The 57,671-nt window shown below is 35.3% G+C and carries 49 protein-coding genes (1 of these 49 running past the window's edge); 43 read left to right on the top strand and 6 right to left on the bottom strand.

What is annotated here, in order from left to right; genetic code table 11:
- Positions 1-658 carry the 5' portion of a tyrosine-type recombinase/integrase gene (locus KO529_RS22130; RefSeq protein WP_252734520.1) on the bottom strand. 578 nt of this gene lie to the left of the window's left edge, so the window shows 658 of its 1,236 coding nt (coding positions 1-658); the start codon lies at positions 656-658; its stop codon lies beyond the left edge, outside the window.
- A gap of 860 nt (positions 659-1,518) precedes the next feature.
- On the opposite strand from KO529_RS22130, the gene KO529_RS22125 reads away from it, so the two are divergent.
- From KO529_RS22125 to KO529_RS22095, 7 genes are all read left to right on the top strand, one after another.
- Positions 1,519-2,388: a helix-turn-helix domain-containing protein gene (locus KO529_RS22125; RefSeq protein ID WP_072860919.1), complete on the top strand. Its 870-nt coding sequence runs from the start codon at positions 1,519-1,521 to the stop codon at positions 2,386-2,388.
- A gap of 325 nt (positions 2,389-2,713) precedes the next feature.
- On the top strand, positions 2,714-3,271 hold the full coding sequence (locus KO529_RS22120) for an OsmC family protein (protein ID WP_215950037.1): 558 nt from the start codon (positions 2,714-2,716) through the stop codon (positions 3,269-3,271).
- Between the two features lie 84 nt (positions 3,272-3,355).
- On the top strand, positions 3,356-6,745 hold the full coding sequence (locus KO529_RS22115; protein ID WP_215950036.1) for a thiamine pyrophosphate-dependent enzyme: 3,390 nt from the start codon (positions 3,356-3,358) through the stop codon (positions 6,743-6,745).
- A 1,160-nt stretch (positions 6,746-7,905) separates the two neighbouring features.
- Entirely contained in the window at positions 7,906-8,739 is an 834-nt protein-coding gene (locus KO529_RS22110; RefSeq protein ID WP_215950035.1) for a DKNYY domain-containing protein, read from the top strand.
- 155 nt (positions 8,740-8,894) lie between these two features.
- Positions 8,895-9,074 (top strand): hypothetical protein, encoded by a 180-nt coding sequence (locus tag KO529_RS22105; protein ID WP_215950034.1) that lies wholly within the window; start codon positions 8,895-8,897, stop codon positions 9,072-9,074.
- Positions 9,068-9,367, top strand: coding sequence for an ester cyclase (locus KO529_RS22100; RefSeq protein ID WP_215950134.1), 300 nt, complete (start codon positions 9,068-9,070; stop codon positions 9,365-9,367). Before KO529_RS22105 ends, KO529_RS22100 begins: the two co-directional genes overlap by 7 nt.
- 343 nt (positions 9,368-9,710) lie before the next feature.
- Positions 9,711-11,705 carry a YjhG/YagF family D-xylonate dehydratase gene (locus KO529_RS22095; protein ID WP_215950033.1) on the top strand — a complete coding sequence of 665 codons (1,995 nt, stop codon included), beginning with the start codon at positions 9,711-9,713 and terminating at the stop codon, positions 11,703-11,705.
- 423 nt (positions 11,706-12,128) lie between these two features.
- On the opposite strand, the gene KO529_RS22090 is transcribed toward KO529_RS22095, so the two are convergent.
- On the bottom strand, positions 12,129-13,934 hold the full coding sequence (locus tag KO529_RS22090) for an exo-alpha-sialidase (protein WP_215950032.1): 1,806 nt from the start codon (positions 13,932-13,934) through the stop codon (positions 12,129-12,131).
- A gap of 214 nt (positions 13,935-14,148) precedes the next feature.
- Here KO529_RS22090 and KO529_RS22085 point away from each other — a divergent pair, with 214 nt between their 5' ends.
- The 13 genes from KO529_RS22085 (at position 14,149) to KO529_RS22025 (ending at position 27,505) form a co-directional block, all read left to right on the top strand.
- The gene (locus KO529_RS22085) at positions 14,149-15,039 is read left to right on the top strand and encodes an AraC family transcriptional regulator (RefSeq protein ID WP_354667789.1); all 891 of its coding nucleotides are present in this window, start codon (positions 14,149-14,151) and stop codon (positions 15,037-15,039) included.
- A 98-nt stretch (positions 15,040-15,137) separates the two neighbouring features.
- The gene (locus tag KO529_RS22080; protein ID WP_215950031.1) at positions 15,138-15,587 is read left to right on the top strand and encodes a MoaF-related domain-containing protein; all 450 of its coding nucleotides are present in this window, start codon (positions 15,138-15,140) and stop codon (positions 15,585-15,587) included.
- 296 nt (positions 15,588-15,883) lie between these two features.
- Positions 15,884-16,849 carry an MBL fold metallo-hydrolase gene (locus KO529_RS22075; RefSeq protein WP_215950030.1) on the top strand — a complete coding sequence of 322 codons (966 nt, stop codon included), beginning with the start codon at positions 15,884-15,886 and terminating at the stop codon, positions 16,847-16,849.
- 63 nt (positions 16,850-16,912) lie between these two features.
- Positions 16,913-17,542: an O-methyltransferase gene (locus KO529_RS22070; protein WP_215950029.1), complete on the top strand. Its 630-nt coding sequence runs from the start codon at positions 16,913-16,915 to the stop codon at positions 17,540-17,542.
- Between the two features lie 7 nt (positions 17,543-17,549).
- A complete protein-coding gene (locus KO529_RS22065) occupies positions 17,550-17,747 on the top strand; it encodes a hypothetical protein (protein WP_215950028.1) in 198 nt (65 codons plus the stop codon).
- Between the two features lie 983 nt (positions 17,748-18,730).
- A complete protein-coding gene (locus KO529_RS22060) occupies positions 18,731-20,170 on the top strand; it encodes a M43 family zinc metalloprotease (RefSeq protein WP_215950027.1) in 1,440 nt (479 codons plus the stop codon).
- A 256-nt stretch (positions 20,171-20,426) separates the two neighbouring features.
- On the top strand, positions 20,427-20,834 hold the full coding sequence (locus KO529_RS22055; RefSeq protein ID WP_215950026.1) for a nuclear transport factor 2 family protein: 408 nt from the start codon (positions 20,427-20,429) through the stop codon (positions 20,832-20,834).
- 697 nt (positions 20,835-21,531) lie between these two features.
- Entirely contained in the window at positions 21,532-22,734 is a 1,203-nt protein-coding gene (locus KO529_RS22050) for a M23 family metallopeptidase (RefSeq protein WP_215950025.1), read from the top strand.
- Positions 22,735-23,082: 348 nt separating this feature from the next.
- Positions 23,083-23,874 carry a polysaccharide deacetylase family protein gene (locus KO529_RS22045; RefSeq protein ID WP_215950024.1) on the top strand — a complete coding sequence of 264 codons (792 nt, stop codon included), beginning with the start codon at positions 23,083-23,085 and terminating at the stop codon, positions 23,872-23,874.
- A gap of 138 nt (positions 23,875-24,012) precedes the next feature.
- A complete protein-coding gene (locus KO529_RS22040) occupies positions 24,013-24,393 on the top strand; it encodes a hypothetical protein (protein ID WP_215950023.1) in 381 nt (126 codons plus the stop codon).
- A 299-nt stretch (positions 24,394-24,692) separates the two neighbouring features.
- Positions 24,693-25,025, top strand: coding sequence for a cupin domain-containing protein (locus KO529_RS22035; protein ID WP_215950022.1), 333 nt, complete (start codon positions 24,693-24,695; stop codon positions 25,023-25,025).
- Positions 25,026-25,038: 13 nt separating this feature from the next.
- Positions 25,039-25,620 (top strand): dihydrofolate reductase family protein, encoded by a 582-nt coding sequence (locus KO529_RS22030; RefSeq protein WP_215950021.1) that lies wholly within the window; start codon positions 25,039-25,041, stop codon positions 25,618-25,620.
- A gap of 235 nt (positions 25,621-25,855) precedes the next feature.
- On the top strand, positions 25,856-27,505 hold the full coding sequence (locus KO529_RS22025) for an Ig-like domain-containing protein (RefSeq protein ID WP_215950020.1): 1,650 nt from the start codon (positions 25,856-25,858) through the stop codon (positions 27,503-27,505).
- 441 nt (positions 27,506-27,946) lie between these two features.
- Here the strand turns inward: KO529_RS22025 and KO529_RS22020 are convergent, their stop codons facing one another.
- Positions 27,947-29,377 (bottom strand): GH39 family glycosyl hydrolase, encoded by a 1,431-nt coding sequence (locus KO529_RS22020; RefSeq protein ID WP_215950019.1) that lies wholly within the window; start codon positions 29,375-29,377, stop codon positions 27,947-27,949.
- Between the two features lie 408 nt (positions 29,378-29,785).
- On the opposite strand from KO529_RS22020, the gene KO529_RS22015 reads away from it, so the two are divergent.
- From KO529_RS22015 to KO529_RS21935, 17 genes are all read left to right on the top strand, one after another.
- The gene (locus KO529_RS22015; protein WP_215950018.1) at positions 29,786-30,157 is read left to right on the top strand and encodes a hypothetical protein; all 372 of its coding nucleotides are present in this window, start codon (positions 29,786-29,788) and stop codon (positions 30,155-30,157) included.
- Positions 30,158-30,224: 67 nt separating this feature from the next.
- Positions 30,225-30,917 carry a hypothetical protein gene (locus tag KO529_RS22010; RefSeq protein ID WP_215950017.1) on the top strand — a complete coding sequence of 231 codons (693 nt, stop codon included), beginning with the start codon at positions 30,225-30,227 and terminating at the stop codon, positions 30,915-30,917.
- A 470-nt stretch (positions 30,918-31,387) separates the two neighbouring features.
- A complete protein-coding gene (locus tag KO529_RS22005; RefSeq protein ID WP_215950016.1) occupies positions 31,388-31,783 on the top strand; it encodes a hypothetical protein in 396 nt (131 codons plus the stop codon).
- Positions 31,784-31,891: 108 nt separating this feature from the next.
- Positions 31,892-32,287 (top strand): hypothetical protein, encoded by a 396-nt coding sequence (locus tag KO529_RS22000; RefSeq protein ID WP_215950015.1) that lies wholly within the window; start codon positions 31,892-31,894, stop codon positions 32,285-32,287.
- Positions 32,288-32,326: 39 nt separating this feature from the next.
- The gene (locus tag KO529_RS21995) at positions 32,327-32,920 is read left to right on the top strand and encodes an imm11 family protein (RefSeq protein ID WP_215950014.1); all 594 of its coding nucleotides are present in this window, start codon (positions 32,327-32,329) and stop codon (positions 32,918-32,920) included.
- 612 nt (positions 32,921-33,532) lie between these two features.
- On the top strand, positions 33,533-35,509 hold the full coding sequence (locus tag KO529_RS21990; RefSeq protein WP_215950013.1) for a right-handed parallel beta-helix repeat-containing protein: 1,977 nt from the start codon (positions 33,533-33,535) through the stop codon (positions 35,507-35,509).
- A gap of 22 nt (positions 35,510-35,531) precedes the next feature.
- Positions 35,532-35,690, top strand: a complete 159-nt coding sequence (locus KO529_RS21985; RefSeq protein ID WP_215950012.1) for a hypothetical protein — start codon at positions 35,532-35,534, stop codon at positions 35,688-35,690.
- A gap of 489 nt (positions 35,691-36,179) precedes the next feature.
- Entirely contained in the window at positions 36,180-38,156 is a 1,977-nt protein-coding gene (locus tag KO529_RS21980; protein ID WP_215950011.1) for a right-handed parallel beta-helix repeat-containing protein, read from the top strand.
- A gap of 1,135 nt (positions 38,157-39,291) precedes the next feature.
- Positions 39,292-42,240, top strand: coding sequence for a carbohydrate binding domain-containing protein (locus tag KO529_RS21975; protein WP_215950010.1), 2,949 nt, complete (start codon positions 39,292-39,294; stop codon positions 42,238-42,240).
- A 463-nt stretch (positions 42,241-42,703) separates the two neighbouring features.
- On the top strand, positions 42,704-43,603 hold the full coding sequence (locus tag KO529_RS21970; protein ID WP_215950009.1) for a hypothetical protein: 900 nt from the start codon (positions 42,704-42,706) through the stop codon (positions 43,601-43,603).
- A 243-nt stretch (positions 43,604-43,846) separates the two neighbouring features.
- Complete coding sequence (locus KO529_RS21965) at positions 43,847-45,115, top strand: ABC-three component system protein (RefSeq protein ID WP_215950008.1); 1,269 nt, start codon at positions 43,847-43,849, stop codon at positions 45,113-45,115.
- On the top strand, positions 45,112-45,786 hold the full coding sequence (locus KO529_RS21960) for an ABC-three component system middle component 1 (protein WP_215950007.1): 675 nt from the start codon (positions 45,112-45,114) through the stop codon (positions 45,784-45,786). The genes KO529_RS21965 and KO529_RS21960 overlap by 4 nt, the downstream gene beginning before the upstream one ends.
- A complete protein-coding gene (locus tag KO529_RS21955; RefSeq protein WP_215950006.1) occupies positions 45,787-48,102 on the top strand; it encodes an AAA family ATPase in 2,316 nt (771 codons plus the stop codon).
- 104 nt (positions 48,103-48,206) lie between these two features.
- Positions 48,207-49,487, top strand: coding sequence for a DUF2130 domain-containing protein (locus KO529_RS21950; protein ID WP_215950005.1), 1,281 nt, complete (start codon positions 48,207-48,209; stop codon positions 49,485-49,487).
- A 75-nt stretch (positions 49,488-49,562) separates the two neighbouring features.
- On the top strand, positions 49,563-51,014 hold the full coding sequence (locus KO529_RS21945; protein WP_215950004.1) for a serine hydrolase domain-containing protein: 1,452 nt from the start codon (positions 49,563-49,565) through the stop codon (positions 51,012-51,014).
- A 130-nt stretch (positions 51,015-51,144) separates the two neighbouring features.
- The gene (locus tag KO529_RS21940) at positions 51,145-51,864 is read left to right on the top strand and encodes a hypothetical protein (RefSeq protein ID WP_215950003.1); all 720 of its coding nucleotides are present in this window, start codon (positions 51,145-51,147) and stop codon (positions 51,862-51,864) included.
- A gap of 75 nt (positions 51,865-51,939) precedes the next feature.
- Entirely contained in the window at positions 51,940-52,242 is a 303-nt protein-coding gene (locus tag KO529_RS21935) for a hypothetical protein (protein WP_215950002.1), read from the top strand.
- A gap of 60 nt (positions 52,243-52,302) precedes the next feature.
- Here KO529_RS21935 and KO529_RS21930 read toward each other — a convergent pair whose 3' ends face one another.
- A complete protein-coding gene (locus KO529_RS21930) occupies positions 52,303-52,794 on the bottom strand; it encodes a heme-binding domain-containing protein (RefSeq protein ID WP_215950001.1) in 492 nt (163 codons plus the stop codon).
- A gap of 198 nt (positions 52,795-52,992) precedes the next feature.
- Here KO529_RS21930 and KO529_RS21925 point away from each other — a divergent pair, with 198 nt between their 5' ends.
- Entirely contained in the window at positions 52,993-53,364 is a 372-nt protein-coding gene (locus KO529_RS21925) for a hypothetical protein (RefSeq protein ID WP_215950000.1), read from the top strand.
- A gap of 110 nt (positions 53,365-53,474) precedes the next feature.
- Here the strand turns inward: KO529_RS21925 and KO529_RS21920 are convergent, their stop codons facing one another.
- Positions 53,475-53,672, bottom strand: a complete 198-nt coding sequence (locus tag KO529_RS21920) for a hypothetical protein (protein WP_215949999.1) — start codon at positions 53,670-53,672, stop codon at positions 53,475-53,477.
- Positions 53,673-53,817: 145 nt separating this feature from the next.
- Here KO529_RS21920 and KO529_RS21915 point away from each other — a divergent pair, with 145 nt between their 5' ends.
- From KO529_RS21915 to KO529_RS21895, 5 genes are all read left to right on the top strand, one after another.
- Entirely contained in the window at positions 53,818-54,420 is a 603-nt protein-coding gene (locus KO529_RS21915; protein ID WP_215949998.1) for a TetR/AcrR family transcriptional regulator, read from the top strand.
- Between the two features lie 54 nt (positions 54,421-54,474).
- Complete coding sequence (locus tag KO529_RS21910; RefSeq protein WP_215949997.1) at positions 54,475-55,275, top strand: haloacid dehalogenase type II; 801 nt, start codon at positions 54,475-54,477, stop codon at positions 55,273-55,275.
- Complete coding sequence (locus KO529_RS21905) at positions 55,272-55,658, top strand: DoxX family protein (protein WP_215949996.1); 387 nt, start codon at positions 55,272-55,274, stop codon at positions 55,656-55,658. Before KO529_RS21910 ends, KO529_RS21905 begins: the two co-directional genes overlap by 4 nt.
- Positions 55,655-56,056 (top strand): MauE/DoxX family redox-associated membrane protein, encoded by a 402-nt coding sequence (locus tag KO529_RS23690; protein ID WP_215949995.1) that lies wholly within the window; start codon positions 55,655-55,657, stop codon positions 56,054-56,056. The genes KO529_RS21905 and KO529_RS23690 overlap by 4 nt, the downstream gene beginning before the upstream one ends.
- 107 nt (positions 56,057-56,163) lie before the next feature.
- A complete protein-coding gene (locus KO529_RS21895) occupies positions 56,164-57,090 on the top strand; it encodes a ketopantoate reductase family protein (RefSeq protein WP_215949994.1) in 927 nt (308 codons plus the stop codon).
- Between the two features lie 386 nt (positions 57,091-57,476).
- Here the strand turns inward: KO529_RS21895 and KO529_RS21890 are convergent.
- The coding region (locus tag KO529_RS21890; protein ID WP_215949993.1) for a hypothetical protein at positions 57,477-57,671 on the bottom strand (195 nt) is incomplete at its 5' end.

Here is a 57,671-nt window from a genome sequence, read left to right as displayed (position 1 = left end):
TTTTTTCAGTTTCGGGGAACTTGATTTGGATCTTGCCCTTGCCATATGGGTAGTTTCTATCATCGACTTGGTACTCTTTACGTGCAAAATTATAAATGGTTCGAATGAGCATTAAATAGTTAATAACTGTTCTTGGCTTAACCTTTCTTTCATAAAGTAGAAATGTTTCGAATCCCCTTAACAATTTAACATCCATGTCAATAAAAGATAACTCCTTACGCCCCAAAAAATTTTTGAATATATCCAGTCTTTTTTCTTGATTGTAATGTTGATCGAATTTTTTCCTATTTACAAGGTTTGCAAGGAAGATTTCGCTCACTTTAAAAAAATCAAATTTGTCCTCGCCTAGTATCTTTTTTGCCAAAGTTGAGACAGACTGTTTTTCTTCGCTTGCCTCCATTTCCAATACTATATCATGAGCTTCAGAAACCTTTTTTAATAGCATGTTATTAAGTCGCATGGAATTGGGGTGACTCCTTTTTACCAACCCTTTAGTTTCATCCCAATCCTTTTCTAGTATATACTCTCCGGTAAATAGAAATTTTGACTTCCTGTATTGAGTCAATCGCAAAGCAATTGGAAAAGTTCCATCTTTCTTCCGATAATTTTTACGCAATACTATCTTTATAGTCGCCATAATAAATTGTGCTATAGGCATAAAGATATAAAATCTCTGTACAACATATGTACAACATTTTGCGGTTTTTTATGGTTTTTTATGGTTTTTTCCAATAATTAAAATTTTAAAATGTCATCATAAATAACTGATTATCAAGTCATTTAAGACCATATCAATCCAATTCTGTTAGAATTCATAACCCGGAGGTCACGAGTTCAACTCTCGTTCTCGCTACAAAACTTAAGTTTATATAAATCAACGGATTGGCAATAGCTGATCCGTTTTTTTTATGTCCAAATTTGATTGAAAGCTTGCTCTTGAACACAAAAGTGAACACGTTTTGGAACACATTTTTATAAACTAGCATCTGGGAAGCCTTGAAAATAGATGGTTTTTTAAAACCAAGCAGGGATTATCCACTCCCCTATTTGGAAGAGGAATGTGAGTGCAACCTTTCTGAGAAACTATCTGATGCTGCAGGATTTTTGGTTGAGACCATCATGTATTGTCCGAAATCTGGAAGTGGTTATTATGAAGGTGGGCACGTATAATATAGATGTATTCTGAAGAAAAACAGTGCACAACAGAGCTTAAAATTAGTACCGGATTCTGGCTAAATCCAATGGTTTTTGTATATTTAAAAAGTCCGCCAAATTGAAAATTACACGATAGCAAATTATTCCAAATTTGGCTTTTAAAATGAAAAGATAAAAATACCCCCCGAACGCCTGCCTGACCACATTCGGGCGAAGGCAGGCAAAAAGCTTGGCAGGCGGAAACTGGCCAACGCGCCAACTCGCCCGCTGTTATAGCAGACGGCGTACCTCCGCACTACGCTTAGCTCAACCGTTGTGCACAAGCGCAATGGTATAATTTAATGTTTTTTTTAATTTTGGAATATGGCACTTGACCTAAAGAAATTTTTCATTTCAAACCAGCATTGCAATAAAATTATAAGTGATGATTACATGTTTATTGAATTTAATTGCCCCATTGAAATGGAAAATTTTAAATTATGGACAGAAATTCCATTTTTAGCTTATATAGTTAGTGGCAGAAAAGATTGGACAACTTTAAATAAAACCTATTGTTTAAAAGAAGGAGATGCTGTTTTTGTTAGAAAAGGTGTTTTTAAAACCAAGCAATATTTTGAAGAGAATTATTGTAGCCTACTTTTTTTTATTACAGACGATTTTATAAGACGATTTTGTAAAGAACATCATGAAGCTCTGCCTAAAACTTCAGCAGACTTTCTTGAAAATCAAATTTATAAAATCAATGTTAATGACCCTTTAAGCTCGCTTTTTTTAACAGTTTTCAATTATTTAAAAGCTGGGAAAGAAATACCTAAAGGTCTGGTAGAAATGAAATTTAAAGAGCTTTTATTTAATATCACAATAGATCCGTTAAACAGAGAGTTGGTGGCACTCTTTAATTCTATTCAACAAGTTGAAAAAACTAATCTCAATGATGTGATGATTAAAAATTTTCAAAGTGATCTAACGCTGGAAGAGTATGCACGTTTATGCGGGAGAAGCTTGTCCACTTTTAAAAGAGATTTTCAAAATCATTTTAAAGAAACACCAGGTAAGTGGCTAAATAATAAACGTCTTGAGTATGCCAAAATGTTGCTTCAAAACCAAGATTTAAATATCAATGATGTCTGTTGGGAAAGTGGTTTTAAGAATACTTCACACTTTAATAGTGCTTTTAAGAATAAATACAAATTGCCCCCTAATCAGTTCAGAAAAGAGCATTACAATCTTTAGATTTTATTTTTCTGATATTTTCTTTTCTTTTAAAACTTGAACTTTTTAGCAAACAAATCGAATTTTAAAGTAAATCTAAGACTTTAAATACAGAATACATATACCCTATTGAATCTGAAACAGGTAAAAAAGTCCATAAAGAACTATCGGAAATCAAATAAAATCTTACATAAAAGCATCTCTCAACCATGGCCATCCATAAAAAGATGGTTTTTTTTTGCTTTGAACTTTTTACCAAATAATTTGAACTTTAGAGTAAATCCTACACTTCGCAATCGCAATACATTTGTATCAAACAAATATTAATAATTAAAATATTAAAAAAATGGAAGCAACAACTGTAAACATGAAAAACGGAGTAAACGTAGATCAATTAGTAGAAACAATTGGTCACATTCAAGATCAACCAGAATTGGCTAAATTCGAATTCAGAGCCAAAAACAATTGGATTCAAGGAGGACATTGTGTGTCTAGTGTTAAGGGATTCTATGGTGCAGGTCAAGAAGACTCAACACGTGAAGAAACTTTCACATTGGCATGTAGTCATCCACAAGTATTATTAGGAGCCGATGAAGGTGCTACACCACCAGAAGTAGTACTTCATGCTTTAAGTTCTTGTTTAACTGGAGCCATGGTTTATCATGCTGCAGCAAATGGAATTGATATTGATGGCGCAGAATCTAACATTAAAGGCACAGCAGACTTGCATGGTTTTTTAGGATTGGATCCTGAAGTTCGTAAGGGATTTAACGGCATTCACTTTAAACTAAAAGTAAAATCGGATGCTACTGTTGAACAATTGGAAAATTTGGCAAAATTTTCGCCTGTATTCGACATGATTACTAATCCAACACCTGTTACAATCGAAATTGTAAAGGAGTAATTTCTTTAAAAAAGACTACTCTATAAAGTTAGAGTAGTCTTTTTTATTTCAATCAAAAAGCAAAAGAACTTTCACTTCATTACCATGAAAACTAAAAAACACATAACCGTTTGTGGTAACACAGCAGTAGCACGAATAGCTTATAAAACCAACGAGGTTTGCGCTATTTATCCTATTACGCCATCTTCAAAAATGTCAGAATTAGTAGAACAATGGAGTGCAACAAAACAAGAAAACATATTTGATACTATACCTTCAGTCTTCGAAATGCAAAGTGAAGCAGGAGTTGCTGGTACAATGCATGGTGCTTTACAAACGGGCTCTTTATCTACAACGTTTACAGCATCACAAGGTTTATTATTAATGCTGCCTAACATGTATAAGATTGCTGGCGAATTAACGCCAAATGTCATTCATGTTGCAACTAGAAGTATTTCAACCCACGCCTTATCAGTTTTTGGAGACCATAGTGATATTATGGCTGTTAGAAGTTCCGGTTACGCCATATTAGGATCAGCTTCAGTACAAGAAGCACAGGATTTTGCTTTAATATCCCAAGCGGCAACCTTACAATCTAGAATTCCATTTATACACTTTTTCGATGGTTTTAGAACATCACATGAAACTTCTAAAATTGAAGAGATTTCAGATTCAATCATCAATGAAATGATGGATTTCGAATGTATTCAAAATCATAGAAATAGAGCCTTAAATCCAAACAATCCCGTAATTAGGGGAACAGCGCAAGGCGCAGAGGTGTTTTTTCAAAGTAGAGAAGCAGTGAATCCATACTATAATTCGTGTCCTGATATTGTTCAAAATAAAATGGATGCTTTCGCGGAATTAACTGGAAGGCATTACAAAATATTCGATTATGTCGGAGCAAAAAATGCTGAATATATTATTATTTCAATGGCTTCATCAACTGAAACCGTTGAAGAAACTATTAATTATTTAAATGCTAATGGTGAAAAGTACGGATTGATAAAAGTACGATTGTTTAGACCTTTCAGTAAAAAACACATTATTAAAACCTTACCGGAAACCGTAAAATCGATTGCTGTTTTAGACCGAACAAAAGAACCTGGTGCAACAGGAGAACCTTTATATTTGGATGTAGTTCAATCTATTTTCGAAGCCTTTCAAAATAAAGAAATCTCAATATTTCCTAAAATTGTTGGAGGTCGTTATGGTTTGTCATCAAAAGAGTTTACACCAAATATGGTGAAATCCGTATTTAATAATTTAAAATCCCTTCAACCAAAAAACAATTTTACTATTGGTATTTTCGATGACCTTACCAACTTAAGTTTATCGTACGCCGAAGAATTCAAAATCAATATAGAAACTTACCAAGCATTATTCTATCAACATCAATCATTAAATAATAAAAACAAGTTCAATTGTGTGTCAGAACTGATTGGAAACACAACAGAACAGTACGTTCAATCGTATTCAGAAGGCGATTATAAAAAATCAGAATCCAGAAATGTGATGCATTTACGACTAGATTCAAAACCCATTAAAGCACCTTATTTAATTAATAATGCCGATTTTATTGTTTGCCAAAATGTGTACTTCATTGTAAATGACAATGTGTTAAAAAACATAAGACAAAACGGAACACTTTTGGTTGCAACTTCACTTCGGACCAATGCATTTTGGCAGACACTTCCTGTAGAAATTCAGGAACAAATTATCAAAAAAGAGATAACGCTTATTATTGTGGATAGTAATAATTTAAAAGAAAGTTATAACATTGAAAATCATTCAATTTCTTCTCTTCAAGCTTGTTTTCTTGCGCTAATAAATGAACTTACTGAGAATTCTACTTTAGCAGAAATAAAAAAGCAATTCATAAAAGTTGATACTTCAATTCAAACGAATTTTGATACGATTTCAATTGAAGATGATAAAGATTTTACAACGACACTTTTAGGTAAATTATTAGCAAATAATGGAAATAAAGTTTCTGTAAGCGAATTGCCAGTTGATGGCACATATCCAACGAATACTTCAGTTTATAACCCAAATACAAACACGACGACGATACCTAAATGGAATCCAAATAGTTGTACCCAATGTGGTGCTTGTAGTATGGCATGTCCACAAAGTGCCATAAGAATGAAAGTATTTGAAGATGAAAATTTAGAAGAAGTTCCGCAAGGTTTCAAATCTGTAATTTCAAACGATTTTGACTTAATGAATTTTACTATTCAAGTTAATTCTAACCAATGCAATGCATGTAATAATTGTATTGATGCCTGTTCGGAAAAGGCATTATTTATGGCAGATAAGTCGGATTTAAATAATGAATATTGGAGATATTTTGATACCCTTCCAAAATTGGATAGGACTATTATTGATACTTCTAAAGTTAGTCAGCAACAACTACAAGAACCATTATTTGAATATTCAAATGGAGATGATGGTTGTGGTGAAGCCCCATATTTTAAATTATTATCACAATTATTTGGAGACAGACTGTTAATTGCTAATGCCACAGGTTCAAGTTCAATTTTTGGTGCAGCATTACCAACAACACCTTGGGCAAAAAACAAAGCAGGAAAAGGTCCTGTATGGTCAAATTCATTATTTGAGGATAATGCGGAATTTGGTTTAGGGTTTAGATTATCATTAGACCAACAAGAATACGAAGCAAGAACTTTGCTTAAAAAAATGATGCAATTCCTTGATTTTGATTTAGTACATGATATTATCACAGCAAAACAACATTCAGAAATTGAAATTATTAAACAGCAAAATAGAGTGACCCAACTAAAAGAAATTCTAAATAAAATTAAAACTAGTGATGCCGATGAACTTAATCGTTGTGCAGATGCTTTAGTTAAGAAAAGTGTTTGGTGTGTTGGTGGTGATGGTTGGGCATACGATATTGGTTTTGGAGGTTTGGACCATGTTATTGCATCTGGTAAAAACGTAAATATTCTAATTTTGGACAACGAAGTGTATTCCAATACAGGTGGGCAAATGTCTAAGGCAACACCATTTGGAGCATCAGCTAAATTTGCCCATTTAGGCAAAGCAAAACAAAAAAAAGATTTAGGATTAATGGCAATGACTTATGAGGATGTTTATGTGGCTTCAGTTGCAATGGGCGCAAACCAAGAACAAACATTAAAGGCTTTTAAAGAAGCCGAAAGTTTTGATGGTCCATCAGTAATTATAGCCTATTGCCATAGTAATTCTCATGGTATTGACATGAGAAATCCAAGTCAGTATCATAAAGCAGCAGTTGCATCTGGCCAATGGTTGCTATATAGAAATGACCCAAGAAAATTGAAATCATTTCAGCTCGATTCAAATCAACCAACACTAAAAATTGAAGATTATTTAAAAATGGAAAAACGATTTGATAGATTGCTCAAATCAACAAATAACCAATTAATAAATAAACTACAGATCAATATAGACAAGCGTTTTCAAAAATATAAATCCTTGTCATATTCATGAAAATAAAACCTAAAACCATAGAAAAAGGTGATTAAACTTTAGAAAAAGCAATCGTTATTCTACTCTCAGAAGGAATTGTAGTAGAATATTTAGACACTTTGTTTGAAAATGATATAGAAGCTATCCTGTATAATTATACCCATAAATCGTTAGTGATTACACTTGAAAGATTTATAAAGGGCTTAATGAAATTAAAGAATTCATGTGTTAATTGATTAAGCATTTCTTTATAAAAAGTACTGTTTTAGTACATGATAATATGGCTATTGAAAACGAAATAGTTCATATTGTTTAGCATGAGCGCGCAACAACATCAAGCTTATCAATGGCATCAGACACCTTTTTTATAAAAGACGAATAAATCAGGAAACTTACCTTTATATGCCAATTAAACAATACATATAAATACTAAAAAAATATTTTAGCTAAAGGGATTTTTTATTTACCTCTTCTCTTAATGCAAAATACTTGCGCAAACAACATTTCACTTCTTTTAAAATTTTGTGTAATTCATTTAAGAAGTAATTAAAACTAAACTTCCGCAAATAAATATGATGACCTATTGAAACAAATAAAATAAAAGCTAGTGGACAACAATGTGTATATTTAACCGGCCCGACAGAGTCGTTCCTGTCCTTGCCAGCACGGGCGGACTGGCGGGTTACTTGGTCACTGCCGACTTACGAACATTCCTGAGGAATATTCTATCTGTAATTTATTTGCTAAATTAGGTGCTTAACCACGTAACTAATCATAAACGTGACATAGCAATAATTTGAAAAAAACAAACTACAAAACAATACTTCTAGCTTATATTCCAATCGGAATTATACTTTTTTTTATTCTAAAATCGGAACTAAGTACAGGATTTAGAGGATTTCTTGACTTTGGAAAGTATACTATCTTTTTGGTTAGTGGAATCATAGTGTTTATTTACACTATAATAAAACAAGGGATAAGAATTAAGAAAAAAGTTGAAGTTACAGAAGCCAAAATTATTATAATCCTACTTTTAATTTCTACTTTTTTAGCCATTGGCTCATTATATATTCCAGACTATTTATTTTACTAAAACTAAAAATACCTTATTATTACTTCCTATAATTTCAGAACAGAATTTAAACAACTAAGTTTTAAAACCACATTTATAAAAATTTAAAATGAACGATTTAATAATCTTGGATTTATTTTGGGACAGACAACTTGTAAAAGATAAATCAGGCAAAGAATTTGAAATTTTTAGAGGGAAAGATTATGATCATGAATGGGTAAATTTAGGTAACGGATATTCAAAAGATAACAATTGTATTTATTATTATGATGACACTTGTTTTGAACAATATCTGAACAAGATTGATATTGCCAGCTTTAGTTTAATTGAAGCAAATGAAGCTGAAAACACCATTTATTTTAAAGATAAAAACGCTGTATATCTAAAAAGTTATATGTGTGGTTTTACAATCTTACCAGAGGCAAGTCCAAACAATTTTCGCATTATAGATATTGATAATGGCTACTTAACTTCTGGTGAATTCGATTACTGGTATGAATCTAAATTACCTTATGCCCTTTCTGAAATGACGCCTATCAATGAAAGCTACCAAAGAGTAGGCGATTCCATTTTCTTTGCACATACCATAAAAATGACTTGTGATGTTAATACCTTTGAACAAGTTCACCCAAAAGTTGCAACAGTATTTAAAGACAAAGGAAATCTGTATTTTAAAAATGAAATAGTAGAAGGCGCTAATCCTGCAACTTTTCACTTTTTAGAAGACTGTATAGGTAACAATTCCCCTTATTATTTAGAATGTGATATTCATTTTTATGCTAAGGATGACAAACAGGCCTACTTTGTAAACGAACCTTTTGGAATTAAGATCATAAAGACTAAAGATTTGGAAAATTTTAGGTTTGAAGTGATAGATGAAATTGGATATGGAAGAGACTCTAATTACAGATATGAAAAAGGGAGAAGAAAAAAGGTAAAATAACTATGGCAACACCGAATATAAATAATGGCTTAAACCTTAACTGGTTAACTATAATTAGTCTTCTACAAATTGTGTGAATTGTTTTGCAAAAGAACAGAACAAACCACGCCACTAGAGATATACAAATGCTTTAGAGTCAATTTGAACCAAATAATATGAAAAAGAAATTCTTAATTTTAACAATACCATTGATAATCTTGACGATAATTACAGGATGTAAATCTGAAAAGTCGGAATACGACAAAATGGTTGAATTTGGACAAAAATATACAGATGCCTGGAATAGTAAACAACCGGAGGGAATGGCTCATTTTATGCCGAAGATGGTATCCTAACTGTAAATAATGGAAAGCCGGCAGTTGGAAGTAAACAATTAGCAGAAACTGCTCAATCCTATATGGAAGCTTTTCCTGATATTGAATTAACTATGGACAGTTTAACAGTCGAGAGCGGAAATTACAGATATTATTGGACATTTAAAGGGACAAATACTGGACCTGGCGGAACTGGAAATAAAGTTGATTTTAACGGATTTGAAGAATGGACAATGAATGACCAAGGCCTTATAAAAAAGTTAATTGGAACTTATGATGCGGAGGAATATCAAAGACAACTAGAAGGAAAATAAAAAACCAGCTACCAACATCGTTTATAATTAACCAGCCCCACAGAGTCGTTCCTGTCCCTACCGGCACGGGCGGACTGGCGGATTGCTAATTTAAGTGCTTAAAACACCCAACTAACTATATACAAACGCGTTATGTGCAATTGACAATACCTTAAATCGTTCTTGACAGATGATTGCTCACCTCCTAAGCTTCCTTTTTTCCTGTTGCTTAAGCTATCCCTTACTTTTGGTGTAGATAAATGTGATGTAGTTTAAAATGATAAGGACGTATCCTTTTGAAAAATATTTCCCCTTGTAACTGATAGATTAACTTGATGCCTTCGTATCACGATTTTAAAGAAATATGAGCAATAACGATAAAGAGCACTTCCAAGAGAACAGTCCCTTTTATTTCCCTTTAGAAGTTACCCCAAGAAAAGGGCTACTACCAATATCACGGGAAGACTATGAAAACAAGCCCAGTGGTGACATCTTTGGCAAAATACAGGATGCCGGGATGAAGTGGAATCCTGGAGATGTAAATCAATCAGAATTCCTTATAATGAGTACTGCGGGAGGATTAAAGAACGGTGAAGAGACCCTGGCACTGGGCATGCACTCAGGACATTTCGAATTGGGGGATGCCGCAAAAGTTGCTGCAAGTGCTTTCAAAAACCTCTTTACCAAACCCTATTATGTATCTGTATCCGATCCGTGTGATGGACGTACTCAAGGCACTACAGGCATGATGAATTCATTGGCCTATCGCAATCATGCCGCCACAGTTTTAGGAGATTTAAGACGCTCTTTGCCCAATCGCAAAGGCGTTATGGGCATTGCTACTTGTGACAAAGGCCTACCCGCGATGATGATGGCATTGGCTAATGAATCCAATTTACCAACGATTATCATGCCCGGCGGAGTGACATTAATCGCCAAAGGAATCAAAGATTTGGGTTCGGTACAGTCTTTACCATCACTTGTTTCCCATAAAGAAATATCATTGCAAGAAGCACAATCCCACGGATGTGCTTCTTGTGGAACACCAGGTGGAGGTTGTCATTTTTTGGGAACAGCAGCCACCTCCCAAGTCGTAGCAGAAGCATTGGGAATGGCATTGCCACATTCGGCGCTAGCCCCCTCTGGAGGGAAGATTTGGTATGCCCTTGCTAAAGATTCAGCCATTGCTCTGGTAAATCTGGCAAAAAACAATATATATACCAGTCAGATCCTCACTCAAGATGCCGTGTACAATGCTATGGTAGTACATGCAGCTTTTGGCGGATCTACTAACCTCTTACTGCATATCCCTGCTATAGCCCATGCAGCGGGACTACCCATGCCTACTCGAGAAGAATGGGAGAATATTAACCGAAAAACGCCACGATTGGTCAATGTGCTCCCAGCGGGGAAGTACTCCACAGCACACGTATATGCTGCTGGAGGAGTACCAGAGGTAATGTTACATTTGCGAAAATTAGGGCTACTCAAAGAAGATTGCCTCACTGTTACAGGCAAAACACTGGGCGAAAATTTGGATGTCTGGGAGCAGGGCGGCAAAATGTTCACTTGGGAAGCAGAGAATAAAAGAAATAGACGTCAACAAGTACGTTTTAACCTCCAGACCTTTAATCCTGATGCACATCCTGATAAAGTGATACTATCTCCTAAAGAAGCGAAGAAGGCCAACATGAAAAGTACCTTGACTTTCCCCACCGGAAATTTGGCACCAGAAGGAGCGCTGATCAAAAGTGGTGCAATCGCTACAGAAATGATCGATGACAACGGTATATACTATAAAAAAGGAGTTGCCAAAGTATTTGTCTCTGAAGCAAATGCCATTAAGGCCATTAATCATGGAGAGGTAAAGCCAGGTCATATTATCATATTGATTGGAACAGGGCCAAGTGGTACAGGAATGGAAGAAACCTTCCAAATCACGGGCGCTCTGAAACAATTATCCTTTGGAAAAGAGATAGCCTTGATTACCGATGGGCGTTTTTCTGGCGTTTCCACAGGCGCATGTATAGGACATGTTGGTCCAGAGGCTCTAGTAGGAGGACCTATCAGTAAGGTTCAAGATGGAGATATCATTGAAATCAAAATTGATTGCGATAATCTAAGTGGAAGTATAAATTTAATAGCCTCGCACAGCGATCCCAATGCCAAACTAAGTGAAGCCGAAATAGCAGAATTGTTTTCAAGCAGATCACCACACCCAGAACTTCGACCACATCCAGAATTGCCCAATGATATTAAAATTTGGGCAGCGACGCAGAGCGGTATATGGGAAGGATGTGTACAGGATGCTGATCGGATTTCAAAGATTGTGAAAGCAGGAATTGATGCTTTAAAATAAGAAGAAGTACATGACAATAAGTATGGATGCATATCTGCCCCTACCTTGCAGAGACGGCAACATAGTACAATCTGTTGTTATACTTGAAGATAAAAATGGTTGTAATGTTCACTAGAAACATTTTGTTAGCTAAACAATAGTTCAACTACAAGAATTCAACTAATTAACTTTAAAATTATTAAAACCAATAGTGAACACAAAACTGAACACGTTCTTATAAATTAGCATCTGGGAAGACCTGTAAATAGAGGTTTTTTAAAGCCCAGGTAGGAATTTACAAACCGGAGGTCGGGGGGAGCGTGTCCCCTACTCTCGCCACAAAACTCAAGTATTTAAAAATCCCCGAATTGGTTACTGCCAATCCGTTTTTTTATGCCTTCTTTTAATGAAATGATTACTGCAATAAACTGTATCCTGAAATAATCAATTTCCATGAAAAAGCATATTTGATGGAATTTCTACCTTCTCGAAATCGTCACTTTGCCAAGATAAAGTCAATTTACTTCCGCCTCCTTGCTGGAAATAGTTGAGCGAGATTTTATGCAAACCGGATTTTAAAGAAATGGAGCCCTTTTTTTCGTAATTGCCATGCGCCCCGTCATTGTCGATGAGCGCCTCATCATTCAAGAATAGCACACTTCCATCGTTGGATTCAAGATAGAAGGTGTATAATCCATCTTTTGGGACATTTATGTATCCATCAAAGACGTAACCGAAATTTTCTGTTTTCGGACTGTTTTTTATGGAAAATTGAGGGATTATACCGGATGCTGTTTCCTGCTTTTTTTCAAGGCCTCTCGCCTTGCTTAATTCTTCATTGTAATATTTATAATGGAGCCCTGTTGTCGGCTGCTCCGTTAGTTGCTGTGCCTCTTCAAATATGTCATTACCAATTTCCGCAGATACGATCTGACTGGGAGTTTTGTCTGCCGAAAATGCCTGCATACGCAACAAGGCTTTCTTGGTAATGACAATCGGTTTGCTGTATAGAAATTTATTTTCCGGTTTGGGCAGAGAGCCATCAAGGGTATAATAGATTTGGGCTGTTTTGTCCTTGGATGCCAATTGGATGTTGCCATTTTGATCTGATGCCAATTTGGGATTTTCTGCAGCATCCTGATAAATCCAATCCAAGCTAAGGCGGGTGATTTGCGTAGTAGCCAAACCATGCCCACCCTTTCTATCGCCTGCACAATGCCCCAAGAGCACATGATTATCAAGGAATTCTATTGCAGTGTAGCAATACCAACCATCAGGGTCACTTTCTATGGTCTTTATCTTCTCCCAACTTTTTCCTTCATCTTTGGATATGGCTAGGTTGTAGGGAGTTCTGTAGCCACCATCTCTTGAATTTTCGTAGTTGTTGTTCCATATCAACAATAAGTCTCCTGTTTTTGGAATGCGCTCTATGGAAGCTGGGGAAAGTGGCGATTTTATATTTCCCGCTACGATTGGCGACCAGGTCTCGCCCTCATCTTCCGAATAGGAGAAGTATTGTACACCAGCGTCTGTCCGACAAAAGAGCATCATTTTCCCATGATCCAATTCCACGATTCCTGGCTCTTGCAACACTACGTTCTTAGGATTGGGTACCTCCATGGATTTCGACCAGCTTTTTCCCAGATCATCCGAGAAATAGCAATATATCTTTCCATTAGCAGTCATATTGGATTCAACCTCACCATGCAGTGAAGTAGGATAAATGATCCTGCCATTGGGCAACTGAAGCAATCTGTCGTTATTTACAACATGATATCCTTCGTCTTCCATACACCTGATAGGTTCACTCCAAGTTTTTGCCTCATCAGTAGAAATGCGCATATATGGTATACAGTCCGTTTCGGAGTTTTTTCTAATGTAAAAAAGGGCCAAACTTCCATCACTTAGCCGCAATAGAGAAACGGACATCACATTCATTCTACCTTCGTTGGGTATAATGCTAACGTCTTCCTGTGTCCAGGATTGGCCGCCATCACTGGAATATCTCCCCGCCAGATAAGCTTTGGCATGATCACCCGCTCCACCCGTAAAATGGGTATAAACAAACAATATCCGACCATCTTTAAGTTGGATAAAATCACCTTCGCTATTTCTGGGATTATCAGAGGAAGGAGTTAGGCGTAAAGTAATTTCTTTGCCGGAATCTTCATGTGGAGCTGTTTTACAACCCATAAAAAATAAGGCTATTATCAGAAAAAGGAAGTGGTAATGGTGGTTTGTGTGGTTCATATTTTTTGAAAGCTAGGGTAATTCTATTTTAGCGTCTTAAATTAGCCATTTTAGAATTTTTCACCTTGAATATTATTGATAATTCTTACTATTGTAAATAGCTCTAAGGAAGTATTGCCACCAATAGTAGATTAACACGTGTATTTAGTAGTAAAGGACTATATAGAAAATAAACAGAACTCGGAGCTATATTAGTCAATTCACAACCCTAAGAGTGCTAAAGCTTAATAAACTCACCAGTCTGAACAACATACCTAACATATCATTTGAAAGCGAAATAGATGAAAAGGAATTTGAGTTCCTTAATCTATCCCATCTTTTAGCTAAAATAAGAACAGGATTAGATCATAACCCCAATAAACCCCATAGGCTTAGCTTTTTTGCCTTGTTGATCGTTACCAAAGGTGCGGGAAGCCATCATGTTGATTTGAAAGAATATCCATTAAGAAAAGGTACCGTCTTAAAAATAGCAAAGGGACAAGTGCATGCTTTTGAAGAAAATCCGAGTTATGACGGTTTCCTAATTGTGTTTACGGAAGAATTTGTGCTCCAATATTTTTCAAAATCATCGATCCGGTTTATATCACATCTCTATAATTATCATATTTCCAAAACTGCTGTTGATGGCAGTAATTTTAATGAATCGTTTATTGGGCAGTTAAAAGATGAACTGGAAGCAGAAAACACTTATGCTCAAAAAAATATTGTGGCTAAACTTCTAGAATTGTACCTACTAAAGTTGGAACGTCTTTCGCAGGCAGATGATTTACCAAAACAACACCCAAAGCACTATCCATTATTTCTTGAGTTTAAAAATTTAGTGGAAGAAAAGTATACTGCCACAAGAAATGTAAAGGATTATGCGGATATGCTCTCAATTTCTACAAAGCATTTAAATGGAATAGTAAAAGAATTTACACTAAATACTGCCAAACAATTTATTGATAATTTAGTGATTCTTGAAACTAAAAGAACCATTGCAAGTTCCAATTACAGTTTAAAGGAAATTGGATATGCAGTGGGATTCGATGAAGTTACAAATTTTACCAAATTCTTTAAAAAGCATACTGGCACTAGCCCTAAACAGTTTAAAACTGACTTATAGCGGTTTCGTTCCCATATTTACCATTCTTATCCGAAGATTCACCTACCGGATTATTCTGAATTGGCCCAATTTTGTACCAAACTTTAAAATCATAGAAAATGAAAACAAAATTAGCTACATTTCTTTACCTTGCTCTATTTAGTGTTGGACTTAGCTTGGCTCAAAGCAAAACCACGGACGAAAATAAATTTCAATTTGGAGAGCCTGAACATTTCTTGGATGGATATTCATTGAATTTCCAGTATCAGGATGGTACTGCCATACATATGGAATTTTACAATGGCAAAGCCAAATATGAATGGGTCGCCGGACCAGCAAAAGGAAATGGAAACAAGGATATACCTTATCGTTCCCGTAAAATTGGCAATGATCTTTATTTGATCAACTGGCACGAAACAGATAAAAAGGACTATCTAACCCTGGTTTTTGATTTTGAAAAAATGCTTGTGCATAGTTCGATTATAGTAGGTTACGAAAACAAGCCAGAACGAACCTTGAAAACGGTATTCAAAAGTGGAATTATCGATCATTTAAAAACGGCTGAATAATTTGCAAATTAGTTTTAACCTTCTATTCATTGCTATCTTCTATAATTAGGAGGAATAGGGGTCTATTGGAATCTATTATAAAATCTGATGAAGTCTGAAAAAGATTCATCAGATTTTTTATTTATACCTGTTTTATTCAGTGATCAACGCCTTGTTGATTTGTCCAGATGGATTTTACACAACTTCAACATATGGTTTCATATTTACCATTTTTATTGTCGTTTTGATAAAAATAGTATTGTAGAAGCACATCACCTTTGCAGTGTTAAATAAATTAATCCTTAAAAATAAAAATTATGAAATATTTAAAATTAAATTTTTGGTTCCTGGCAATCATTGCATCAACATTATTGGTTTCATGTAGCAATGATGATAACAGTGAGCAAACGACACCTGTAATGGTAGAATTCGGAGAAGCACCATCAAGTTCATTGATTACAACCGGCGTGGTAAATGTAATTACAGAAAATACGGCAAGATACCATACCATTGATTTTGCTGCGGCGCCATATACCGTTACAATTGTTGAGACAAAAGACAATATAGTACTTGTGGATTTAGGACCGGCACCTGCTTTTACAGATGAGTTGAAAGCCTATGTAGATGCTATTAACAAACCAGGAGCTGTAATTATAACCCACAACCATGGTGACCATTATGGAGGAGCGGGGAATTTTACCGATTTGGATTTTTATGCAGAAAACACGGTGGCAGACCAATTGAACAATACCGATGATTTTACAAGTTTATACCCTAATTCGGTAATAGGTGTTAGCGGCTCTCAAGAAATAGGAGGCCTATCATTTACTTTCGATAAAGTTTCTAACGCTGAAACTGGAGAAAATGGCTATTTATTCAATGAAGAACTTAAAATAATTTTTTCTGGAGACCTTGTATACAACCTTGCGCATCCTTATTTAAGAGAATACACGCCTAATGCAGGTGAAGATGAAATAGACAATTGGGTAGCAGGTCTAAATGTTTTAAAAACTAATTTTTCGGGTTACAGTCATCTTTTTGTAGGGCATAATGGTTCACGTTCCGATATTGGAACTGTAATTGATGAAAATATAGATTATCTACAAACTGCTCAAGGCCTTATTAAAGGAACTGAAACTGTTTCTGGAGGAGGTACTGCTTCCACTCAACAAGAAGTAGTGGATGAACTGGAATTGCGTTACCCTAACTATTTGGAAGGTGGTATCTATCTATCACTACCTGATGCTTTCTTTCCTGGTGACCCTGGAGCCGATTGGTTTTAACCCACCACTAGGTTTCTTAATTCATTCAACAACATTTTAAATGTTTCCTTTTCCAAAAAAAATATGATTACAAAACAACAAAAGCAAATAGCATCAACCTTAAAAGAACTCTATAACGATTCTAAATACGATATGCTCAATATGATGAAGGGTGCAGCAAAAAGCGTTTTCAGACCTATGCACCCATTGGATTTTAAGGATTCGTATCTTTCCATTTCGAAAGAACAAGGAGTAGGTTTGGTGCAACTCATAAAGGAAAACCACATTAAGAATGTTGTTGAGTTTGGAACCTCATTCGGAATTTCGACGTTGTTCTTGGCACAAGGTGTGTTGGAAACTGGAGGGAGCGTTATCACCACGGAATTAATTGAATCGAAAGCTAAACAGGCAATTGAAAATTTTAAAAAAGCTGGTGTAAACAGTCATATTGAAGTTAGAATTGGAGATGCATTAAAAACATTAAAAAATCATGATAACCCTATAGACTTATTATTATTGGATGGTTGGAAAGATTTGTATTTACCCCTGTTCCAAATGCTGGAGCCTAACTTTCATGCAAACACATTTATATATATTGATAATGCAGAAATGACAGAAGTTAAAGCATTTTTAAGAACGATTGGTCAAAATCAGAAGTATCAATTACAAACTAAATTTGGTGGAAAAGTAGTATTGGCAACTATTAAAAAGTAAAAGAATTATGAGTCAAGTATCCATTTGCCCAACATGTGGCAGCAAGTCAAGAATAAAAGAACCAGATGGAACAACATCTTACCAAGTCATTCAGGATGATGAGGTATTTAAAAAAGTAAGTCAACTTAAAAAAGCTATGGAAAAATTTAAGGCAAAAGCTGAAACTCTTGAAAAAGAATTAGAAGCATTAAAAACAAACAGTTAAAATCCTTAAAAAGAAATTACGGTTGGATAATTGTTGCCATATTGGCAATACTACCGATGTTTATAATTTTTATTATGATACATATTAATTTTACGAATGGCTTTTCTATTGCTTTCATCGAACGAGCAGGTAGCGATGGTAAAACCACCTTGGAAATGTTATACCATGTTTCTGGAGAGGTCGCCATAAGATGGATGACGGCTGTACTAAGCTGTACACCGTTTTTAGGATTCAAAAAAAATACCCCCTTTGTTACCCGCTAGAATTTTGCCTATAAAACTTTAAGTTGGGCAATAGTATTCCTAACTACTATTTACAGTTCTTGAACTATTAAACTTCGGGTAGGGAAAATAATTACTTCTTTCCAACTGGGAGTTAGGATACCGCAATGAGGGAATATGATTTCATCTCGTTAGTTCCGCCCGGAGAAGCACATCTAAGAGGACCATTAAAACATGTACATATTTCAGGACTTTCCTGACAAGTTTCATCATCAGGTCCTCAGGAAATACCATTAAAAAGTAAAGACAAAACGGCTGGATGTAAAAATGATTTTGTTTTTGTGATCTCTGTTTTTAAATTAAAACTAATTGTGTTCTCAAAACTATGTAAATAGTTCATCTTCAGGTATTACGTATGTGGAAAAGCATAAAAAAATGTACCAAACACCTCATTTAGGTCTTTACATTTCCACTTGAACCACTTAGCGGCAGACGACTAAATGATGTAATACAACAGATAATTCCGTATTTCATCGATGAAGCCAATACCAATAGCAATAATTGTTACCTTAGAAGCTAGGAAACTAGCTCTTGGTTGTAGTAATGCCTCTTCTATACTAGCGTTAATTCATTGGATTATAGGATTTATAGGATACAAAAAAGTATTCGGATACCGCACAGTTGACCTGAAGTTTGCTAAAATGGGTATATGTTAACTTGTTGCTATATCCCTACGTTGGCCTACAATAAAAACCTAGAATTATGAAAAAAATATTTTGCCTATTTCTATTATTAATCAATTTAAGTTGTAGTAGTGATGATAGTGATAGTGATAGTGAAAATGATAAACAACAAATCTCAAATACAGTTGCTTCCGTTGAAATTTCATCTTCTTCCGAAACAATTTTGGCGGATGGAAATGATACTGCTACCTTTTCTGTAATAGCTCGTGATGATAATCAAAATACCATACAAAATTCAAGTGTTACTTTTTATATTAATGGGACTGCCCAAGGCTCCAATACTTTTAGCACCAATACAGCAGGACAATATGATGTTTATGCTAAAATTGATCTTGTTAAGTCAAATTCAATAACGATCACTGCAGAAGAAGTAAAAGTTAATCTTTCCAGCATAAACTTAAGTTCTAATACATCTTTGATTATTGCTGATGGTAATTCTAAGGCAGAATTATCTGTAATCTTTTATGATGATAATAACAGTCCAGTTGATAATGTAGATTATGAAATCATTGATAATGGGAATGTATTGGGTAACTTGGATTTATGGTATTCTACTGCAGTAACTGGGAGTCATGATTTAAAAATTCAAGCCTATGGTATTGAATCAAATACCATTAATTTAAACGCGAGGGAAAACATTAATTATCCTTCAATATCTGTTCCCGTTATCTTTCATATTGTTCATTTTGGAGAAGACATTGGCTCTGGAACCAATCTAGCCCAAAGTCAAGTTACAGCACTATTGGATAAATTAAATAAGGGTTTTTCAAATCAATACAACTCTGACAATCCCAATGCTGTTGATACAAAAATTGTCTTTCGGCTGGCAAGTTTGGATTTTAATGATGATCCATTACCTGAACCGGGAATAAATAGAATTGATGGAAGTTCATATGATGATGGTGTACCAGAATCTCCTGAAAGCTTTGATATTGCAAACGACAATAAATTAGGCTTTAATGAGTATTGGGATTTGGGTTTGGCAACTGTTTGGAATCCAAAAATGTATTTAAATCTATGGATAGGTCCGGACCAAGAGGCCAGAGGAAGTGCAGCATCTCCCTGGACTTATGAATCTTATCCTCTCAACGGTTTAGTTACAGTCCCAGATAATTCCGAACTTGAGCCAAATAATGATATTTTTCCGAGTTTTTGGCTAGATACCAACAATGCCTTAAATTCTACGGCTATAATACACGAAGTGGGTCATTCCCTAGGATTACTTCACGTATTCTCCAATGACAATTGTACTTCAAGCGATTTTTGTCAAGACACTTATTCATATATTATAAATGATCCAAACCAACCTTGTTCCGATAATCAAGGTGAAAATACTAATGACAACTTTATGGATTATACAGGTTCTTACAATACTTTTAGTTATGATCAAAGAGAAAGAATACATCATGTTTTTGATTATGGCTTATGGTTAAATGAATTGAAAAACTCAAATAAATAACCTATACCAACCATGGCTAATAGTAACCAGCCCTACATTGTTATTGTGTAGGTTGCTAGGGGGAGGTGGCAGAAAGCAATCGCCAATCGACTAATAGTTTGCAACTTATTACAATAGCCTAAGCTGTGCTTCATTAAGAAATGGATAAAGTAAAATAATCACACTTGGACTTATGATGTCCTTAGAAAAGAAGAAATCAATTTTCGAATGACTTAAAAACAATTAGAAATACATTTATTAACTTAAAACAAAAATCATGGAAAATAAACAAAACCTTCAGGTTATAGAGAATCTTTACAACGCTTTCGCAACGGGAGATATGCCTACAGTTCTCGGGTCTATGGATCCTGCTATTGAATGGAACGAAGCTGAAAGTAATTCGCTTGCAGATGGCAATCCCTATGTTGGTCCAAATGCAATTTTAGAAGGCGTTTTTGCGCGTCTTGGAGCCAACCACGAGCACTTTGGGCTGAAGGATGTTAAAATCCACGGTATGAATAACAATAAGGTTCTAGCTACCCTGCGTTATGATGCGAAAGTAAAAGCAACTGGTAAGGCCTATAATGCACAAGCTGCACATCTATGGACGCTTAATAATGAAGGAAAAATTACAGCCTTTCAACAATTTGTGGATACCAAGAAGTTGGCAGACGCTGAAAAGTAATTTACTGGTATCAACGGATAGGTGACCAAAAAAATAACCACGCTAAAAAGCGTGGCAGGTGAAAACCCGCCCGTACCGAAACCAGCCCAACAAACCATTCCCGTCCGCACCGGCACGGGCGGACTGGCGGGAGGCACGTTAGGGCGGGCAAAAAGATTTCTCTATGTAAGTGGCGGAAAGCAAACGCCATTTGACTAATGGTTTGTTAAATATTTAGTAACTTGTTGCTATAGCCCTACGTTAGCTTTCACCAAGAATTAAATAACAAAAAACAAATACCATGAAAAATTAATCAACACCATACGAATCAAGTTTCTTTTCTCTTCTTTCATAGGCTTACTATTGTTGTGGTTTGTGAATTTGGTGACAGCTATCAAGAACAAAAAGTTAGCCCCCAAATAAATTTTGAAAAAGAGAAGGAGACCATGATGGACCCACATTCAAATTAGGGAGCATTTCGAGTTTATATTAGTGGGCTTCCTAATCCTTTGTAAAGCCATTCATCATTGCAATAATTGTACTTCATAGTGATGAATTTAATGAAACAGTAAAAAATAATTTTTTTTTACATTTCAAGTGAGGCTCTAGTCTAGGTAAATTGGAGAAAGATTTTAGGCAAAAAAATATATCGACCTAAAGCACAGATTTTTTTCTGACTTATTAATATAAAATTGTTCTTATTCCAATAATCAGTGACATGAAAGCAAAAACTCGTCTAACTACGCATTCTTTTAGCAACATTGTAAAAATCTTTATCTCTTCGACATTGGTTTTTCTTTTTTTATTTACCACAGGGAGTTGTGGTAAGGATGATCCAAAAGAACCCAAGAAAGAAGAAATGGAAGAAGAGATGGAAGAAGAGGTGGGATATAATTATCCGGAAGGTAAAATATTTTTCGACTTCCCACCCATGGATTTAGATGGAGCTGCTGCATATGAACCCATGGGAGGATTCGGGGTGTTCCCCCAGGATCATGGTGGATTTTATCATTTTGAATATGGGGTCGATGAACCAACAACGCCTATTTATGCTATGGCTGATGGGGTCGTTATAGAACTCGGGGCCGGTGGTGGTGATTTGTTCATGACCGTTAAGTATAGTACAACCATAAGCACCAAACTAGGCCATGTAGGCAGATTTGCAGATTTTATTTCAAATCAAACAGATCCTGTAATAGAAGGTAGCCCTTTAGATGTTGAAATTGAAGTAAAATCAGGGGATATTATTGGTTACATCTCATCCCTTTCAGCTTTAGATATCGGAGTTCATGATTTAGATGTGGGGGACAGTAAGTCATTTTGTTATCCAGAATTGGCCTATTTTGAAAATTATTTTGCTGTAGACATTTTTGATTACTATAAGGACGAGAACCCTGTAAAAGCGGAATTTTTAAGTAAGAATGTTAGAGAACTACCCCCCTATGGAGGAAAAAACGACTATGACGTAAAAGGAACAATCTCTGGAAATTGGTATATCAGAGATAAATTTGAAGGTAAGGATCAGGCTGCCAATCATTTTGCCATCGGATATGATCATATATATGCACAAAGAATTGCACTTCTCGATGGATTACCAGCCCTTGATCCTGATATAGAAGATACGTACTCGTATTCGTGGATAAAATCCAATAGTCCAAAACCCGAAGAAGTTGATATTGCTTATGGACTGGTTAAATACGAATTAATTGCATCTCGCCATTTAAAAAGAAACGATGATGGAACGTTTGAAACAGTATCAATTGATGATGTTGATGAGCAAACGCCAAGAGGTGTTTTTTTAATGCAAATGCTGGAACCGGAATCAATGCAGCTCGAGTTTATAGCAGATAAGACCGCAGTCGAAGTTGAAGGATTTAGTGGTAATCAAAGAGTGTATGTTCGCAATCCTGATTATGAGTAACTATTTGTGTGCTTATTATTGTAAAATAAAAATAAGAGACCTGAGTCCATCATCCATGAATAATTATGATTTATAGTAATAACATTCAACCTTGTATTGATTTTCCTATTGTCCTTATTAATTCTCAAAACAAGAAAAAGAAATAATAACGACATAGCCACATAGGCTAGGTTAAATGCGATTTAGTGTGCCGTAATGGAGATAGTTATATCTAACAATGTGCATGGCTTAAATTAAACGGTTGTTGGCTTATAGTTTGTTAAATATATAGTAACTTGTTGCTATACCCGGATATCCAAAGCCATTTTGGGTTATAAGGTTTATATATTGAGTAATAAAAATATAATTATGAAAAGAATATTCATCTATGCAATGGTTATAATAATGACCGCCCAATTTTCATATTCTCAAGCTATAAATAAGAACTTCAAATGGCCTGAAAATAAAAAAGCCGCGGTCTGTTTAACTTTTGATGATGGTCAAGATTCACATCTGGATAATGCCATACCCCTGCTTGATTCCTATAATATGAAAGCAACTTTTTATTGTCCAGGGAATAAGGAGTCTTTACATAATCGCACCTCTGAATGGAAAAAGATCGTTGAAAATGGCCATGAACTTGGCAATCATTCTTTATTTCATCCATGTGATGGCAGATTATTCGATTGGGTTACACCAGAATATGACTTAAACAATTACACTAGAGAGCAAATGCGAATGGAATTATATACTGCCAATACACTCTTAAAAGCTGTAGATGGAAAAACGAACAGAACATATGGTTATACCTGCTCAAATTTTAAAGTACAGGGCGATTCCACCTACGTGGATATAGTGAAGAAACTATTTTCGGCAGCAAGAAGTGATGGCCCAATACCGAAAACCATGGAAAATATCGACATTAATTTTATGCCAAGTTGGTGTGTAGACAGTCATACCGGCAAAGAACTAATCGATTATGTAAAAGAAGCAAGAAGTAATGGGACTATTGCCACATTTATGTTTCATAGTGTTGGAGGTGGTTACCTAAACGTATCCAATGAAGCATTACAGGAACTATTAATTTATCTTAAAGAAAACGAACAGGATTATTGGGTAGATACCTTTTTTAATGTTACCAAATATATATCAAATCAATAAGTCAGTATTGAATAAATTAGCGGGTTGAGATTATAGAACATTGACGGAAATTGGAAAACACGCAATACGCAACATTGGCTAATTCTATTGTTATTAAGCCTGCCCACTTATTTGATTAAAATAAAATTTAAGATATAGATGTTCTCATACCTTTCTACCCCACTATACCTGACAATTGGATTTTTTCTCTTAACCGTTTTGTCGCTTTTTATTTTTGGCAAAGACCAAGCTGAAAGTTTGTGGAACATTGGAGGTCTTGTTTTTGGTTGCTATCTCATCTTCAGCTCTATACTTATTTTGTTTATTGATACGGGATGGGGTTATTTTTTATCAATTTTGGGTTATTCTTTGCTTTATCTCGTTTTTACCGGCATTTTAATTCAAATTATAATTCAGGTAAAGCAGCTTCCAGGTTCTAATGAGTCTGCCATGATATTCTTGATTATAATATTTCACCCTCTTCTTCTGCTTTTTTTAAAATTAATCAAATGGTTGTTTTCAATACTTGCGCAAAAATGAAACTAAAGGATTGGAGAACAGCAGCCATAATGGGTTATTCAATTTTGAGTTGCACAACTCAAGAAAGGTAAGCGGTAAATAGCGTGGTAAAATTTCGTCATGTGCATGGTGGATGGAAAACGCCAATTGACTTATAATTTGTTAAATATATAGTAACTTGTTGCTATTACCGTCGTTACCTTCAAGCAAAAAAACATTCACTAAACAACCACAATGACAAAACAATGAAACATAAGGCCAAAGAAACCGACACAATAATTCTCAATTCAGGCGAAGGGAGAACTTATAATTGTGGAACAATGACGGCAATATTCAAGGCAGATGAAAATGAAACTGCCAATAAATATAGTATTTCGGAATGGTGGTTAGAACCAAATTCGGACGGACCTGGTGCTCACCAACACGAAGACAATGACGAAGTATTTTATGGCCTGCTAGGAACGGTAGCAGTGTTGGTCGGCGACAAATGGATCAATGTTGAAAAAGGCACTTTTTTAAGAATACCAGCGAAAACCATCCACGACTTTGCCAACAGGACCAACGAAAAAGCTGGACTTCTTAACTTTTTTATACCCGGTGGCTTCGAGAGAAATATGCCCGCTATTGTGAAATGGTTTGAAGAAAAAGAATAAAAACACACCTATTATGAGAAGAATAATATCATTTGCGCACATATCGCTGGATGGTTTTGTAGCAGGACCAAAGGGAGAAATGGACTGGATAAAACTTGATGAAGAAATTTTTGACCATGTAGGGAAGCGGATAAGCAAGGGCGACACTGCACTATATGGCCGGGTAACCTATGAGATGATGGAAAATTACTGGCCTACCGCAGCAGACAAACCAAGAGCTACCAAGCACGACAAAGAACATTCCAAGTGGTATGCCAATTCCCACAAAGTTGTTATGTCCAGAACAATGAAAGGCGCAGATCTCACCAACACAAGAATAATCAGCAACAAGCTTTCGGACAACATAAATAAATTAAAACAATCCGGCCAAGGCGGAGGTGAGGACATCTTGCTTTTTGGAAGTCCAACAGCAACACATTCACTTATGCAACAGAACTTAATAGACGGCTACTGGCTATTTGTCAACCCTATTATTCTTGGACAGGGCATTCCGTTGTTTAAGGGTATCAAAGACAAAACAAAACTAAAACTATTAACAACCCACCAATTTAATTGTGGAGTAACCGAACTGAATTATATAGTGGACAGACCTTAACAACTAACCACTTACAAAGTAAATACAACATTCTAAAAATATCTTCCTTAAAACCTCCACAATATGGTTTACGATCTGTCCATTCAAAGAAAACCAGTTCCATCATTAGTACAAACAAACACGGATATATGGATTTCTAATTATTACTATGCCATTCATAATTTGCCAATTTCATAAAGCAATATTGAAGAATAAAGTTCGTTAATTTTATGATTAAAAAATTAAAACCTTATTCATGCAAAGAACCAGTCTTCAATATCTTTTTTTGATATTTTTTGTTTGTTTTTCATGTACAACGGATACAGAAGAAACATCGAAAGAAACGGTGGACACTACAGCTCCTACCCTTAGTTTTTCCATAGAAGATATTGAAGTTTCTTCCAACGACCCCATTCGCGTGTCAGGGAAAATAAACATTAAGATTGAGGCCACGGATATAAGTGGCATTAGTAAGGTTGAAGTCTATATTAACAATGAAAAAGTTGCAGAAGATACATCATCACCCTTCGATTTAAGTATTGACTTATCATCCTATACATCAACCTCTAGTCTGAAAAAATTAGATTCTAACGCCATCTTAAAAATAATTGCATATGATAAAGCGGGTAACGAAACTACAATAGAAAAAAATATAGTCATTTTTAATAGGGAATATCTTTTGGATATTAATATTCCAGAGGGGTTTCTCAATTCATTTTTCGAAAACGTTTATGTTTTCGCTTCTGATATGGACGGAAATTATTTAGAATCAACAACAGAACCTATCACTGCTTCCACCAGACAAATAAAGATATATGCCCCTGAGGATTTTGATTTGACCCAAGAATTCATGATTACTTTTATGACTTTCAATCCCGGGAATGAAAACAGTTTTTCATATGCCACAACTTTTCAGAATTTAACGAAGGATAATCTCAACGAAATTAATCTAAAGGTCCCAGAACGCTTTCGCGTCTTTGAAAATAAATTAGTGCCTGCTATTGGTTTTGGGGACAACATTCAACCCATGGGATCTGGTATTGATTACAGAACAAGCTTAAATAGCACAGATCAAGAATGGCTATTTCAAACATTAATTCCTGAAACAACGAATGATTTAACTACGAATAAAATTTACTTAAGCTATTTATTAGATCAAAGTTTCACGAATTATCACTACCTATTTATTGATAGACCTTTATCCGAAGATTTTCAGTTGGAGGCAAATAATTTTGTTAACGCCAATTCAACTTCGGGAAGCATTTCCTTTTCCAACTTTCAACAACAACCCGAAATAAAAACCCATCTTACAATTTATGGTTACGAAAATGAAAACGATGTCCAAAAAAATATTTACCATACCCTATGGGGGCAAGGAACCACTAATTTTACATTACCCATAATTTATAGCTATAACGATTCGTTTTACCAATATCGTCATCGCCTTTCAATGGAAAATTTCCACACAGAAGGACTGGGACTTCCTTTGGAGGAATATACGATACCAAATTGGACATTAAATCCTATAATCCAAAATAATAAGGTGATACTCAATAAAACCGGTGAAGGGCATTCAATAGGTAGAATTTCATTACAAGAGGACCAGGAAAAAGATATTTATGAATGGAGAATCTTATTCGACAGTGAAAAAACAAACGAAGTAGTTATTCCTAAAATTCCAGAGCAATTACAAAACATCCCGTTTTTTACTTTATATGGATCCAATTCGTTTGAATTACAGCAGACTGAAATTAGTAAATTCGAGGGCATTGACAACTATGGGCATTATCTAACGGAAATAATAAAGGAGAATAGAGATATTAATAATTACTCAAACAAAAAAGAAACAATATTTCAATCAAATCCAATGATATATTTTCAGTTCAATGATTTTGTATTCGACTAAATCTATGCGGCATAAAGGAAGTACATACCCTGGATTTAATTAATTACTTTCCGGCAGCATTAATGAGTTTGTAATTTATATAGTGGACAGACCATAACAAAGACCTAAAGCAAAATACCTGGCCTATTCTTTGGGCGTTCCCTCCTACCTCGGGCGGGCCCTTGGCTATATCCCTTGCGGTGCTGCGGGGATGCCGCCGCGGTCCCTAACGCAGGCAGGCTCGACCGGACAACATTACCCATAACAATTCAGAAACTATTAAAATCGATAGAACCCACCTTATTTAGAATAAAGTATTCTTCAACCTCCTTCCACAAAAGACAAGCTTAATACATAGCACCTAAATATAACTACAGTATAAGCCCGTACCCCTTCCCTCCTATTCGGCTATCCGTAAGCCGCAGTAGTATGGGGATAAAGGTGTTTCATAATTTTGATGGTTTACAGAGCTTCAAAAAGAAGTAATCTAACCGTGGATTTGGGCAAGTCCACTATGAGGCTGAAATCTTTGCTGCTCAATATTTGTTCGCGGTCCAAGTCCAAATTGTGAGTATCGTCCAATACATATTCGCTACACTTCAGTTCGTTTTTAAAAGGAACATTTTTGATCTGCAGTTTATAACGAGAGACATCATCATCAAAATTGCTTAACAAAACGGCTGTTTTTCCCTCACCCAAATCGGTAGATGCAATAATAGAAACACCCGTTTCCTGATTATTTCCTAAAGTAGAAACCCGCGTGCCCAATTGTACCATTTTATGATAGGCTTCCAAGGCATGAATTGCTTTTTTGGGTATTCCTGATTCATCAAAAAGCCCAATACGAAAAATGGTTCCAAAAGCGGAATAGTATTGCGCCATATCCAGTTCTGTATCCTGCATATAAGATAAAACTGAGACGGTAAAGGCTGAGCCAGGGGCGCCGGTGGTTTGGGCAAATACATCCCTTGATGCCTCTCTGTTTTTTCCATCGGGCCAGTATGGTATGTAATTCCATTCGGATAGACTGATTTCCACATCTTTAAACCCATGTTTTCTTATGGTGGCGTTGGATATTTCAATTCTTTTCATGAAGTCGTCCGTACTTTTACTATAGATGTGATAGGAAACAAAGTCTAAAGGGGAATTGGTGTTTTTACAATGTTTAAGGAAAGCCTCGCCAAGCTCACTGTCCATATTAAAGGCGATTGTAGGACCTCCAACTTTTAGGTTGGCATCCAATTTTTTTAAGGTCTTGGCCGTTATTTCATATAATTGAAGATACTGTTCTTGAGTTCCTGACCAGCAATCTGCGATGTCCGGCTCATTCCAAATTTCCCAATATTGAATATCCCAATGAAACCCTTCGGCCCAGCCCATATTATAATGTTGCACTATCCGGGAACAAATGCGCGCCCATTTTTCAAAATCTGCCGGTGGATGGATGTAAAATTTTGGTTCCCCGTGCTCTATACTTTCTCCCAATCTAAATATTACTTTTGCGCCCAGGTCCAAGATCGACTTTATATAAAGGTCCGTTTTTTGAAAATGATAGTTTGCCGGGTCATTTTCATCGGCATCAAAGTTTGGAAAGATGGTATGGATATCAACCGTTTCTTCATCGGAATACCGTGTATCATGCAGGCGTACATGTGGAGGGCCGAAGGTTTTGAAATATTCACTATTGTCAAATGCATTTCCCAATCTAATTCTCGGACCGCCATTAACCCCGTTCAAGGGCTTGAAACCACCCATGGTTTTGGATACATCTACAGTAAACTCGGGTAAGGTTGCCGTATCATTGCTTTGAGCCAGCAGTGCATTACCAGATAGTATTCCTAAAAATAAAAAAAGACCAAAGAATGCTGATGTAATACAATTGTTTGTTTTCATGGTTTTTGGTTAGCTATTACGGCAAAATATCTGAATTATGATGTGTAATCAAAATGACTTGGATAAACTTCTTTTTAATAATCGCATTCAACTGGCAGTACCTTAAAAAACGGTAATTAACAACCATTTTATAGTCAATGAAAACTTACGTACAGCAAACAAAGCATTATTTTATCGATTAAGCAAATGCCAATACCAATATTCGGTATCTTAGAAGAATAGTAACAAACATTTGGTTGTAGTACTCCCTCACTTTAAACCATTAAAAATTTTATAGGAATAATCCGTATTATAGGACGCTAAAAAGTATATAGGTTAAGGCTATTGGGATAGTAGTTTTAAAATAGAGATATAATTAATACCTATATACAACCGTTACCTACTATAAAAAAACACCAATGAATACTTATGAATGATATAAACTTAATCAAAGCAATGATTGTAATCTTTATTTGTCAATTAGCAACTATTGCCATCGGTTATATAATGCAAAAAACAACTTTATCAATTTCCTACTTAAATGCGGTTATTGTGATAGGTATATTTATTTTTTGGGGTATCAATAGTCTTAATGTAAAACAACATAACTTAGAATTTAGAGAATTAGTTGTAATATGTTTGGAAGCTTGTATTTTAATATTTGCTCTTTACTCCATCATAGGTTTTCATAATAAAACCTATGTGAAAGTCATAAATTATATTGGATTTGGAATTCATCTATTGTGTACAGCAGGAATGCTTTATTATATATCGACCTTTGAGTTTAATAGACTCTTTTAACGGTTAATTACACTTATGAATAAGTAGCAAATGTGATTTTGAACACTACAATAAAACGCATCTAATAATGAAAATTTTTAAAATTAATATTCTTTTAATTCTACTACTTGTGTTCATTCAAGTCCCAGGATATGCTCAATCAGAAAAAAATATGATAAACAATTCCATTATAATACCTCTAAAAATCGGAAAAAATCCAAGTACTCAATTTGAGACTTTAGTCATAGAACCTGTTAATCTATTCATCCAATCAAAACCAATAAATAAGCGCTCTCCTCATATTCAATTAGAGTTAAATATAGTTGAAGGCAATAGGAGATATTCTACTTTTCTCTGGTATTATGATGAGTCCAATGGTAGTCAAAAAATAAACTATCCGAAAGCATATCAAAACTATTCCTTTGATTTAAAAATCAATAAAGAAGAGATTGAGCTAGTTGTTAAAAAATTAGACTTCGGAAAAGCAATGTTTATTGATTTAGGGCAGACAGCGGTTATCGGAAACCTTACAATTCTGTTTGAAGATTATTTTGGAGAATCGTCCGTGGATATAAATGGAAATCAGACAGATGCCTTCAATACATATAATATTGTGTTATCAGAAGAAAATGAACAGAAGACCATGTCGTTTATGTCACTAAATAAACAAGTTGGGAAGGAACTATCGTTAGAATGGAAGGATTATAAAATTTTGATTTTGGAAGATTCCGAAAAAGCATTAAAACTAATGGTATTTAAAAACGATTCTAAAAAAAAATAAGCACTCGATAAAGTGTGGCAAGCGAAAGCACAATAACACCGTATAAACAATACATGCGTTGGACTAACCTGCCTACTGGTAAACAGGACTGAAATGTCTGTTTATTTTTATAAAGCCCGTCTACCGGTAGACAGGGCCATAAAATGTTATGAATTTTATTGGCTTAGAGTTTGTTAATTGGAAAGATATAATTATTACATATATCCAATTGTTAGCTGCAAGTTAAAAAATATGATTAGACCGTTCAAACCTACTGACCTCATAAGTTTACTGAAAATCTTCAAATTAAACGTTCCTGAATTCTTTGACAAAAGAATCAACTTCAGGAGGAGATGATTAGCTAACAAGAAATATAATTTGGGAAACAGAAGAATTTTATGCTAAATTGAATTTAATCTTTGCATCTACAACCTATCGAATAAGGTGGAATTATTATTGAAGAAAATAAAACTAACAACAACAAAGTCATTATGGGGATAGTAATTTTGCCATTTCTAATTGGGGCTTTCACAATCGTTGTGATTGCCATGATAAATTCAGTTAGACTACTGAACTTAGAAACTATAGGGTTAATTGAAATCGGATTCGGATTAATGATCTCTTTAGCACTTTTTGGAGCTATAATAATAAGCTATTTAATTGAGGGAAAAATTTGGAAATTAAGTCCATTTTTTAGAGTTCCAATATTCGCTGTGTTTATACCATTTGTAATTCATCTAGTTACCAAAGATATTGAGACTCTAAGATTTGACTATATTTCAAACTTACTACTCGTTAGCATTGCGATTACTGGGATATTAGCAATTGCTTTTAATTATATTCTTTTTAAATTGATAGAATATTTTAATATTGAGAAGTATTATTGAATAAAAAAACTAGCTACAACAATGTCTACCTTAAATAGCGCCCTGCGTTACGCTGTTGTAGGTAGACTGAACGTTGAGAAAATCAACTAACATCGATTTTAACCACCCATGGGAATAGTGCTTTTACCTTTTGTACTCGGAGCGATAATTATTGGATTGATAGCAATCTTTAAATCATTTAGATTGATTGACACCAAACATATCGAAATTAAGGAAATTTTATACGGATTTTTGACTTCTATAATTTTGTACGGACTTATCGGCCTATTTTACCTCATTGAAGGAAAAGCTTGGGCTTTAAGTCCTTATTTTAGACTTCCGATTATAATGATTTTCATCCCTTATATTATTCATAAAGGGACTGAAAAAAATAAAAACCCAAAAGTAATAGCTTTGTCAAAAATTCTATTAGTAAGCATTGGAATTACAACACTTATTGGAGCAATATTTCACGGCTACTTTTTTGATATAATGGAACACTTTGGAACTGAAAAAAATTACTGAACATAGGTAAACGTTAGATACATACTAATAAACATTTGAATGAGAAATAAAACAATGAATGAAAGATTTACCATTTGGAATTTCAAGGATATAGATAATGCCTATGTACCCTATAATTTAACAGATGCGGCAGGTGAATCGTTTGATGGGCTAGAAGTGTTTACCGCTGATGACGCACCAGGTGATCTCCAGTTTACTGCTGATCCAGATTACCCAAATGATTTTCTTATGTTAGATAGTTTCGGTAATACAGAGTGTGTTATTCCAATATCGCCAAAACTGAAAACCTTCCTTGAAGACAAACAAATTCCCAACCTTTTATTTATACCCGTGAAAATGTTGGACCATAAAAACAGAACCTTAGAAGAATATTATTTGCTCCATTCTACAGAAGTTATAGATGCTATAGATAAAACTCTAACGCAGCTACGCGTAGATAGGTTAAATGAAGACATGTTTAATCGGGTTAAAAATTTAACCTTACTTGATGCCAATATTCCAGCCGATATTCAAATATTTAGAGTAAAAGGTTTATACGATGTCACTTGTGTAAGTAAAGCCTTGGCTAAAGAGATTGATGATAATGGGTTTACTGGGATCGAGTGGGAAGAAACCTCTGAATATAGTTATTGAATGTCCTGATGGATTGACGACTAGTCGTGTAGGCTTCCCCTCTCTTGTAGGGAAGCCTACAACTTTTGAGTCAAAAAGGGATTGACTTAACGAGCGATAAATCTTTAACCAAAGTTTCTACCAAAAATGAAATTAAAAGCTTGAAGTCCATGATTCAAATACTGCACAATTCCCCGCTAGTGCGAGCGTCACGCCTGCCTGACGACGAGGCAAGCTCGTACTGTCATTAGAGTATTTACCAGTGTCTCCCTGCTTTTTGATGGTTAGGCCCGCTGTGCAAAATCGCAGCTGTGTAAAGGCTTCCGATTTAGGGGTAACCCTAGAGTCAGATACTAGTTTTAATGCCAATTGTTTTTACCCATTCGTTGGAAATTGTCTTGAATACTATAAAAAGCACGAGCGCGACGCTCGCGCCAGCGATGGGACCATCCAACGGTCTAATATCAATCCCAAACCATGTTACCCTCTCGTCAGCGCTTTTACTTTTTGAAACCAAAGGAAAACCGCTTGAGGAAATTGGTAACCTAAAATTTTGTAGTATGAAAAAATGGCGTAATTTGTCCTTGTCATTGTAATTTACAGTAGACGATCTTAATCTTTCAAAACAAAAAAATGAAAAAATTTAAGATCTCCAGAACCAGAATTCAAGGGGTTAGTCGTTGTACTCACGGCATTCCTATAATCCGTATTTCGGCCATCATTCTATTTGCATTGTTCAACCCTCTTAATTCAAAGGCCCAAACACATGAATACCATATTGCAATATCTGGTAATGATAAGTCTGATGGATTATTGAGTACACCGTTCAAGACCATATCGGCCGCTGCACAAATAGCTATGCCAGGCGATACAATTACCGTACATGAAGGAATTTATAGAGAAAGGGTAAACCCACTGAACGGTGGTTCAAATAATTTGAACAGAATTCTTTATCGAGCCGCTCCGGGCGAGAAAGTGATTATTAAAGGTTCAGAGATTGTTACTAATTGGAAAAGGGTAAAAGGTACCGTTTGGAAAGTAGAAATACCCAATACTACTTTTAAGGACTATAATCCTTATATAGATTTGCTTACAGGGGATTGGCTGGATAAAAAAGGGATGGAACATCATACGGGTGAAGTATTTCTTAATGGCAAATCACTGTATGAAAAGTCGTCCTTAAAAGATGTTATTACCTCGGAACCATATCCCGACTCAAGGGATAAAGAGGCCTCCATCTACACTTGGTATTCAGAAGTGGATACACAAAATACTACTATATGGGCTAATTTTCAAAAATTCGACCCTAACAAAGAATTGGTGGAGATCAATGTAAGGGAAAGCTGTTTTTATCCCGAGAAGACCGGGGTGGATTATATCACTGTACGTGGTTTTATTATGGACCAGGCAGCAACACAGTGGGCAGCGCCTACCGCTGAACAGATCGGATTGATAGGCACACATTGGAGTAAAGGATGGATTATCGAAGACAATTTCATCAGCAACTCAAAAACGGTCGGTATTACCCTAGGAAAAGATCGGGCAACCGGGCAAAATGTTTGGTTGAACAATCCGATCAAGGACGGGGCCACACACTATAACGAGGTTATTTTCAAGGCCCTGAACATCGGATGGTCGAAAGAAAAAATAGGCTCCCACCTTGTTAGGAACAATGTAATATCTGATTGTGGACAGGCTGGAATCGTGGGCAGCCTAGGCGCTGTTTTTAGCAAAATTTATAACAACCACATTTACGATATATGGACGAAGAGAACATTTGAAGGTGCGGAATTGGCGGGAATAAAAATCCACGCTGCAATTGACATGCTCATTAAAAACAACAGGGTCCATAATGCCGGTAGAGGTATCTGGGTCGATTGGATGGCCCAAGGCACTAGAATTACAGGCAATCTATTATACGATAACACTATACAGGATTTGTTTACCGAAATGAACCATGGACCGTGTTTGATGGACAACAACATTTGTTTATCAGAGACCTCGTTACGAGACTGGTCCGAGGGGGGTGCGTTCGTTCACAATCTTTTCATGGGTAGGGTCGAGATAGGCAAAGTGTTGGATCGTTCTTCTCCTTATCACATACCGCACTCGACGATGGTGGCAGGATTAAGGAACATCAACTTAGGCGATAATCGTTTTTTTAACAACATTTTTGTAAAACCTGAAATTGCCACGCTGGGTACAGAAGAAAATGTGGTTACTTTTTATGGACTGGATGGGTATAGAATAGCCGAGTTTGAAAATGTGGCTAACGGTAACATTTACTATAATAATGCAAAACCAGCTGAAAAAGAAACGGATTTTATAGAAACACAGACTTGGAAACCTTTAATAGAACTAGAAGAAAATGGGGATGAAGTATATCTAAAAATGGATTGGGACACTTCTATTTTTAATTCGATTACCACACCGGTTACCACCAAAAGACTGGGTACTACCATTATATCCGAAGCAATATTCGAGAATCCTGATGGAATGCCCTATCTGTTCGATCTTGATTTCCAGGGAAATAAAAGAAACCTGGAAAAACCCTTACCAGGACCCTTTGAAAAAATCAAGGAAGGAATAGGTACATACAAAGTTTGGTAATGAAGTGTTCAATATAAACGATATGGTGGAGGACAATTCTAAATTACATAAATATAATGCCATCAGCCCACAAATGGCTAAAGCATACAATAATGCCGGCTCCGCTTTAATGCATAAAGCTAGAGCAAAAGCTGAAGAAATGAAAGAGCAAAAGAAAATTAGAGCATTTATAATAATCTAAGGGCACAAGAAATTGAACTTTATAAATCAGCGTTTTATAATTTTAAAAAAGCAAACGAAATAGATAACATCAAATATAAAAAACTCGAAAATATAATAGGGATGCTTGGAAGTTGGGTAAACGAGTATGAATCGAACAAAAATTAACAAAGAATTGATGCTCTAGGTAATTTTGGTAATGAAGTTTTATTGAAAAAAATAGAGATCAGCCAACAATTTATCAAATAAAATAAATCTTGAATTTTATACAAAAAATAACGAAAGGCTAACAACATATAAAATTCATTGCTAGTTTTAGATACTTTGGAGAAACTTGGAAAATATTATTTATGGTAATTCCAAGTTTATTAAATTAGGTATTTAAAACAGCAACCAACAATACACGAACCCGTTACGCTTACCTACAGAGAGCCTACATAAGATGACAATGAAACTTAATAAAACAAAGCAAATCAACAGATCAATTCAATTAGTTCTACTACTCTTACTCATGTTTTGTACTGATCTTTATGGTCAGGAAACTTCAATACATATTTCTCCCTTTGGTAATGACCAATATAAGGGAACAGAAAAAAAACCTGTTGCAAGCATTGAACGAGCAAAACAATTGGTCAAAGAGATCATGATGAAACAAGTCCATTATGATACTATTCGAGTTATATTTCATGAAGGAACTTATAGGTTAAGCAAGGGAATAATATTGGACGCCGATGCATCTGGCACAAAAAAATCACCTATAATCTACCAAAGCAATAAAGGAGAGAAAGTTATCATTTCTGGCGCTATTCCAATTAAAGATTATAGTATGCTTTCCAATAATCATTTTTTGTACAAAAAAGCCCCTGAAATTGGAAGTAAAATTATTGAGATTGATTTAACAAAAACCGGACTATCAGAATTTAATAAGATTCGACTATCCGGGTTTGGTGGCCAAAACACTCCAGCTCCCTACACTTTAAGAGAACTTTACTTTAACGGAAAGCCAATGCCGCTTTCCAGGTGGCCAAATAATGGCTATTCCAAGTTCACACATACTGTAACAGACTCATTGGCAAGTAAGGAAAAAACAGGTATTGTTTATGAGGATGAACATATTTCTGGTTGGAAAGCAGAACCAAATATATTACTCCATGGTTACTGGAAATATTTGTGGGCCGATGCTTACGAGCAGGTTTCTGAAATTGATACCAATCAGCATATTATGTGGCTTACACCGCCCTATAACCACTATAATTTTTCAAAAAACAAACCTTTTGCAGCCTACAATATAATTTCAGAGATTGATGAACCGGGAGAGTGGGCATATGATTACCATAAGAAAAAAATATATTTCTATCCTCCAGGAGATATCACAAATGGAGCACTGGAACTTTCTGTTTGCGAAACACCACTGCTCCAAATTAACAATGCCGAATGGATTACAATTAAAGGCTTTCAATTTCAGATGGGCGCAGAAAATGGAATAAGTATCAATAATAGCAGTCAGATAAATATTCTGGATTGTGAAATAAATGGATTCGTTGGTGAAGGCATTAAAATGAACAATGGACATAAGAATACAATCTCTTCCTGCCATATTTATGATATGGGGCGGGGTGCTATTAGAGTGGCAGGCGGCAATAGAGAAACTCTTGAAAGGGCAGATTTTATTATTGACAATTGTCATCTCCATGATGTGTCGAGAATTGATCGTACCTACACTCCTGGAATATGGGTGGATGGAGTCGGCACTACTGTTAAGCATTCTAAAATTCACGATATTCCAAGTAGTGCAATGCGAATAAATGGAAACGATCATATCATTGAATACAATGAAATGTTCAAGGTTGTCACGGAGTCCGATGATCAGGGTGCCATTGATATGTGGGGCGACCCGACTTACAGAGGTAATGTTTTTCGTTACAATTATATTTACGATGTTGGGCCTGTTGGTCAGGATAAGATTAATGCACATACAGGTAGAGCAGGTATGAGGTTTGATGATGCCATATCTGGATCTTTGGTTTATTCCAATATATTCAAAAATTGTGCTGGTGGGCTTTTCGGAGCCATACAAATTCATGGAGGTAATCATAACCTAATTTGGAACAATCTATTCTATCAATGCAGTGCTGGCATCTCATTTACTTCATGGTCACAAGATCACTGGACCAATTACACCAAGAAATCTCTTGAATTCTTTGAGAAGAACCGATTTTTATTTATATCTAGATATCCCGAGCTTTTAGAAATATATGAGGATCTGAATATGAATTCTATAATTCAGAATGTCTTTATTGAATGTACCCAAACTACTTTGCGGATGCCTGACTCAACTGTATTTAAACAGAATCTGGAAATGGACATGGACAAGGAAATTCCTAATCTGGAGGAGGATGGTTATTCCCTAAAAAACATCAATGAAGCGGTAAATAAGATTAAGTTTGAATCCATTCCTTTTGAAAAAATTGGACTTAGAAAAAAGTAATACAAACTAAGCATAACATAAAATATAGTGCGTCTTGTTCCTGGTGTTTGCTCCCCTTGTTCCCCGCACCTAGCCTTTGGTGCTATGACAGGCGTACATTTACCAATTTTTCACAGAATTTTGTTGGGTGTATCTACGAAGATAAAAATGGAAACTCTGGACCGGTTCACAAAGGTCCAAGGAACGCAGATGGTTGCTTTCCCGTTATGATGAAAAGTCATTGTTAAATAAAAAGCCAACTGTAGCCAAAATTCGGACTGCTTTATCTTGCATTTAAATTTTTCACTAGAAATAGGAAACCTTGAGGAGTTCTAAGTAACAGGGAGGAATTCAGGGACCATGTTTAATTGTTGTGTTTCTGCAAAAATTGGGATTGAGATGATTTGTGGTGTGTTTTTTGTTTGATTTTATCTCTATTTATTGGGCATAATCGAATAAAACTTTTATTAAAATCATTCTTTCATTTTCTTTGCTTGTCCAAAGAAAACGAAACAAACCCGCCTTGACGTCGGGCAGGAGAAAAGACCCTTCTTCGCTATTTGGTCCCTATAATCGTTGGATTTTAGGGACCGATGCCATGGCCTAAATTATTTCCAAGGCTTCAATAATTCTTTACGGCCATGTCATCTCCACCACGGAAGAAGACCGACCTAACTAAGGACTTCAAGGACAATATTCAACGGTATTCAATAATGGTCAATGATTTATTGACACTATATAGGTTGACGGAACAAAGGAACGGCCTATTTTTATTTTAGTAGTAAATCAAGGGGTTTTAACACCGGGTGTAGGTAGGCGTCCATAGAGCATTTCACCTTAGTGAAAGCGGCCTGGACGCTGCGGCCGTTCAAAGTCCGTAGATTTCAAGAAAAGAAAAATCAGCCTAGCGTTTTTTGGTTCGTTTTTTGGGCGATGCAAAAAATGAACAGAACACGAACTCTGGGATAGTCTATCCTATCTTTATCCAATTCACACACAACTTTTGGGATTGATCCGAATTCAGTTTTTTTTTGGTCTGGAAACCTATGCAAACCCAACTCAAGCCCATGCTTTAAATAAGTTTTAATTCAACCACCCAAATTGGTAGTTAAAAAAAACTATTAACTATTTTGCACATTAGATAACCAAGAACCCAATGACAAACAATTACTTTTTTAATTTTCGATCATATTGTTTTACGCTGATAGTATTGAGTTTTGCTTTTGCAAGCTGTTCCCCTCAAAATATTGTACTGGAAAACGATCATTTTAAATATGTAATAGCACCTAACGGGAGGAATCTTGAGTTTGTTGATAAAGCAACACATAAAGATTATCTGGATACTGAATCAGGGTCAAAATGTGCTTATATATTCGTTGATGGACAAAGACATGATATCACCTCATTATCATTCGTAAAAGATAAATTTAAGATGGGATTTGGGGAGACCGGTGTTGATGTCGATATTCTAGTCAGTACCTCAAATGATCGCATCACTTTAAAGGTTGCATCAGTTTCCGGGGAAATTGAATCGCTCGTTTTTTTAAATATTCCCCTAACGCTGGAAGGCCAACCTTATGAACCTTTTACTGCATGCGCACTCTCCATGAACCTTTTCACACATGTCCGGCAGCTACCACCTTTACAGACTAATCTTTGGGCAGAATGTTATAATAAATTTGGAATCATAGGAGCAGAAGTGACCCTGCTAGGCCTTCCCCAACAGAAAGTACTTCCTGTTATTCGCGATGTGATCTCAAGTGCCAAAGATATCCCTTTTTCAGATGCAGGAGGGGCCTGGGCACTCACGAAAAAGGAAGGGTATGGTTCTTACCTGATGAACTTTGGCTCACTTACCGAAGAAACAGTGGACGAATGGATTGAGACCTGTCATAATTTGGGTTTCAATCAGATCGATAGCCATGGGGGCGGTAGTTTTTTTGAGTTCGGAACCTTTGATCTAAACAAGGAAAAGTGGCCAGATGGCTGGGATTCGTTCAAGCGGATCAATGAACGTTTACATAAGGCTGGAATTTCGCATATTTTTCATACATACGCCTTTTTTATAGACAAAAACTCAAGATACGTGACTCCTATTCCCAACAAAGACCTGGGATATGTGAATACTTTTACGCTTTTGGAACCCATTAATGAGACAGCTGATGAAATAGTCGTAAAGGAACCAACAACCAATATATCTACAGTCACCGGTTTTCATACGGAAAACAGTGTAACCCTAAAAATTGGAGATGAGTTGATAGAATTTACCGGGGTTACTAAATCTGCTCCTTATAAATTCACCGGACTCAAACGTGGGGCAAATGGCACAAAAATCTCATTACATGGCCTAAATGAAGTCACTTATCACCTGAGCGAAAGATTCGGAAGATTCGTCCCTGGACCGGAAACCCCCTTATTTGATGAAATGGCGAAGAGGCATGCAGAAATTGTAAATCATTGTGGTTTTGATGGTATGTATTTCGATGCCATTGATGGAAGCGCTGTACTTGGAGGGGAAGAAAACTTCTGGTATTACGGGACCAAATTTATTTTTGAAGTGGTGAAAAATCTGGAACGGCCGGTTGGTATGGAGATGAGTTCTATGTCCCACCACTGGTGGCATTACCGCTCGCGCTGGCAGGCATGGGACAGGCCTGTCCGTGGATATAAGCGTTTTATTGATATTCATTTGGCATCTATAAAGGCATCAGGGCTTTTTCTCCCTGATGAAATAGTATCTTATGAATGGGAACACGGTAGATGGCCCGGACATACCCCCATAATAGATAAATATGCCGGGGTTGATAAGGGACAAATGCAGCTTCCTCTCCATTTGGGGTGGTGGGGTAACCAGATCTGGGGGCCACCTCAGGTAGAGCCAACCTTTTCCGACGATATTGAATATCTTGGCAGCAAAATGATAGGTAATAATGCTGGGTTTTCACAATTGGGGGGAGTGGATAAAAAAACTTTAGAAGAAATCCCTCTATTCAAACAAGCTACAGAAATTATCAAGCAATATGATAAATTGAGACACGAAAATTACTTTGGAGAAAAGGTTAAAGAACTCCTTCGACAACCAGGAAAAGAATATAAACTTTTCCAGCAAGGAAATGACGAATGGAACTTTAAACCTATTGTCTATGACAAACACAAAGTTAAGGGCTTAGATCATTCTACGGCTAGCTGGACCGTAATTAATAAATTTAAAGCCCAGCCGATAAAACTCAGAATTGAACCGTTAATGTCTGTAAAATCCTATGACGACCCTTCCGGCATTATTTTAACTGATTTTTCAAAACCAACCGATTTTATCAACAAATCAAATGCAGAAGGAATCACAGGTCAAATAAGTGCGGCAGAAGAAAAGGTAGTAACGGGGGAAAAAGCAGCCATATTCTCTGCACAAAACAGTGGTGAGGCGCCGCAAGATGGTTCATACATTAATATGGAAAAAACTTTTGAGCCATTATTAGATCTCAGTAAAAATCAAGCGTTGGGGGTCTGGGTAAAAGGAGATGGCAATGGTCAAATTCTGAATTTGAGTGTGAGGAGTCCCATACACATCTCACATGGTGCCCATGGGGATCATTTTATCAAAATAGATTTTACCGGTTGGAAATATTTTGAACTTGTGGAGATAGAATCTTCAAAGATCAGCGATTATATCTGGCCAGATGATTCTCATTTTTATGTATATGATTCTTACAGGCACACGGTTCACTTCGGAATGATCGAAAGATTGCAACTCTGGTACAATAATGTTCAGGCCAATAAAAAAGTTAGCACAGTATTGGGCCCGGTCAAGGCATTACAAATGGTTCCAGGATTTGTCGAAAATCCGTCGATTACAATTGAAGGGGAAACAATTGTTTTTCCAGTAAGAATGGAATCGGGCATGTATCTTGAATTCTTTTCGGCCAATGATTGTAAGCTCTATGGATCCAAAGGGGAATTGCTCGCAGAAGTAAAGCCCGAAGGCTCAATTCCCACACTTGCAAAAGGCAGCAATGAAATTTACTTCGCTGGAAAAGGCCCAAATGAGATCAATGCTCGGTTACAAGTAACCGTTATTAGCGAAGGCGACCCTCTTGACAAAAATTAAATCACGTACCTTTCTTTTATAAATCCCCTAACCTAGCACAAGCGTCCCGCTTGTGTTTAAATAAACTTTACTCCAGGTCCTTGTGCAAATTTCAAGGAATATAAAAATGCGGTCTCATTTTTTGTCTTTGTCTTTTAGATCTTATAAAATTTGGTAAACAAGATACCCAAAGATTGGATTTTTGTTTGCGGTACCACCCCCACCTCAGGATTCGCATAAAATACCATTCAACGGATATATTTGGACTTTATCGATTTGCAAAATACCAAAACCAATATTTGCTAACTTAGAAGGTTAGAAACAAATCCCTGGTTGTAGTACTCCCCCCGCTGCCCAACACAGAAAATTTTATTGGATTAATAGGAATTATAGGACACTTAAACATATCTAGTTGCGGCCTAGTGGATTTATGGTATGCTATAAGTCGTATATCATCAATGATGATATCCAATTGTTGTACGCAATGACAAAAAATCAATTTGCCACAATTGTAATTTTTATAATGCTAATTGCTTGTAAAGAAAATACAAGTGATAAAACAGGCGCTATACCAGATTCAAAATTGGAAAAAGGACTTTCAGAACAAGTTCTATATTATGAACGGAATCCAAACCAAATCTTTAAAAGAACAGTTACGAAAACAGAGTTTGATAGTGTTTATTTTTATTACGATAACAGAGTACTTTTCAAAAATGGAAAAAAAACTAAAACAGGTAAGAAATTCGGAATATGGAATTTGTACGACCGCAACGGTATTTTAAGGGAAATTCGAGAATGGTTTGTCATTAAAGGTAACGAAAAGGCGAACAGAGCCTGGTTTCTGAATGAAAAAATGGACACTATAGCCTGGCGGACGCAAGATTCCATTTTTAAGCAGAAGGAGTTTATTAATGACACCATTAATTTTAGAAACACTGTTTGGGATCAGTTTATTTTTAACAAGGATACTATTTCACTATCCGAACCTATACGAGGCATTGCTTTCTGCAACTCAAAGTCGATACAAAATGAGGAAACAGCTAAAATAAAGGTTGTGATTGCCCTACATGACAGTATTAACTTTAATTCCGATTTTTCAAATGAAGAACTAATTAAAACTGTAACTTTTAATTGCCTATCGATTGACACACAAAATCAAAAATATTTTACTGATTCCGATTTAAATTATACAGCCGTATTCGGACTTCGATTCGACAGTCCTGGTGAAAAAATCCTAAGAGGCTATATGCAGGAGTATTCATACGGACCTTTTAAGGACAAAACGATTGACAGTATAATTGGGTTAAAACGTTATTTTGAAAAAAGGCTATACGTGAAAGGCACAATGGGAGAAAACACTGCGTACAACAGAACCTATAAGTAATGCGGGCTTGGTCTTTCATTCCAAGTTTTGTCTATATTTATGAAGTCGCAAAATCTTTCCGATTTTGCTTTTGAAATTTTAAAGTAAAAAGAAAACGTAAAGCTTTTGCTTGGTGCATGGAGAAAAGGCAAGTACAGGTCTATTCCCCCACTACTCATAGCTCAAGCGTTGTATGCCATTAATCTCAAACCAAAATCTTGAAAAAAAAACAATCTTATCAATCAACTATAGTTACTTTTTAAAATGGCAATTTTTGTAGACCCAAATACCATACACTCTGCCATTGATACATGGAGTGGTTTCATTTATCAAGGTAAAGTATCTCTTTATCATGTACTTGACTTACTAAATAAGGATAAAAATTCAAACACACATTTTTTACAATTGGATTCCTTGGAGGATTTTGCCGTATTGGACGGTGATGAGGACTTGATTTCATTACATCAAGTTAAGGCTGTAAATAACAGAACTTACAATCGCTACAGAGAAGACTTTGAGAAACTAGAACAAAGAAGAGCCACTTACCCATGTTCAGGTGCATTTTTTCACGTGGCAAAAGAAAATGAAAGAGATAATGTTGCACTTCAAGCAAATCATCCAAATATTGAGTTTTATGAATATTCAAATGGAAATTTGTATTGCGAATTGAATGAAATAGAAACTTTAATAGATGAGTTGATTTCTATTTTTTTAAATGTAAACAATTTACAGCATTGGAATAATGCTGTGAATATCGAAATCATTAGAAGTAAGCTAGAAGGTATAATATTTACTCAAGTAGTAAGCATTCATGCAATTAATCATCAACAAAATGGATTGAGAATATCTGAGGCTGCGTTCTACTGTACTATACCTTTTCAAAGTTTTATTAATGTTCTAAAAAGTAACCCAGAAAACGCACTTAATGATGATTACTATTTGGAAACAGCTAAAATAATGATCAATGATTGGTTTATGGAATTTGGAGACGAGCTTCAAGAACAAGGTCTTATGGTTTCCGAAAATGATAAGCTAAAGATGCAAAAGTACTTAGTGGAGATAAATGCTCTTTCGACTAATAAACTGTTGAAATTACTGAAGAACATTACTCCTCAAAGAAATGTGGAATTTAACAATTTAAAACAGTTTAATGAAAGCTTGCAAAAAAGTGATTTCCAATGGAGTTTCATTCAGGGGTTATTTGATCTAATATCATGCGCAAACGCTATGGAAAAACCTGTTTGGAGCTGTGATAGTGGTAAAAAAAATGCGTTGACTGGAATTAATGATCCCATTAGTCAAGTAAGAAGAATAGCACGAAGTATTAAAAAGAATATTTTGAATAATGATGTTGAATTACCTTATGAAATTGATCGGCTAATTACTTCAGAATTAGAGGTAGAATCTTTGAAAGATGCCTGGAACAATCAAAACAATTCTCCAGAAGATCCAAATGAAGGAAAAAACAACGTAACTAAGTGGGGAGATATTGAGCTAGTAATGTTAAGAAATATTAAAGATAGTATAAAATGAAGGAGATAATTAATGATGTTTTATTGGGGTCTTCTTTTGAAAGCGTAAAAAGATTCGAATTTGGAGAATTGTACCAAAATAGCCAAATTGATGTATTCTATTATTGGTTGGTAGTTCACACAGATACTTTGACGCCAGAATTAATAAGTTCATTACAAGATGAATATTTTGATGAGTGCAAGAAGGTGGTGGATTCACCAAGCTTCAATAAAAACACCTCATTATTAATTCTATATGAGACTAATCCTTTAGAAATAATTAAGGGGTTGGTACAACTAATAGAGGAAGATCCATATCAATTTAAAAAATACGTTATTCCATATACAAATGAGGCGTTAAGTGATTTGAAAGACCAAGTCAAAACTGAAATTTATAAAAATGTAAAACTTTTAATCTCGGATAATTCAGTATTCCAAGACTATAAATCGGATTACAATAATTACAACTGGCGTCATTTATTATATTCTGTAGCCCATAAATTGCCATTTCTAGAGTTGTTAATTGAGGAAAATCAATCTATCGCTAACATGGATGAAATGAGTAAAGAATTGATTGAACGGGATAATCTTAGGGAATACTATCTAAAACTAAATGAATTTATTGTGGGAGAAGATTTTATTAATCTGCCAGAATTGAATCTTAATGACCTAATCAAGAAAATCGAAGAGTAAATGTCTATACGTATTCAAAAATTAGAACTACAAAATTTTAAACTTTATAAAAATAAAATCTTCGATTTTAAAGATAATGCATTGACTGTATTTGATGGACCGAATGGTTTTGGAAAAAGCACTTTCTTCGATGCTATTGAATTGTTAATTACAGGTACAATAAGAAGATATGATGCTTTGGGTAATATTATTGATGGTAGAGAAAGAAGAGATGAAAATCCTTTCTATTATGAAAACGGAGATGGTACACCCATAATAATCAAAGCACAACTTTCGGTTAATGGTCATGAAATATGTCTGGCTAGAAAAAATAACGAAGTCAATAAACCTGTTGTTAATTTTGATGATTACAAATTGCATAGGCTGGATTCATTCGAATCAGAGTTAGGCGAAGACAATGAAATAGAAGATTCAGCATTACGGACTTATTTTGGAGAAAATATCAAAAGTGATTTTGAATTTATTCATTATGTAGAGCAAGAAGATACTTTTCATTTTATTAAACAAAAGAAGGAGAAAGACAAGAAGAAAAGTATCGACTACTTGTTTAATACTGGAGATTTTCAAGAGAGAATTGACTCAGTTAAAACTGTGCTAAATCGATTCAAGGAGATTGAAGGTGAGTTAAAAGAAAAACAAAAGCTAATCTTAGAAGAGAATAAGGAAATAGGAGATCAGTTAAAGACAAGTGATGAAGTTGAATATAAAGCATTATTTGAAAATAAAGAATTTATTTGGGATCAAGAGGAAATAGATTTTAGAAATACCAATTATTCTGACCTAACAAATGAAGATACTGGCATTTTAGTTAGGCTAGAAAAATTAGGGAAAGACAAGGAAAAGTTTGTCAGTTATTTAAAAAACGGAAGCATTCAAAGAATTCTTGACAATCCTGATTTAGAAATGTTCTTTTACTATTTCTACTTTCTTGATCGATATGATAAATTAACTGAACAAAGAGAGATTCGTAAAGATTTTAAATTCCTACGGATGAGCCTTGGTGAATTCAAGGCTGATTTAATAAATGATGGTGAATATTCCTTACCTGAGAATTTTAATTCAGATTATTTCAAAGTTGAGTTAGTTGATGCCTACCGGGAGAAATTAGATGAAATTAAGCGAGCAGCTAATAACTCTTCAACAATTCAAAAGATCTATTCAAGAGTTAATGAAACTAGAGAAGCTTTAGAAAAGCACCTACTTCAATTAAGGGAAAATGAAGTTGAACACACCGAATGTTTCTTTTGTGGAAGAGATTGGGAAACAATCGAAAATTTAGATAAATCAATTGAAGAAGAGAAGAAGGCTTTAGACGATATTAACAAAAATCTGGAAAATAATTTAGCAAAAAAGGTTAATGAATTTATCGAATTTACTGAAAACGAATTTATTCCAGATTTTGAGGAAAAGATAGACTCCTTTTTGTTTAATCCTGATTATTTCAAAGATGAATTCTTCAAACCAAATAGTGTAAGAAAAATTGGTAAAATACGTGAAGTTTTAGAGGAATTTTCATTTAACTATGTTGACCTATTGCCAATTGAAATTGTTTCATTTCCATCGCCTGAATTTAAAATCTTTAAAGAAGGATTAGAAAAAATAAAAGTTGATTTGGAATCATTCGACGGCGAAGAATATGAAGACATCTATAATGAGTACTTCAGTTCTAGCTTAAAAAAACTTGATTTATTTGTGTTGAACTCTATTCAGAACAAAAGGAAATATATTGACTGGAAACATTCTGTGTTTTTGAATGAAAAAGTGACTAATAACAATAAAAAGCTTGCTGAAATTGAAGAAGATTTAATAAAGATAAAAGAACCAACTAACAAAATAGAAAAGATTGGGGAAAGATTACAACAATCTTTAAATGCCTATAAAGCAGAGTTAGTTAAAGATGTGGAATTATTATTTCATATTTATTCTGGAAGAGTGATGCAAGATTTTCACATGGGATTAGGATTGTTCATGGTTGATAAAGGAGATAAAATAAAGTTTGTCACTTCTCCAAACAAATCTTATGATGCTGTCTTCTCCATGAGTACAGGTCAATTATCTTCTTTAATACTATCATTTACATTGGCATTAAACAAGAAATACTCAATAAGTAAATTGTTGTTCATAGATGATCCTGTACAATCAATGGATGATATTAATACGGCAGGCTTCATTGATGTTTTAAGAAATGATTTTAAGGATAGACAAGTTTTTGTTTCTACCCATGAAGAGATGATGTCTTCCTTTATTAGATATAAATACAAAATGTTTAATATTAGTTCACAAAGAGTGGACTTAAGTAGCAATGTAGTTGTTTAAGACTAATACTTTAATAATAAAACGGGATACAACAATACCTATACGCAATGCACTTTGGGATACTGCGCATAGCCGAGCCAGAGATACATTTAAACAGTCAAAACATGAACGAAATTATATGTCCAAATTGTAAAAAGGCCTTTAAAGTAGATGAGGCTGGTTTTGCCGATATTCTTAAACAAGTTAGAGACCATCAATTTGAAGAAGAACTAAACAATAGGCTTACCCTTGCCGAGCGGGAAAAGGAAAGTGCCGTTAAGCTTGCAGAGGCTAACATTAGAAACTCATTACAAGAACAGCTTGCCAAAAAAGATAATGAGCTAACACTACTAAAAGCTAACAGTGATGCCGACCTAGCTGATAAGTTGGCAAAAAAAGAAGCGGAAATTGCGGAAATGAAATCCAGAATCCAAAATGCAGAAATGGATAAAAAACTGTCGGTCTCAGAGGCGGTTAAAATCATTGAAAAAGAACGTGATAATCTTGCTAATAATTTGAAGATTAAAGAAACCGAGTCTCAGTTACTTGAAAAGTCGATTAAGGAACAGTTTAGCAACAGACTTATCGCAAAGGATGAAACTATCAAAATGAAAGACGATGAAATTGCTCGTTTAAAAGACTTTAAACAGAAACTTTCTACGAAAATGGTTGGCGAAACCTTGGAACAACACTGTGAAACGGAATTCAACAAACTCAGAGCAACCGCTTTTCAAAACGCCTACTTTGAAAAAGACAATGATTCCAAAACTGGCAATAAGGGCGATTTTATTTATAAAGAAACTGATGATGCCGGTAATGAAATCATTTCCATTATGTTCGAGATGAAAAATGAAAATGATGAAACTGCTACAAAAAAAAGAAACGAGGATTTCTTTGCTAAACTGGACAAGGACCGCAAGGATAAGAATTGCGAATATGCCGTTTTAGTATCGCTCCTGGAATCAGAAAATGAATTCTATAATACTGGAATAGTTGATGTTTCACATAGATTCGAAAAAATGTATGTAGTACGGCCCCAATTTTTCATACCAATAATAACACTACTGCGTAATGCGGCAATGAATTCCTTGAAGTACAAAGCAGAACTAAATTTGATGAGAAATCAAAATGTGGATATTACCAATTTTGAAGAAAAGATTGATGCCTTTAGAAAAGGTTTTGCCTATAACTACGATTTGGCAAGTCGCAAATTCAAAACTGCCATTGATGAAATAGACAAAACAATTAGTCATCTTCAAAAAACAAAAGATGCACTGTTATCATCGGAGAACAACCTACGCCTGGCGAATAATAAAGCGGATGATCTAACCATAAAAAAATTGACCCACGGTAATCCTACCATGAAAGCAAAGTTTGATGCACTTTCGGATAGGTCTGAAGAATAACCGATATTTAAGTCATACTAAGGTTAAATCAATATATGGTTTAAACCACCTTACTTAACGAAAAGTTTAAAAAAAATGAAGTACACCTATTTAACATTAGTCTTTTTAATCCTAATTTGTGGGTGTAAGCCTTCCGAACAACTGGTGGAAAAGAAGGAGAGCAAACAAGATGTACTAAATTTTCTGTTCCAAGATTATATTGGCGAAAAGCCAAGCACAAGTTTCGTGGTCATAAAAGATGGTGAAATAAAAGAATGTCAAAGCTTTGGATATGCCGATTTGGAAAATAAAATCCTTGCCACCTGTGAAACCAATTATAGACTGGCCTCTGTAACAAAGCAGTTTACAGCCATGGGAATTTTGATTTTAATAAATCAAGGAAAACTAACTTATAACACCAAACTCACAGAAGTAATTCCTGAGTTCCCGGAATATGGGAAAGACATTACTATAAAAAATTTAATGTCGCACAGATCAGGTTTACAAGATTACGAGAAATTATATACAAAAGTAGGAGAAGAACAGCTTGTTGATAAAGATGTACTTAATCTTCTAATAACGCAAGACAGCCTTTTGTTTCCAGCAAATTCCAAATACCAATACAGTAATTCCGGTTATGCCGTTTTGGCGATGATTATAGAACGGGTTTCTGGCAAAACTTTTAAAGAGTTTATGGATAAGGAGATTTTTGAAAAAATAGGAATGACCAATAGCACTGTTTACCAAAAAGGCCTACCCATTAAAAATCGTGCCTATGGGTATACATTCAATGACAGCATCTATGAAAATATAGACCAAAATACTTGGTCGGCCATATTAGGTGATGGTGGTATTTACTCCTCTGTCAGGGATTATGTGCATTGGGATAGAGGTTTATATAATGAAACCCTGGTAAGTACAGACTTGCTAAACGATGCGTTTTCCAATTGGGATGAAAATGGAAAAACCGAGGGTAAGGGTTATGGTTTTGGATGGCGAATTTTTATAATAAATGATAGAAAGTATTTAACCCATGCTGGTGGTACCACAGGTTTTAGAAATTTTTCTGTACGGATTCCTTCGGAAAAAATTACAGTAGTCATATATACCAATACCGAAGATTATGATGGCCTGGACCGTAAAGCCTATTTCTTGGCAAGTTATTATTCCGACGGTAAAATCCCTGTTCCAGCGGACATATTACTTCAAAAAGACATTGAAGAAAATGGAATAGAAAATATTACAAACAAGTTTAATCAACTAAAATCCCACCCTACTAAATTTGATATTGTAGAAAAGGATTTAGTCAGTTTAGGTTTTAGTTATTTGAAAAAAGAACCCGAAAAAACACTAAATGTGTTCGAGTTGGTTAAAACAAATTTTCCGAATTATTTTGGCGGGTATTTTGGATTAGCGCAATACTATAGAACAAATGGAAATAACAAAATGGCGGTTGAATATTTCAAAAAAGTACCTGAATTAGCAACAAGCGATGACCAACGTCAAATTGATTATGCCAACAAAATGATTGTACAACTGAGCCAGTAAAACTTTGTAAAGCCATTACACACCATTAGCTGCTATGACATATAAATTATGCCTATTCTTTGGTGTTATCTTTCTCCTTGGGAGTTGCGCCAACAATAAAGGTGATGATTTTAGGTGCGCGCCAGAACCAATGCCAAAGTACGAATATAGAGCAAGCATAAGCGGAGAAATGACACCTCAAATGGATTCTATTTTAAGGATAGAAAAAAGAAGAGAAGTCTTTAAACCCTGTAGAATTTACGCTTTTGATGCAGCTTTTTATAGCGCATCGAATAAATTAATCTCCAAGGAGCGTATTTTATTAATGGCAACGGGGAAGCGATGGGAACATAATCCTGAAAAACAGGACGAGATTCTGGTAAAATATGAATTTGACAAGGAGTCTATTGATAGCATTAATTTATATCAGCTTAACAAGAGCGCTGTTTCCGATGAATGGTGGCAAACGGTAAGTACAGGAATAAGAGAGAATGTGGAAGAAATATGGATGCATCCATTCAGGTCCAACCAATATAACTTCACAGAGGTGGCACCATTTCCCCAAATTAAATTTCCATTGAGCGTAGGAAAAAAATGGAATGACAACACTATAACATTGCAGGAAGGTTGGGGAGATTGGTCACATATGAATGTAAGAAGTACCTTCGAAATACTTTCCAAAGAAACAGTACAAACAAACTACGGTGAGTTAGAAAATTGTTGGAAAGTTAAAGCCGTATCAAACTTTGACCTCGGCCAATCTGAAGTGACCTTTTGGTTTCATGAAAGATTTGGGTTTGTCAAATTGAACTATGTGAATTATGGAGGCCAAAAACTAAATATTGAGTTAACCCAAATAACAGAAAACTAGCATTTAACAGCGTGCCCTTTTCATTGCTCGTTCTCCCCTATTCAAAAGTCAACACTGAATAAATTCACTCATACTATGATCTACATAACACAACTTATTTACGTTATAGCCGGACAGGAAGAAATATTTCATCAGTTTGAGGATATTGCTATTCCCATCATTTTAAAATATAATGGTAGACTTACACTAAGAATAAGACCCTCCGAGGAATCCATAATTGAAAAAAATATGGAGAAACCTTATGAAATTCATTTGGTGGAATTTAATACCCAAGAAGACTTTGACAATTTTAAAAAAGACGAGGAGCGAAGAAAGTTCCTGCACTTAAAGGAGAAGTCGATCAAATCCTCTATCTTGATCCAGGGAACAAAATTATAGTAGCTGATTAATTCCCCCTTTTAACTTACAAAGGGGGCACATTATAAAAACAGGGCCTTTTTAAAAGGTTTCGGTGGTATCTATTTCTTTCACCACTTTTTGCTGTGTCTCCTTTGCCCAGTCGGCTATACGCTGGTATTGTTCGTTGGTCAGTTTAGCTTCCTCATGCAGTAAAAGGTAAGATTTAAGCGGCATGCTCTGCTCTTTCATGACCGTATGAAGTGATTCAAATTTCTTGACCGCAATATCCGGTGGATTGGTGGCGAATTCGGAAAAATTCAAAGCCTGTTTGGCATTCCTAATATGGCTGTTCATCCACCAACTTATGGGTTGTATATTATAATACCACGGATAATCTTCGGTATAATTGGAATGGCAATTATAACAGGCCACGTACAGATCCATTTGGATATCCATAGGCACTTCATACTTATCCGTTATGTCCACATGGGTATCGGCATCGACATAATTTTTTTCAGGATTAAACACAGGAAGTTGGAGAATCAGGAAGACTATAAATAACGCAAGGACAATCTTTAACCAAGTATTCATAATATCATGTTCAAAAAAGGTGCGGTTTTTAAGAAAAATAGCCACAAGTGCCTTTACCGTTGAACTAAGCTAATAATTTTTTTTAAACTTTCTGGGAAACATTTCCGGCCATAGCCCCATAATTTCTGTACAATTATTCCAATTTCTGCCATTTTAATCGTACTTTTAGAAGTAGACCGTTTAACAAAATCATATACTATGAAACATACAAAAACTCCTTATTTCGGATTATTATTGACGGCTTTCCTTTTTATTTTTTCAACCAATGCTTTTGCTCAAAGCAGTAAAACTATAAAAGGAGAAGTTTTGGACATGTCTTGTTATGTTACGCAAGAAGCTACGGGACAGGGCCACAAAAAATGTGCCCAGGCCTGTTTGGATAAAGGATTACCTGCCGGAATTCTCGGTGAAGACGGAAATGTTTATCTTTTGGTAGAAGACCACAGTGCAGCTGATGCCTATAAAGAAGTAATTGCACACGCTGCTGAAAAGGTTGAAGTAACCGGAAAAGTAATCGATAAAAATGGCGTAAAATCTTTGGTCGTAGAAAAAGTTACGGTAAAAGGATAGACCGCAAATGTTTTTAAACTTATTCAAAAGCAGTTCTTTCACAGAACTGCTTTTTTTATGCAATATTTTCCCATTGTTTAATTTGAGGCATGTTATTTTTAATAAACCCCTTATTTCCCCAACCAAGTATCGAACCAATTAAAAGCATCGGTTTGCATCTGTATATCAAACTTATGTCCGCCATCATAGAATTTACCGCTATACCTCTCAGGATGGCCGGCTTTTGAAAAGACCGTAGCGAGAATGTCATCGGCTTTCTTCATTTCGGGCAGGGTATACAATTGGTCATGGTTATTGCTCTGTACCATTATATTGTGTAAAACTAAAATAACAGCGCATCAAATAAATAATATTTGGCCAAAAATGGACCCGAAATTGGCCATAACCCATACAATTTACCATTGGCAATTTGTTAAAAAACATACCACCTGTACTTTTTTTGTATATTTGCGTATGCAACAAGAATTAAAATCCCAAATAACCAAGCAACACATTGTGCATGAAGCATTTAAGCTGTTCTATGAAAACGGGTTTAAATCTACTAGCATTAATGATGTAATGAAAGCTGCAAAAATGACCAAAGGGGCATTCTACCACCATTACGAAAGCAAACAACAACTTGGATTAGAGGTTATTGAACAGAAAATTTTAAAGCGGATTTACGATGGCATGATTTTACCTTTAACAGAACCAGGTAACGCCATGGAAATATTGGAAAACATTTTTATAAATAGAATAAGGTCCTTTCCCTTTTATGAAAAGCAACATGGATGCCCAATGAACAACCTGGTAAATGAAATAGGCAATTATGAAAGCAGCTATCAACTTGCTTTAAAAAACATTGTGGAAAAATGGAAAAATGCACTTGTTGTTCTTATTGAAAAAGGCAAGGATCAAAACGATATTAAAGAAGAGATTCCAAGTGAAGCCGTAGCAATTTATTTGATTAGTGCTTTTGAAGGCATTAGAGGAATTAGAAAGTTATATGATAATGATATTATTCTTGATCAGTATATTTCTGGTTTATCATTATACCTAAGTCAATTAAAATCATAATTTTTTTTATCAAAAAACATACCACTAGGAATGTTTTTAACACCATTACATACTATGAAAAACAACAGAAGAAATTTTATAAAGAACACCGCTTTAGTAGGAATAGCAGGTGCAACAATTCCTAATTATGGATTTGCAGGAACCAAAGAAAACGATATGGAGACAAATGCGTTAATGATAAGACCCAAAGTATTATTTTTTGATGTGAATGAAACATTACTAGACTTAACAGCTATGAAAACAAGCGTTGGTAACTTACTGGGAGGAAGACCAGAATTATTGCCGTTATGGTTTACCACTATGCTACAATATTCCTTAGTCTCTACCGTAGGCCGCCAATACAATGATTTTGGAATAATTGGCGCTGCAGCCTTACAAATGGTAGCCGCAAACAATGGTATCTCCATTTCGGAAAAAGAAGCTAAGGATGCCATTCTGGGTCCAATCCGTTCCTTACCGGCACATCCAGAAGTAAAAGCTTCTTTACAACAATTAAAAGATGCTGGATACAAACTGGTCTCCTTTACCAATTCATCAAATAAAGGCGTGAAAACACAATTTGAAAACGCTGGATTATTGGACTATTTTGAAGAAAGATTAAGCATTGAAGAAATGGGAAAATTTAAACCACATGTCGACGCCTACGACTGGGCCGCAAGGAAAATGGATATAAAACCTTCTGAAAGCCTATTGGTAGCCGCCCATGGTTGGGATATAGCCGGTGCACTATGGGCTGGTTGGAGAGGAGCTTTTATTAGTAGACCAGGTGCTCAATTATATCCTCTTGCTCCAAAACCAGAAATCAATGAAAGTAATCTGGAACTAGTAACTAAAAATTTAATTGGTTTAAAATGATAAAAATAGCAAGTAGAATCATAAATATTATCTCAATGGTGGCAATGGGTTATTTTGCCATTCCTAAACTCTTGGCCAAGCCTATGAGTGTTGCAGGGTTTCAACAGTTTGAAAATGCTATACAAATCAATGCTGACTTTTTCAGGGTATTCACAGGCATAGCTGAAATTAGCATGGTTTTATTCATCCTTTATTTTTCAATTACACAAAAAATAAGGGTAGGAATATTTGCTTATGCCTTTCTACTCATTACAATGATTTCCGCTTTGATATTAGAGTTTTTTGCAAGACCCGAGCCTAAAATGTTACTGGTAATCATTGCGATTTTGCTCGCATTGTTTTCCGTTTATCAATTATTATACTTAAAAAAACAAACGAGATGATATTATCTAATTTAAATAATAAAACCCTCGCCATACATTTATTCCGAATTTCATTTGGCATAAATTACTTTTTTCATGGCATAGTAAGAATCCCAAATTTGGATACGTTTGTTACAGGAATGCAAAACACTTTTCAAGATACGTTACTACCAAGTTTTCTGGTAACATCTTTGGCATATGCCATTCCGTTTGCCGAATTCATTATTGGGCTACTATTACTCCTAAATAAATTCACCAGAGAAACGCTAATTGCCACTTTTATTCTAATGAACATATTGGTCATTGGAAGCTCTTTTGCTCAAAAATGGGATCTTGTAGGCTTACAGTGCACTTATATTGGGTTTCTGTTTTTACTGCTGTATTTTATGAATGACAATCTAAATTTAAAAAATAAATAAAGCAACATAACTCTTAACTATAAAGTTATTATCGCAACTAGTTCTTCTAATAGGAGCTGTTGGGAGCAACAATAATAACAATATTCAACTTTAAAAAATAATACGCGATGAAGATAGGAATTTTAGGAATGGGAGGAATTGGTAGTTTCATTGGGGCAAAACTTACTAAGCACTATGAAAATGATAAGGAGACGAAAGTAATATTTATTTGTCGCAATAAAACAAAGGAAATCATTAACAATTATGGACTTTCATTGATCACAGACGATGAAATAACTAAATCTATACCTTATTTGGCATCCGATAATCCTGATGAAATTGGATTACTCGATATACTGATCGTTGCCACAAAATCATTTTCGTTAGTTGAAGCTATTAGAAAATACCAAGATTGCCTCAAAAAAGAAACCATTATAATTCCATTACAAAATGGAGTGAATGCAAAAAATATAATTGAAGCAAATATTAATCACGACAGCTCAAAAATACTTGAAGGTTGTATTTACATTGCGTCAAACATAGAAAAACCAGGAGTAGTTAAGCACCTTGGTGGACCAGGAAAAATATTTTTCGGAAATAATGACGATTTAGATTTCGAATGGGTCGAGAAAATATTGGTTAAAGGAGGTTTGAATGCCGTTTACACCAAAAATATCAAAGAATTATTATGGAAAAAATATCTATTTGTTTCACCATTAGCTGTTATGACCACAGCGCTTGATATAACATTTGGAGAATTGTCCGAAGATTCAAAATATATGGCCAAACTCGAAAACATGATGTTAGAAGTACAAGAGTTGGCTGACAAATTCAATGTAACTTTGACCGAGAAAGACATAGAAGATTCATTGGCAATGCTTTCGAATTTTCCCTACACATCCAAATCGTCTCTTCAATTGGATTTTGAAAACCAAAACAGTAAAACGGAAAAACATAATTTATTGGATTATGTTATAAAAAATGGTAAAAAGTTCGGAATTAAAGTAGATAACTACGAAGAAATGAACGAAAAAATAACTGCGACGAATAACTAATCATATTTGTGGCCGTATACCCGAACTGGGTTAACTCATCGGTCAGAATCAGGATCAGCCCCGCTAGAGCGCGCGTCACGCCTGCCTGACGGCGAGGCAGGCTCGTACTGTAATCAGTGTCTTTACCAGTGTCTCCCTTCTTTTTGATGGTTAGGCCCGCTGTGCAAAATCGCAGCTGTATAAAGGCTTCCGATTTATGGATACCCCTAGAATCAGGTACTAGTTTTAATGCCAATTGTTTTCGCCATTCTTTGGAAATTGTCGTGAATACTATAAAAGGCACGAGCGCGACGCTCGCGCCAGCGGTGGTTCTTTCACAGAACTGCTTTTTTTATGCAATATTTTCCCATTGTTTAATTTGAGGCATGTTATTTTTAATAAACCCCTTATTTCCCCAACCAAGTATCGAACCAATTAAAAGCATCGGTTTGCATCTGTATATCAAACTTATGTCCGCCATCATAGAATTTACCGCTATACCTCTCAGGATGGCCGGCTTTTGAAAAGACCGTAGCGAGAATGTCATCGGCTTTCTTCATTTCGGGCAGGGTATACAATTGGTCATGGTTATTGCTCTGTAC

The organism is Arenibacter algicola (genome assembly GCF_018860365.1).
GTDB lineage: Bacteria > Bacteroidota > Bacteroidia > Flavobacteriales > Flavobacteriaceae > Arenibacter > Arenibacter algicola_B.
This window is presented reverse-complemented; position numbering and strand designations above follow the sequence as displayed.

Excerpts from the sequence above, each read along its gene's own strand:
- KO529_RS22095 (WP_215950033.1), top strand. The coding sequence starts at position 9,711 with ATGAGCAATAACGATAAAGAGCACTTCCAAGAGAACAGTCCCTTTTAT.
- KO529_RS21945 (WP_215950004.1), top strand. The coding sequence starts at position 49,563 with ATGAAGTACACCTATTTAACATTAGTCTTTTTAATCCTAATTTGTGGG.
- KO529_RS22000 (WP_215950015.1), top strand. The coding sequence starts at position 31,892 with ATGGGAATAGTGCTTTTACCTTTTGTACTCGGAGCGATAATTATTGGA.
- KO529_RS21950 (WP_215950005.1), top strand. The coding sequence starts at position 48,207 with ATGAACGAAATTATATGTCCAAATTGTAAAAAGGCCTTTAAAGTAGAT.
- KO529_RS21940 (WP_215950003.1), top strand. The coding sequence starts at position 51,145 with ATGCCAAAGTACGAATATAGAGCAAGCATAAGCGGAGAAATGACACCT.
- KO529_RS22030 (WP_215950021.1), top strand. The coding sequence starts at position 25,039 with ATGAGAAGAATAATATCATTTGCGCACATATCGCTGGATGGTTTTGTA.
- KO529_RS22015 (WP_215950018.1), top strand. The coding sequence starts at position 29,786 with ATGAATGATATAAACTTAATCAAAGCAATGATTGTAATCTTTATTTGT.
- KO529_RS22045 (WP_215950024.1), top strand. The coding sequence starts at position 23,083 with ATGAAAAGAATATTCATCTATGCAATGGTTATAATAATGACCGCCCAA.
- KO529_RS21970 (WP_215950009.1), top strand. The coding sequence starts at position 42,704 with ATGACAAAAAATCAATTTGCCACAATTGTAATTTTTATAATGCTAATT.
- KO529_RS22120 (WP_215950037.1), top strand. The coding sequence starts at position 2,714 with ATGGAAGCAACAACTGTAAACATGAAAAACGGAGTAAACGTAGATCAA.
- KO529_RS21985 (WP_215950012.1), top strand. The coding sequence starts at position 35,532 with ATGGTGGAGGACAATTCTAAATTACATAAATATAATGCCATCAGCCCA.
- KO529_RS22020 (WP_215950019.1), bottom strand. The coding sequence starts at position 29,377 with ATGAAAACAAACAATTGTATTACATCAGCATTCTTTGGTCTTTTTTTA.
- KO529_RS21925 (WP_215950000.1), top strand. The coding sequence starts at position 52,993 with ATGAAACATACAAAAACTCCTTATTTCGGATTATTATTGACGGCTTTC.
- KO529_RS22035 (WP_215950022.1), top strand. The coding sequence starts at position 24,693 with ATGACGGCAATATTCAAGGCAGATGAAAATGAAACTGCCAATAAATAT.
- KO529_RS21965 (WP_215950008.1), top strand. The coding sequence starts at position 43,847 with ATGGCAATTTTTGTAGACCCAAATACCATACACTCTGCCATTGATACA.
- KO529_RS21920 (WP_215949999.1), bottom strand. The coding sequence starts at position 53,672 with ATGGTACAGAGCAATAACCATGACCAATTGTATACCCTGCCCGAAATG.
- KO529_RS21995 (WP_215950014.1), top strand. The coding sequence starts at position 32,327 with ATGAGAAATAAAACAATGAATGAAAGATTTACCATTTGGAATTTCAAG.
- KO529_RS21895 (WP_215949994.1), top strand. The coding sequence starts at position 56,164 with ATGAAGATAGGAATTTTAGGAATGGGAGGAATTGGTAGTTTCATTGGG.
- KO529_RS21960 (WP_215950007.1), top strand. The coding sequence starts at position 45,112 with ATGAAGGAGATAATTAATGATGTTTTATTGGGGTCTTCTTTTGAAAGC.
- KO529_RS22075 (WP_215950030.1), top strand. The coding sequence starts at position 15,884 with ATGAAATATTTAAAATTAAATTTTTGGTTCCTGGCAATCATTGCATCA.
- KO529_RS21930 (WP_215950001.1), bottom strand. The coding sequence starts at position 52,794 with ATGAATACTTGGTTAAAGATTGTCCTTGCGTTATTTATAGTCTTCCTG.
- KO529_RS22055 (WP_215950026.1), top strand. The coding sequence starts at position 20,427 with ATGGAAAATAAACAAAACCTTCAGGTTATAGAGAATCTTTACAACGCT.
- KO529_RS21990 (WP_215950013.1), top strand. The coding sequence starts at position 33,533 with ATGAAAAAATTTAAGATCTCCAGAACCAGAATTCAAGGGGTTAGTCGT.
- KO529_RS21915 (WP_215949998.1), top strand. The coding sequence starts at position 53,818 with ATGCAACAAGAATTAAAATCCCAAATAACCAAGCAACACATTGTGCAT.
- KO529_RS22005 (WP_215950016.1), top strand. The coding sequence starts at position 31,388 with ATGGGGATAGTAATTTTGCCATTTCTAATTGGGGCTTTCACAATCGTT.
- KO529_RS22110 (WP_215950035.1), top strand. The coding sequence starts at position 7,906 with ATGAACGATTTAATAATCTTGGATTTATTTTGGGACAGACAACTTGTA.
- KO529_RS23690 (WP_215949995.1), top strand. The coding sequence starts at position 55,655 with ATGATATTATCTAATTTAAATAATAAAACCCTCGCCATACATTTATTC.
- KO529_RS22125 (WP_072860919.1), top strand. The coding sequence starts at position 1,519 with ATGGCACTTGACCTAAAGAAATTTTTCATTTCAAACCAGCATTGCAAT.
- KO529_RS21975 (WP_215950010.1), top strand. The coding sequence starts at position 39,292 with ATGACAAACAATTACTTTTTTAATTTTCGATCATATTGTTTTACGCTG.
- KO529_RS22050 (WP_215950025.1), top strand. The coding sequence starts at position 21,532 with ATGAAAGCAAAAACTCGTCTAACTACGCATTCTTTTAGCAACATTGTA.
- KO529_RS22070 (WP_215950029.1), top strand. The coding sequence starts at position 16,913 with ATGATTACAAAACAACAAAAGCAAATAGCATCAACCTTAAAAGAACTC.
- KO529_RS21935 (WP_215950002.1), top strand. The coding sequence starts at position 51,940 with ATGATCTACATAACACAACTTATTTACGTTATAGCCGGACAGGAAGAA.
- KO529_RS22090 (WP_215950032.1), bottom strand. The coding sequence starts at position 13,934 with ATGAACCACACAAACCACCATTACCACTTCCTTTTTCTGATAATAGCC.
- KO529_RS22010 (WP_215950017.1), top strand. The coding sequence starts at position 30,225 with ATGAAAATTTTTAAAATTAATATTCTTTTAATTCTACTACTTGTGTTC.
- KO529_RS22080 (WP_215950031.1), top strand. The coding sequence starts at position 15,138 with ATGAAAACAAAATTAGCTACATTTCTTTACCTTGCTCTATTTAGTGTT.
- KO529_RS22115 (WP_215950036.1), top strand. The coding sequence starts at position 3,356 with ATGAAAACTAAAAAACACATAACCGTTTGTGGTAACACAGCAGTAGCA.
- KO529_RS21980 (WP_215950011.1), top strand. The coding sequence starts at position 36,180 with ATGTTTTGTACTGATCTTTATGGTCAGGAAACTTCAATACATATTTCT.
- KO529_RS22065 (WP_215950028.1), top strand. The coding sequence starts at position 17,550 with ATGAGTCAAGTATCCATTTGCCCAACATGTGGCAGCAAGTCAAGAATA.
- KO529_RS22025 (WP_215950020.1), top strand. The coding sequence starts at position 25,856 with ATGCAAAGAACCAGTCTTCAATATCTTTTTTTGATATTTTTTGTTTGT.
- KO529_RS22040 (WP_215950023.1), top strand. The coding sequence starts at position 24,013 with ATGTTCTCATACCTTTCTACCCCACTATACCTGACAATTGGATTTTTT.
- KO529_RS21955 (WP_215950006.1), top strand. The coding sequence starts at position 45,787 with ATGTCTATACGTATTCAAAAATTAGAACTACAAAATTTTAAACTTTAT.
- KO529_RS21910 (WP_215949997.1), top strand. The coding sequence starts at position 54,475 with ATGAAAAACAACAGAAGAAATTTTATAAAGAACACCGCTTTAGTAGGA.
- KO529_RS21905 (WP_215949996.1), top strand. The coding sequence starts at position 55,272 with ATGATAAAAATAGCAAGTAGAATCATAAATATTATCTCAATGGTGGCA.
- KO529_RS22105 (WP_215950034.1), top strand. The coding sequence starts at position 8,895 with ATGAAAAAGAAATTCTTAATTTTAACAATACCATTGATAATCTTGACG.
- KO529_RS22060 (WP_215950027.1), top strand. The coding sequence starts at position 18,731 with ATGAAAAAAATATTTTGCCTATTTCTATTATTAATCAATTTAAGTTGT.